The following is a 57280-nucleotide window of genomic DNA, read 5'->3' as shown; positions in this document are numbered from 1 at the left end:
AAGACGCAGCCCGCGGATGGCAACGCGACACAGTTCCAGTTGCTCGCGGACTACAACTGGTCGAAGCGCACGGATACGTATCTGGAAGTCGATTATTCGCTGTACCGAGGCGGCATGGTGGGTGCGCAGTTCCAGGGCGTCAATGCAGTGAGCTCCGCTTTCGGCACCACGCAGCTCGGCGTGACGGCAGGCTTGCGGCATTTGTTCTAGCCTGCGGGGTTCACGGCGCGATCCCGGCTATTCCTGGAACGACGCAAGCAGTTCCTGCGAACAGATTTCGATGCGTCCGTACTTGAGCGTGATCGCGCCTTTTTCCGCCATCGCCTTGAGTTCCAGCGAGAGTGTCTGGCGCGTGATGCCCAGCATCATCGCCAGGGTGTCCTGCGAGAGGCTCACGTCGTGGCGGCACTGCGGCGCCACGGTGACGTCGCCCGAAGCGAGCAGCAGCAGGCGGCGCGCGATGCGCGCGCGCGTCGAATGCAGCGTGGCGTCTTCCACCATGCGATAGAGCCAGTGCATGTGGATCGACTGCAACTCGGCAATCGCGCGCACGAACACGGTGCTCTGCATCAGTTCCTCGAAGGCGGCCGTGCGGACCACGAAGAGTGTCGAGCGATCGAGCGCGACGACGTCGCGCGGGCGAGGCTGGCGGTTCGTGAGCGAGGTCTGCCCAAACCAGTTGCCCGCTTCGATCACGGCCAGGATGGCCTCCCTGCCGTCTTCGCGCAGGGTGAAGGCTTTGAGCCGGCCGCTCTTGATGCCGTAAAAGCCCGTGGGTGCATCGCCGCGACGGAACAGATATTCGCCGGGGCGGAGCGTGATCGACTCGCTTTTGCGAATCAACGCCTCTTGCTCTTGCGGGGGCAACGCGCTGAACCACTGGTTCGTCCGCATTGCTTCGGACGTGTCGGTTATGTGTGCCATGAGAAGCAATCAAAAAACATAGCAATACGGAAGCACGTTGCCGGATGGATACGCAGTGCGCCTATCATCGCGCCAAATGCCGCGAAAGACGCGGAGAAACAAAGGGCCGCTGTTCGCGAGAACAGCGGCCTTGCTTGCGACGGACGCGAATTGCGGATGGACGCAATTATTGGCCGGCCGCCGGCGACTTGGTGCTCGGGGTGGCCAGCGTGTTGTTGGTCCCATACGCGGCGGCGCCGGGTGCTGCGCTATTGCTCATGTTGTCCTGCATGCCCGAGTTCGCCGAGCCGGTGCCCATGCCGCTGTCCGAGTTGGTGGAGCCAGGCATGCCGTAGCCGCTCGTCGAATTGGACGGCGCCGGCGCCGCTGCGGCCGGCGATTTGGTGGTCGGCGTCGCTAGTGTGTTGTTCTGTGCGTAAGCAACGCCCGAAAGCGCGAGTGCGGCCGCAGCCGCGACTAATGTGCCGATTGTCTTGTGCATGATGCGTTCCTCCAGAATTGGGCTGGAATCTCGACGCAGCCGATCGCCGCCTGCTAGACCATGAATTGAGCAATCACTGTGGCCGGTACGCCTGACGCAACGACTTACTGGCGCCCTTGGCCACGTGACGGCTCGATACCAAGTGCAATGGAAAACACCTACTGACCCGATTTCCTGAAGCACTTCAAAAAGTATAGGTCAAGCTGCAAATACGCGTTGGCGGTGCCGCAGCCTTACTTCGTATGATCGACCAGCGTTTTCAGATCCGTCACGCTATAGGCCATGGAGCCGCGGAAGCCGGCGCCCACGCGCACAGGTTGGAGATCCGCAATTTCCTCTCCCTGCGCGAATGGGAAGGTCAGCTTGCCTTCGCCTGCCCACACGTCGGCGATCTGCGCGTTGTCCATGATGGAGAGAACGAGTTCGTTCACCGCGGGCGTGTCGTGCTGACCGGCGGCGAGGCGCGGAAAGTAACGCTGATTGACCACCGGTCGACCGGCGATGCCGAGCTTCGAGACGTCCTGAACCGCCGCCTCGAGCTTGACCTCGGCGTGGGCCAGCCGTTGCCCCGCGGCCGAGGCCGTCGCGGCGAAACGCGTACCCGCTGTGACGGGCGCCGCTGCCGGGCTCAGCGCGGCGAACGTGCGCGTTTGATGGATCTGGCCGTAACGCTTCGGGAAGCCCTGGATCAGCCCGCGCATCATGGCCGAATCGTTGTCCACGAAGATATACGGGCAAAAGGAAACGGGCTTGCCCTCATGAAGGGCGTCGACGAGAACGAAGAACTCGCGGTACTGATAGCGCGCCGGATCGAGCATTTCATCGTTGCTGCCGGTGAATTGCCAGTCGATGAAGAGGGCGGTTGCGTGGCCGGGAGACGCGGGATCGAGGCTCAGGCCCTTGGGGAGCACCGCGGCTGCGGCTGCCGGGTCGGCCCAGAATTCGACGAGGATGAAGTCGCCGGCATAGTGCCAGGGCGGCGGGGGCGCGATGCTCGAAAGGCCACGGGGCGAAAGCGGAACGGCGTAGGGCTTATTCATAAGGATTCCGTATTGAAATGGATGGGGACTGGAGGGCGGATGGCTGAATGGCGTCAGCTTGCGGAAGGAGCCGGGATGGCGGCGTTGCGGCCGGCCAGCCCGTTGCCCGGCGACCAGTTCTCCGCGGCCACTTCGATGATGTTGATGAAGACGTCCGCGGGATCCACGCCGGGGTTGGCCTGCAGCGTCTTCACGAGGTGCTCGTAGAAGCGCTTCTTGTCGTCTGCGTTGCGGCCCGCGGTCAGCGTGATTTGAATCAGCAGCAGGTCGGGGCTCCGCTTGAACGGGAACGTCTCGTTGGCGAGGAAGTTGGCTTCGTCGTGTTCGGTGATCGTCATGAAGAACGCTTCGGGGTGCACACCCAGCGCCTCGTGCAGCGAGGCGTGAATGCCCTCGAGAACGGCGGTGCGGAATGGCGCGGGTTTGCCCTTGCGCATCGACACATGGGTCATCGGCATGAATAGCTCCGTTTGGTGATGTTGGGTGCTGTTGGGTGATCGCTGCGCCCAATCTTAGGCGTCGGGCCGATCGCGTCCAACAATCGGAGCGAATTGTTGTGATGAGATTTCTAAATCATCGGCGGGGGGCGTTTTCACCCGTTTCACACCGCGCTCCCCCATTCAGGGGATATTGCCGCCCCTCCGATATCCGCATGATTGAGTCAACGGCCCGCTGCCAGAACCAGAACCAGAACTAGAACACCCCTCCGGCGTGCGAGCGATCCATTTCGGAAAGTCAAGGAGATATCGATGTCGGAAGACGTGCAGACGGCGAGTGCCTACGCCTACCCGCTGCTGATCAAGCAGCTATTGCATACGCCTTTTGCGCAGGCGCAGGACCAGGAAATCGTCTACCGGGGTCAGGTCCGGATGACGTACGCGACGCTGCGCGAGCGCATTGCGCAACTCGCTAACGGCCTGAGCCAGCACGGCGTGCAACATGGCACCACCGTCGCGGTCATGGATTGGGACAGCCACCGCTACCTCGAAAGCTATTTTGCGGTCCCGATGATGGGCGCGGTCCTGCAGACCGTCAATGTGCGTCTTTCCCCGGCCGAAATCGCCTGGACGATCAACCACGCGGGCGCCGAAGTCCTGCTCGTTCATACCGACTTCATTCCGGTGGTCGAGCAGATCAAGGACCAACTGGAGAAGGTGCGCACGTTCATCTGGATCGACGAACCGGGCAGCGAAGCCCCCGCGCACAGCATTGCGTTTGCAAACGAGTACGAGGCGATGCTCGCCGCGAGCAGCACGAGCTACGCGTTTCCGGATTTCGACGAGAACACCCGCGCGACCACGTTCTACACCACCGGCACGACCGGCCTGCCGAAGGGCGTCTACTTTTCGCATCGGCAACTGGTGCTGCACACGCTCACGCTGATGGCGGCGCTTGCGAGCCCCGTTTCCGGCCAGCGCTTTCATCGCGGCGACGTGTATATGCCGCTCACGCCGATGTTCCATGTGCACGCGTGGGGCATGCCTTATATCGCCACGGTGATGGGCGTGAAGCAGGTCTACCCGGGCCGCTATGTGCCGGAGCGACTCGTGAAACTGATCGAGGACGAAGGCGTCACCTTTTCGCATTGCGTCGGCACGATCCTGCACATGCTGCTCACGTGCCCGCAAGGCAAGGAGACCGACTTCAGCAAGTGGAAGGTCATCATTGGCGGCAGCGCCTTGCCGATCGGCCTGGCCCAGGCGGCGCTCGAGCGCGGCATCGACGTGTTCGCCGGCTACGGCATGTCCGAGACCTGCCCGGTGCTGAGCCTCGCGCAACTGCCGCCCGGCGCCGAAGCCCTGGACGCCGACGAGCAGGTTCGCCTGCGCTGCAAGACCGGCTTCCCGGTCCCGCTCGTCGACCTCCGTGTGGTGGACGACAGCATGGCCGATCTCGCACGCGACGGCAAAGCCACGGGTGAGATCGTCGCGCGTGCGCCGTGGCTCACGCAGGGCTATCTGAACAACCCGGACGCCAGCGCGCAACTCTGGGCCGGCGGCTATCTCCACACGCAGGACATCGCCAGCATCGATCCAACCGGCAACGTGCAGATTACCGACCGACTGAAGGACGTCATCAAGTCGGGCGGCGAGTGGGTTTCGTCGGTCGAAGTCGAGAGCCTGATCTCGCAGCACGAGGGCGTCTCCGAAGTGGCCGTCATCGGCATCAAGGACGAGAAGTGGGGCGAGCGGCCGGTTGCGCTGGTCGTGCTCAAAGAGGGCGCGGCCGTCAACGAGGATGACATCAAGCGCCATGTGCACTCGTTCAGTGAATCCGGAAAGATTTCTAAATACGCGGTGCCGCAAGTCGTGAAATTCGTCGAAGCGCTGCCCAAGACGAGCGTCGGCAAGATCAACAAGAAGGGACTGCGCGAGCAGTTCGTCTGAGTGAGCGAGTCAGGAGCATGAGTATGGAGAACTACAGCATCGGCACCCTCGGCGATTTCGTGGGCCGGGAACTGGGCGTGTCGGACTGGGTGGTCGTGGATCAGGCGCGCATCGATGCGTTTGCCGCCTGCACCGGCGACCGGCAATGGATTCATGTCGATGTCGAGCGCGCACAACGCGAAAGCCCTTTCGGCGGCACCATCGCGCACGGCTATCTGAGCTTGTCGCTGCTCGCGAGCCTCGCGATGGAAATCGGCATCGTCCCCAAGGACGCTTCGGCGGGACTGAACTATGGCCTCGACAAGGTCCGCTTCATGACGCCGGTGAAAGCGGGCGCGCGCGTGCGTAACCGCGTCACGCTCGCATCGGTGGAGAACAAGGGCGGTGGGCGCATTTTGATCAACACGACGAATACGCTGGAGATCGAGGGCGAGGACAAGCCCGCCTTGATCGCCCAGACGCTCGCGATGCTGATCGCGTGAACAAGGCCCTGGCTGCGTACCCGATCGTACGAAGCTGAAGACATACTCGAGGAGCACCCCATGGCAGTCGTCACTGAAACCCCCCGGCAAAGCGAGAGCGCGAATGCGTTTGCCGCTTCGGTCGAGCAAGCGCTCCCGGGCCCGAACCCATTCGTTGGCCTGCGGCCCTGCGATGTGCTGGCCACCGTGCAGCAGATCGGCGCCCAGGCGATGCGTCAGCCCGCGCTCGTGATGGAGCAGGAAATGACGCTCGCCCGCGATATGCTGGGCATCGTCACGGGGCACGCGAAAAGCGCGCCGCCGCAAGGCGACAAGCGCTTCGCCGATACGGCGTGGCAGCAGAACCCGATCTATAGCATGACGATGCGCGGCTATCTCGCCTGGCGCGATTCGATCGCCGGCTTCGTCGAGCGCTCGGGGCTCGACGCGAACACGAAGGAGCGCGCGAAGTTCGTGGCCTCGCTCTTCACCGATGCGGCCTCGCCCACCAACACCTTGCTCGGCAATCCGGCCGCATTGAAGAAGGTCGTGGATTCGGGCGGCATGAGCCTGCTCGATGGCTTGAACAATGCTGTCAACGACATGCTCAAGAATCAGGGCATGCCGGCGCAGGTGAACAAGACGGCGTTCGAAGTGGGCAAGAACCTGGGCACGTCCAAGGGGGCGGTGGTCTTTCGCAATGAATTGCTCGAGCTGATTCAATATTCGTCGGCAACCACCGAGGTCTATAGCCGGCCCCAGCTGATCGTGCCGCCCCAGATCAACAAGTTCTATGTCTTCGACCTGGCCGAGGGCAAGAGCATCGTCGACTATCTGGTCCAGAACGGGCTCCAGACCTTCGTCGTGAGCTGGCGCAATCCGACTAGCGCGCACAGCCATTGGGATCTCGACACCTATGTGAGCGCGCTCATGGAAGCGATCACGGCCGTGCGCGAGATCACCGGCAGCGAGGACGTCAACGTGCACGGCGCCTGCTCCGGCGCGATGACGATTTCCGCGCTGCTCGGGCATCTCGCGAGCCGGGGTGAAAAGACGGTCAACGCGACCACGCTGATGGTGGCCGTGCTCGACAATTCCGCCGACTCGCAGCTTGGCCTCTTTGCCACGCCCGAAGCCGTTGCGGCGGCCAAGCAGCACAGCATCGCACGCGGCGTGCTGGCGGGCGAGGAGATGGGCCGCATCTTCGCGTGGATGCGCCCCAACGATCTGGTCTGGAACTACTGGGTCAACAACTATCTGATGGGCAACGCGCCGCCCGCGTTCGACGTGCTTTACTGGAACAACGACACGACGCGGCTGCCGGCGAAATTCCATGGCCAGCTGCTCGATATTTTCACCGAGAACCTGTTCAGCCGGCCGGGTGCGCTGACGGTGCTGGGAACGCCGGTCGACCTCTCGCAAGTCACGTGCGACAAGTACGTGGTGGCGGGCATCACCGACCACATCACGCCGTGGAAGGGCGTGTATGGCACGGCGCGCCAGTTTGGCGGCAATACGCGCTTCGTGCTGAGCTCGAGCGGCCATATCCAGAGCCTCATCAATCCGCCGGGCAATCCCAAGGCGAAGTACTTCCTCAATCCCGCGCTGCCCGCGGATGCCGATGCATGGCTGAGCGCTGCGCAAACCGAGAAAGACTCGTGGTGGGCCAACTGGCGCGACTGGCTGGTGGAGCGCTCAGGAGTCAAGCGAGCAGCGCCGGCCGCACCGGGCAGCGAACGGCATCCGGCCCTTGCCGCAGCGCCCGGAACGTACGTTCTGGAAGCGTGACGGCACGCTCAGCGCCGAACGCGAATTTTTATCTTTTACTTTCAATCAGGAGATCCAGACATGGTATCGACGAACCCCAGCGGCATCTTTGCCGAGTACACGAAACTCATTACGCAGTTCAAGCTTCCGGGCGTGGACGTTGCGGCATTTCTCGAATCGCGCCGTAAGGACGTCGAGGCGCTTGCCGAGGCCAACATGACCGCGCTCGCGGGCGTGCAGCAAGTCAGCCAGAAGCAGGTGGACATTTTCCGCGCGAAGATGGGCGAGCTGCAATCGCTGGTCTCGCGGCTGACGAAGCCGGAGAGCGTTGGCCTGAGCGCAGGCGAAGACGTGAAGAATGCGCTGCAAAAAGCCTTCATCGACATGCAGGAGCTGGCGGACGCGGCGTATCGCGCTCAGACCGACAGCATCGCGGTCGTGACGAAGCGCTTTGCCGAGCATGTCGAGGAAGTCAAGGCGCTCGTGCAAGTCAAGAAGTGATCTTGCGGGCCCGCCGAGCAGCCGCCGTGGCGGGCCATCACGTGACATGGCGCGCCACTATGTGCCCATCGCGTGCCCGCCACGTGCGATTACCTACCATCACAGAACGTCCTGGCAGGGGAAACGACCGGATGAACGACATACAAACAAGCCCGGAGGTGGTCGAAGTCATGCAAATCCAGACGCTCGATCTGGACGGCCAGTTGCTGCGCGTCGGGGTCCGCCGCGGCCGTGACGATGGCGTGCCGCTGCTGCTATTCAACGGCATCGGCGCGAATCTCGAACTGGTCGAGCCGTTCGTTGCCGCGCTCGACGACGTGACCGTGATCGTCTTCGATGTGCCCGGCGTGGGCGGCTCGCCCGCTCCACTGATTCCCTACCGCTTCTCGACGCTCGCGGTGCTCTCCGAGAAGTTGCTGACGCGGCTCGGCTACGCAGGGCCGGTCGATGTGCTCGGCGTGTCGTGGGGCGGTGCGCTCGCGCAGCAGTTCGCGCATCTTTACCCGCGCCGCTGCCGCAAGCTGATTCTCGCGGCCACCTCGCCGGGCGTGATCATGGTGCCGGCGCGGCTGTCCGTGCTGGCGAAGCTGGTCGGCCCGCGCCGCTACACCGATCCGGCGTATCTGAAGGAGGTTGGCGCCGAGATTTACGGCGGCGCCTACCGCCGCGACGCCACGCTGCTCGACGAGCACAGCCGCCACATTCAGGCGCCGCGCGGCCGCGGCTATCTTTACCAGTTGCTGGCGGCGTCGGGGTGGACGAGCCTGCCGTGGCTCGGCGCGCTGCGCCAGCCAACGCTCGTCATGCACGGCAACGACGATCCCATCGTGCCGCTCACGAACGCGAAGATTCTTGCTGCGCGGATACCCAAAGCCACGCTGCATGTGATCGACGATGGCCACCTGTTCCTCATCACGCGTGCGCGGGAAGTCGCGCCGCTGGTGAAGCGCTTTCTCGGGCAGGAGACGGGTTGAGCGCGGTGGCCAACGAGAAGGAGCCGCTCGCGGGCGCGAAGGCCCGCGCGGCGGCTGACGACAAGCTCACCCGACTCAAGCGCATGCGCGCAACGGCAACCGCTTTACTGGTGGCCATGATCGTGCTGTTGTTCGCGTGTGTCGTCTGGCAGGCGGCCTATCCATGGCTCGCGTGGCCGCGCGCGTTCGCGGAAGCGGGCACGGTAGGCGCCATTGCGGACTGGTATGCGGTGGTGGCGCTATTTCGGCATCCTATGGGTCTGCCCATTCCGCACACGGCTATTGTGCCCAATAACCAGGCACGCATTGGGGAGAGTCTGGGCAGCTTCGTGGAAGAGAATTTTCTGACGCCCGAACTGGTTGTGGGGCGCTTGAGCGAATACAACGCCGCGCACGCGCTGGCGACGTGGCTGGCGGAAAGGGAGAACAGTGCGGCGATTGCGGGTTTGGCGGCCGATTCATTGCCGCGCCTGCTCGAACGCCTGGACGAGGCGGATATCGAAGCGTTATTCGACCGGTTCGTGTTCGCACAGGCGCGCACGCTCGATGTGTCCCGCATCGCCGGCCAGGTGCTCGACATGCTGACCGAGGGCGATCGCCATCAGCCGCTGCTCGATCGCGGGCTGAGCGCCATGAAGACATGGTTGACGGACAACGTCGATCTCATCAAGGCGAAATTCAGCGAAGCGTCGCGATTCACGCCTGCGCTGCTCGATGCCTATATCGTCAACAAATTCGTTGAAGGCATCGTCGCGCTGATTCATGAAGCGGCGGACAATCCCGATCATGAGCTGCGCGGGCAGTTTGACGAGGCCGTGCGCGCACTGTCGCTCGATCTGCAAACCGCGCCCGCGTACCGGAGATTCGGCAGGCTGCTGTTGCGCGATGGCATCCGGCATTTCAAGGCGGGTGGCTATAGCCGCGTCATAATCGATCGCGTGCGATTGCTCCTGGCTGCCGATGCACAAAGCGCGGAACCGGTTGTGCGCGGTGTGATCGCCGGCGCTTTGGTGTCTTTCGGCGAAGCCATCGAAAGCACGCCCACGATGCAAAAAAAGCTGAACGCTTGGTGGCTCGAGCTGGCGCGGGCGCTGCTTGCGCGTTACCGCAATCGGCTGTCACTCATGATTGCCGATGTCGTGAAAGGCTGGAACGCGCAAGAGGTAAGCGGCAAGTTCGAAGCGGAAATCGGCCGCGATCTGCAGTTCATCCGGATCAACGGGACGTTCGTGGGCGGGTTTGTGGGTGTGGTCATACACACCTGCGTGTTTGCGCTTGGGCGGTAGCGCATAATGGCCGTTTCCAGCGCGAAAAAGTGTCTCACGCAGAGGCCGATTCAACGATTTGTGGATACAGTCGTGCCTCGAGCGCGCCGTAACGGCGGCCCGCAACTCAACCCGCCGACAATAATGTCTCGAGTGCCTGCAAAGTCGCCAACGCGCCTTCGTCGACGCCAATCCCTAACGCAGGGGGAATGGCAGATTCTTTTGGATTGATGCGAACGACGCGCGGACCATGGCGCTCGCTGAACCGGCGGACTGTGGGTAGCGCGCGTCCCGCACCCATCTCGAGCACAATGAGGTGGTTCACCTCGTGCAACCAGCTGGCAAGACGAGAGGCCTGGCGCTGCGCAGCACGGTCCACCCATTTCCAGTCGCCGAACATCAGGATGTTCGGCCGCGCAAGCGATCCGCAATGCGGACAGCGCGGCAATGCGTTTTGCAGGCGGCAGGTGCGCGGATCGACGACGGGATCGAAGTCGTCGGCTGGCCATGTATCGTTCGTGCAGGCGTCGACGCATTGCAGCGCATGAATGGTTCCATGGCATTCCTCGACTCGTTCGCCGGAGAAGCCCGCTTTTTGGAACTGGCCGTCGACGTTGCTCGTGAACACGAACGCGCCATGCTCCATGCGTGACGCCCAATTCAGCAGAAGATGAAAACCCGCATGCGGTTGCGTCGCGCGATAGAGTTTGAGGCGGTGCCCATAGAAGCCCCATGCAAGATGCGGATCGCTTGAGAAGACAGCAGGGTTGGCGATGTCCTCGAACGAGAAGCCGTGATGCCGCAGCGCGGGGTATGCGTGCCAGAAACCATCGTCGCCGCGGAAATCGGGCCGGCTCGTGTAACCTGCGCTCCTTTTGGTCTCCTTCCAGAACGCTGTTCCGAGGCCATTTCGCTCAGTTCCGGCAGGCACGCGATCGACGCTGTTCGCGAGCGGGAACGGTTGATCGCCGAAGTCTCTGAGCAACGCCTGGAGCGTCCTGTTGATCTCTTCGTCGGTAAAGCCGGCTATTGGGTTGTTGCCCACGTCTCGGGTTTGAATGCCGTCCGCTGCCGGGGCCAACCGATATTCGAACGGATTCTCGCGGGACGGCGTCTTGCACTGAGCCCAATCGTCCTCGGTCGTCGGCCCGGTATCGGGCGACGGCCCACCGGACATCACTGGCGATGGCGGGCGAGGGCCACCGCTCTGTCCGCGCTCTGGACCATTCACCAGGTCATAGCCGAACATGAACAACGCGGCTTCCATTGCGCGCAGCCGCTGCGCTCTGGAGTCCAGCCGCGCAAATGCGCTATCCTGGGTACTGCGGTGCGACGCGACCGCAGCCAGCAGCCAGCTCGCCTTCATATTCCAGGTGACGTAAGAATGCCCGCGTACCAGCCTCTGAAACGTGTATCCGTCCTGGGCCGCATTACGCGCCGGCGGATTGCCGGAGTTCGAAGCGCTCTTCGCGGCCGCCCACGGGAAATTCAGCGCTGCCGGCACGCGGTTGCGTCCCGTCTGACGACAGAACAGCACGACCGCCCGGCAAAGTGCGGCGGCCACGCGGCTATCGTAGATCGCGAAATCGTCGCAAACAAGCGAATACACCTTGCTCATCCCCGACGTGAAGCGAAGCTCGCTCCGCGCAAAGGCCGGGTGATCCGTGTCGCCCGCGTTGATCGCGTCGCGTGTCTCACCGATGATGCGGCAAAGGTCTGCGCGCCACGTGTTGAGCCAGCCAACGTTATGGTTCACGACACCGCCCCATTTCATCACTGCGGTTGCCGCCGCCAGCACGCCGCCGGTGTCGCCCGCCGCCAGTCCCGTGCGCAACGCCTTCTGCAAGCGCTCAAGCACGCTCACGTTTGACGCGAAGTCGCTACCGGCGTCCAGGCCGTATTCTGGCAGCGGGACGTGGGCCCACCGATAATTCTGGTAGGCGTTGAACAGGCTGGTGCACGCCCATGGCTCGTTTCCCTTGCGCACGATGCAGGCGTGGGCAAAGGTGACATCGTCGAGATGCGCGCTCATCCACGCGACGAATTCGTGGACGTCATTCGTCGCGAGGTATTCGCTTTTTTTCATTGTTCCTGTCCAGTTGGTCCAAGTGCTCTATCGTCCATGCGTGATGACGGGTGCAGACGACCTGATTGGCAATATCGGCAGCAAGCCCGGCTTCTTGAGTCCAGCCCGCCCGACCTTGAGATGAGGCACACAGGGGCGCTGCCTCCTCCTGGAGCCGGCCGTCAACGTAACGTGTTCCGCAGGGACAGGGAAACGAAGCGCGTTGTCCTCCAACGGTCACGACAGCAGCGTCGCTGTTCAGCGCGCGGCTGCCTGATTGGCATACAAGTTGACCGGGATGGGGCCGTTACGGAACAGGAGGAGCGCCACGATACCTCCAGCGAAAAACACGCCTGCTGCCGACCAGAACACGAGGTGGTCGCCGGCGAGGGTCGCGCGGGTGAGCGTCGCGGGCTGTGTCGCCGCGTCGGCATGTTTCGTCAAGTAGTTGCTGACGGCGGTCGAGGCGAGCGAATTGAATGCAGCTATCCCTATCGCTCCGCCAACCTGCTGGACCGTGTTCACCATCGCGGAAGCAACCCCTGCGTCATGGGCGTGGACCCCGGAGGTCGCCGCATTCTGAACGGGGCTGAAGATCATGCCAAATCCGATACCGGTCACCAGCAGCGCAGGCAGAACGTGCACGGTATAACTGGCATTCGCGCTGATGCCAGTGAACATCGACATGCCAGCAGCAGCCAGCGCGCATCCGATCGGTACAAGAGGTCGCGGGCCGGTGCGCGGAAAGAGTGCTGTCCCGAAGACAATCGAGCTCATGACGACTGCGCCAATCATGGGCAGGAATGCGACGCCTGCATTGACCGGGCTGAACTTCAGAATTTCCTGAAGGTAATACGTCAGAAACAGAAACACGGCGAACATTCCCATGCCGCAAATCCAGAGCGTCAGAAAGGCCGCGCCGCGGACCCGATCAAGGACGACACTGAGTGGCAACAGCGGGTTGTCCACACGGCGCTCGATCATCACAAACATCATCATCAGGATGACCCCGGCAGCCAGCGGGGCGAGCGTCCAGATGTCTCCCCAGCCTCGCGATGCAGCGTTGCCAAGACCGTACACGATGCCGACCAGGCCGAGCATCGCAGTCGTGATTCCAGGTAAATCAAGACGTGTGCGTGGTGAGCGGTCACCGCGAGGAACGAACGCAAGCGCGCCGAACAGCGCAACCACGCCAAAGATGAGGTTCACGTAAAGGCACCATCGCCACGAAACGGTCTCGGTGAGGACCCCGCCCAGCAACAACCCCAGTGCACCGCCGACGCCCGAAACCGCGCCGAACACGCCAAAAGCTCGACCGCGATCTTCTGCGTTATCCGCGAAAATCAACGACACCAGTGACAACGCCGCCGGAGCAAGCATGGCTGCAAACGCACCCTGCGCGACGCGAGCTACAAGAAGCGCAAGAAACCCGTTGGCGGCTCCGCCAACGGCAGACGCGATCACGAACCCGGTTACTCCGACCAGGAACATTCGTTTTCGCCCAAAGAGATCGGAAAGCCGCCCCCCCAAGAGCAAAAGGCTCCCAAACGCGAGTGCGTATCCGGTGACGATCCATTGCCGGTTGTCCGTAGAGAATCCGAGATCGTGTTGCGCGGACGGCAGTGCAATGTTCACGATCGTGTTGTCCAGTACATCCATCAACTGAGCAAGACTCAAGGCGCCAAGCGCCATCCAGCGCCCCCTCCCTCTGGATTGCAAGCCAGAGGGAGGGTTGTCGCGATGCGCTCGGGTCTTCCCGGGCTGCCTCGGGTTCTCTGGTCGCGGTGCAGGCTCGTCGTGATCTCCGGTTTGATCACGCCCAACATGGTCGCCCGGCGTGTCGATCAGCAAGACGAGCTTTCCCATCGCGCGACCGGCTTCGCCGACGCGATGGGCCTGCGCGACTTCGGGGAGAGGAAAGGTATGAACGGCTGGAAGCACGAACCGGCCCGAAGTCACCAGCTCGCCGATCTGGGCGAGCACATACAGCGCACGACCGTCATCCCCTCGGCTGAATCGCACGCCGTACCGCTCTGCACCACCGAAATCGGCGACTGTGATCACGTGGTTCGGTCCGCCGGCGAGCTCGATGAGTTCGGGCAAAATGCCGTTTCCGGCAACATCCAATGCCAGGTCGACGCCTTCTGGCGCCAGGGCGTAAACCCGATCGGCCATGCCTTCTCCGTATGCAACGGGTTCGGCACCCAGGGTGCGCACGTATTCTTGATTGGCTGGGCTGGCTGTACCGATCACGCGCGCGCCACGCGCCACCGCGAGTTGAATGGCGGCCGCGCCGATGTTGCCCGAGGCGCCGTTGATCAACAACGTGGCACCGCGCGTGACGTGGAGTTGGTCCAGTGCGCGAGCTGCGGTCTCGATGGCGGCGGGCAATGACGCCGCGACAGCGAAATCGAGCGCCGATGGGATCGGCGCGTAATACGTCAGCACGGCCAACTCGGCCTGGGCCGCGCCGTCAATGCAAAACCCGAAAACGCGATCACCGAGGGCCACGTCGGTGACCCCCTCGCCGAGTTCATCGACGATCCCGGCCGCCTCATAGCCCAATGTTTGGGGCAGGGCCTGGTCCATCAGACCTTGACGCTTCTTCCAGTCGCTTGCGTTGACACCCGCAGCCCGGACCGCGATCCGGACTTGACCGGGACCCGGATGCGGGTCGGGAAATTCCGCAATCGTCAGAACTTCCGGTCCGCCGAATGCGTTAAAACAAGTTGCCTTCATGAGTAGATCCGATGGCGGCGTGGAAGAGGGCACTCGTTCTTGTGCCCCTGTTCGGAGTGCGATCTCCGAGGGCGGCATTGCCAGCCCTGATGCTGTGCGCCTAGACCGGGCTCGAAGCAAGCCCGTTCAAGAGCAGCTCCAGCGTGAAGTCGAACCGGTCGTGTCCCTCTCCGGAGGTGACCTCGCAAACGTGAGCGACTGTGTTCGGAAAATGACTTTGCGGCAGCATCTTTAGCCGCTCGATGAGTTCAGCCCTGGTGAAGGGCAGATTATCCGCGTTCGGACCTGGACGCTGGCGCAGTGATGTTTCGAGGCTGTACGCGCAGACATACAGCAGTGCAGCGTCAACCGCCCACGCTGCGCGCTGAACGGGAATTCCACCGGCCAGCAGGATTGCGAGCATTCCCTCATTGATCCGCAGGGTGTCCACACTTCGAGGCATCGTTGCCAACGTGGCCTGTGAGATGCCCGGATATTGCAGGTACAGTTCGCGCAACTGCACGCACACGTCCTTGAACTGCGCCATCCACTTTGCAGGTTCCGGCGCCGGCAAACTCACCCGTGTGCATAATTCACCAATCAACAGATCGTCTAGTTCCGCTTTGTCGCGCACATGGGCATACAACGACGCCGGCCCCGTGTCTAACGCGGCGGCGATTCTGCGCATCGTCAAAGCAACGAAACCTTCCTCCCGCACCAGATCCAGCGCAGCCTGTATGACCCTCTGCACCGTAATCGGCGCCTTGCGTCGCTGCGTCGCTAAACGCTTGCCCTCGAAGGCTGCGATCTGCTCTGCCCAATTTTCACGAGATGCGACTCCAGCCAGACGTTTCTTTGTAGCCATAGGATCAATATTACACGAACACTGTTCGTTATGAAAACGGTGTTCGTTATGGTTGACGGATCTTTGTTGGGGCCAGGCAACAATACAAGCGGTGTCGTGCCGCTTCGCTCGCCAGTCGTCCGGGGCTGCTCGACGGGCATCAGGCGGAGAGCGATATGGGGCAGGAAGATCGACGGAACATCGGTCCCAAAGCTGCCGTTCCGATCTCCACCCGGGCGTGACGATGGATGTCCGGAACTGGCCGACTACTACCCGACGCGGCGCGCGAAACCGACTCGGCTGACTCAATCGTACGGAACGCAGAGCGTGGGTAAGCAATGGCACTCGTAGCGAGTGACTCCACGCAACGGATCAGGAGGACCTTGACCGCTGGCCAATTGAGCGCACGATAGGCGAACGCGGCTTGGTGGTCGTGCTCGTACCAAAGGTCGGCAGCATGCCTGGGCGCGGCGGAGATACCAGAAGCAGCGACGGAACGCACGGCGGCGACTCAAGGAGCGAACGATGAAATTCTATGCGTGTGAGTACGAGGGGCGACTGGAAGTGTTTAGCTTCGACGGTGTTTATAGAATTCGTATAACTCAGTTGTGCGGCGCGGCAAAAAAAGCGTTCGCAGATACCGTCCAGCTCTGGATCAGTGACGGTGTATCCGCAGACGAAGCAGTCGCCCGAGAGGCGGAGTCATTGGCTCGATTAATTAAGGAATACTAGAAAATAAGATGCCGCCGTGAACATGGAGACAACACATCACGCTTCTCGAACGCTTCGGTGACGGAAATCACCGAAACCCAATATCAGCGTATCGAGCATTGCCTGTCACGACAGCGCGGCAATGTCAGCCTGACGAACCTGAGCCATGGGAATATGATCGGGAAATGTATAAACGCAGGAACGAAGTTGAGCGCCTGTTTCACTGCCTCAAAGGCTTCCGTCGCATCTCTTCCCGGTTCGAAAAACTGGACGTGATGTTCCTGGCCTTCATCAATTTCGCGCTCGTCGTGGATGGGCTCAGATAGTGTGAACAGGCCCTCGCGGAAAGCACACGTTCGTAACCGGAGACCGGAGGTCTGTATGGCCACGACTAACGGGTCGGCTTCGCGCGGCACGACACCCGCCGTCGCGCTCGCCCTGCAAGGAGGGGGCGGCCTCGGCGCCTATCACATCGGCGCCTATGAGGCGCTGGCCGAAGACCATCTGCTGCCTGACTGGGTGTGCGGCACCTCGATTGGCGCCTTCAACGCGGCCGTGATCGCGGGAAACCGGCCAGACGAACGCGTGGAGAGGCTGACGGGTTTTTGGGACGCCATTTCGCGGCCTGACGTTTTTCTGCCCGAGCATGCGACCGCGCTGCGCTACTTGCACAACATGGTGAGCTATACCGGTGCGGTGGTATTCGGGCAGCCCGACTTCTTCGCACCGCGTAATCCCTTCACGCTCTTCCTGCCCGACGCGCCTTCGCAGGACGTGAGCTTCTACGACACCACGCCGGTGTTGGCCACGCTGCAGCGCTTCGCGACGTTTCCGGTCGCGTATGATGCGGCGGTTCGGCTGAGCCTTGGCGTAACCGACGTCGAATCGGGTACCGTCCATTACTTCGACAGTCAACGCGAGCGCATCGGGCCGTCGCACGTGCTCGCAAGCGGTTCGCTTCCGCCGGGCTTTCCGGCGACATCCATCGACGGCAGGCTGTACTGGGATGGCGCCTGCGTATCGAATACGCCGCTCGACGAGATCGTGGCGCGCTCGGGGCATGCGCATCTCGTCGTATTCGTGATCGACCTGTGGAGCCTCACGGGCAAGGCGCCGCGAAACATGAACGAAGTGCTCTGGCGCGCGAAGCAGATTCAGTATGCGAGCCGCAGCCGCTATCACCTCGATACGGCAGTGGCATGCGCCAGGCTCAGTCAGGCTGCGCAGCAACTCAGGACGCATGACGCGGCAGCGGCCTCGGCCGCGCCGAAGGCCCCCGCGTTTCAGCGGCTCGACATTGTCCATGTCGTTTATCGACCGGGTCCTGATCAGGTGCCCGGTAGTGATGCGGAGTTTTCGCGTGAATCCATCGCCGAGCGCCGTGCAGCCGGGTATGCCGACCTGAAAGCGGCGATCAGCAAGAAGCCCTGGTTGACGGAAAAGTCGCCGGCTCATCTTGGGGTGGTGGTGCATCGTGTCGAGAATGGCCGGGTGACGACAGAGGCTGCTGGGGCCGCGCAGGAAGCGCCGGCGGAAGCTGGCCAGTCCTGATAGGCGCAAAATGGAATGGGTCATATCGACCCGTTTGAGCCATCCAGCACCTTAGATCGGAATGGCTGTTCCATCGTGAGCAGCGGACGCATCCTCGCATGCTCATCGTTCTGCCGATCTTTGCATCGCTGCGCGTGCTGTCTCGGTCCGCAATGGCCGACGCAGCGTCTGAGCCAGTATCACCCCAATGAGCGCCGCCCCGCCTCCGAGCAGGTGGTAAACGTGAAGCCGTTCACCAAACCATCCGACGGCGATCGCCGCCGTTGCAACCGGCAACAGGTTCATAAACATGCTGCAATGATTCGGACCGAGATGCTTGATCCCCTGCATCCAGAAAAACGGCAAGACGACTGATGCCAGTGTTCCCGCGTAGGCAATCAACGGCAAACTCGCCCGGCTCGGCATGGCCGCATGCGCCGGCAGTCGTAGTTCAAGAAACAGCATAAAGACCCATGCGGCGATGGCCTGAAGGTAGGTCGACTGCCACGACGGCAAGCCAACGTGCCAACGGCGTACCAGAATTCCATACAGCGCGTAGGCCAGCGCCGCCAGCAGCATCAGCAGATCACCGGCATGCACGCCGCCGGCCAGAAGTGTGCCCGGGTTCCCCGAACTGATCAGATAGACCAGGCCGCAGAATGACAGCATGCCGCCAGACAGCATCCCGACGGTTGGCACCTCGCGCAGTAGCGGAACAGAAAGAAGCATCGTCAGCAACGGCACGAGCGAAGTCATGATCGCCATGTTCGTTGCGGTGGTGGTCTTCGCTGCCTCATAGGACAGGCACTGAAACAGCGCCATCGCGAGAAAGCCGAGGAAAGCGAGCTTCGGTAGTTGCGCCCGGATAGCAACGCGATTTCGCCATGCTGGTTTCAGGACGAACAAGGTCATCAGTGCAACAGCCAGTGCAAGCCGCCAGAACGTGATGGCCGTCGGATCGATTGTATGCGCAGACAGCTTCGATACCATCACATTGCCAGCCCAGAGCAATATCGCGGTGAGCGGGAACAGGAAGTAAAGACGCGGCATGACGGCGTGCTCCTTGAGCAATAAACGAAGCTCGATCATGCCGCCGCGTGCGGCGTCCGTCTCACGCTAAAATGACTGGACCTATCGTAAAAATGTCAGGTCATGATTACGCGTCCGCCGCATGACATCCACGTCCCTTTCGAATCTACGCCGATGCCTGTCGCGGCGCTGGCCGCCGACTATCCGCACGGTGCCTTTGTGGCCATGCACAGGCATCGTCGCGCGCAATTGCTCTATGCGGTTGAAGGCGTGATGTTGATCGAGGCGCAGGCGGGGCGCTGGGTCGTACCGCCTACGCGCGCCGTGTGGCTGGATGCAGGACTCGACCATACCGTGCGCATGAGCGGCAACGTCAAGATGCGCACGGTATTCGTCGAGCCCGGTACGGTCGATCATTTGCCGAGCGGCAATTGCGTGGTAGAGGTTCATCCGCTGCTGCGCGAACTGATCCTCGCCGCCGTCGATGTGCCGCTCGACTACGCTCGCGGCAGCCGGCATGAACTGTTGATGCAACTGCTACTCGCCGAGTTGGCAGCGATTCCCCGGCTACCGCTGTATCTCGCATGGCCCGCCAACGCGCAACTCCGCACGATATGTGACGCGATCATGGCCTCCCCGGATCAGCGCCATGCCGTCGCGGACTGGGCTGGGGTACTCGGCATTGCAGAAAAGACCTTGCACCGAATGTTTCATCGCGAAACAGGGATGACATTCGGGCGCTGGCGCCAACACGCGCGACTGTTCATGGCACTGGAACAACTGGCTCACGGCGAGAAAATCGTCGATGTCGCGCTCGAACATGGATATACGAGTCAGAGCGCGTTTGCGGCGATGTTCAAACGACACTTTGGCGTTGCGCCTTCCGCGTTTTATAACTAATGCCTTCAACCCGCAACGACCGGATTTGCTCGTACTGCGCCCAGGACCAAACGTGACGGGAAGGACTCAAACTGGCCGGAGCGGCTTGACCCGGTCGCGCGAAGCGGTGTGGAGGCCCGATCAGCAACAAAGCCCCGATAGCGGCTTCAATTTGAAGCGCCAGCGTTGGAAATTCCGCCGGGTTTTTCCGCAGCGCCGCGGCGGCAACAGCGATCACCATCGTAGCGGCTGTTCCGCTGGCACCAAACGCAAGCATGATGCGGTGGCGGACTGTAAGGGAACGTGTGCCTTGTGTCCGGAGCTCAAGAACGTTGTCGCGTGATTTTTGTCTTGAAGCCATCATGTCGTTTCATTTTCCTGTCAGCGATGCGGACAGGCGACGCCTGGCACCAACGTAGTGCCGATGCGCGCTCGACCTGCGTCGACATACATCGTATCGACGCGATGGAAACTTGATGCCAGGGTATACGTCATGGAGATCGATGCGTGAGCATCGATCTCCGCGGAGGCCTTTGACGGCGCGTGTTTCGCCGGGCTATGCCGTCAGGGTATGGAATCGATACCTATTGGGTACTGGACAGGGAGCGTTGCCTGTTGCTGACTATGCTCGACCGATCAGCATGGTGGCCGCAATTGTGCCGCTTTTGAGCTTCGCTCCGTGCGCCCGTGCGCCACAACCAACATTATTGATCGGTAAATCAATAGTGCTACCAGGTTGACGGGTTTTGCAGGCCAGGGCACGGTATGTCATACCGGTAGGCATGCTAATGAAAATGCAAGCTTTCTTTAGTGAATAGAAATCCTGCTTTGTCGCTTTACAATAACGGAGACTACGGATGTCAATGAAAGGAACGTTCACACTCAAGGTATGTGCGGCAGCTGCTGCCCTCGTCTTTACCGGTGTGGCGCAGGCGCAAAGTAGTGTCACCTTCTACGGTCTCGTTGACGGCGGCCTGATCTATACCAGCAAGACGTTGGGTGCGAACGGGCAGAACGCCGGCCACCAGTTCTCGTTTACTGACAGCGGCCTTTCGCCATCGAATTTTGGTTTGCAGGGAACAGAGGATCTGGGCGGCGGGCTCAAGGCAGAATTCAAACTCGAAAGCGGTATTAACATCGGAAACGGTGGCTATAACGATTCGAACGGCAACTTCTTCGGCCGTCAGGCATATGTCGGGCTGACGAGCGGGTTCGGCGAGGTCAAGGCCGGCTTGCAATATTCACCGTTCTTTCTCGACGTCTATGAAAACGATCCCCGTGGCCTGTCGCAGACCGGCAGTAGTCTCTTGCCGTACCTGGACAATGTGATTGCGACCGGCATCTTCACGCCGAACGCCCTGTCCTATACCAGCCCGGTTCTCTGGGGCTTCCAGGGCAGCGCGCTGCTTTCCCTGGGCGGTGTCGCGGGCGATTTTCAGAATGGTCGCCAGTACTCGGCTAGCCTGAATTACAACAACGGTACCCTGGCGCTCAACGCCTCGTACTTCAATGCGAACCCCAGCACGGGCAGCGCTCTGGCGACCCCGGTGCCTACCCAGTTTCCGGTCTCGGTCGTCGGTCGCCAACTGGGCGCATCGTACAAGATCGGCAAGCTGACGGCGAAGGTATCGTTTGTCAACTACAGGGGCGGCGTTGGCGGAAGCGGTAACAACCAATATGTCTATGGCGGTGGTGTCGATTTCCTGGTACAGCCCGAGGTGGATCTCAATGCGGGTGTCTGGTATGACGAGCAGCGGCATGACGCGACGAATCACTCGTTGCTGGCGGCCCTCGGCGCATCGTATTACCTGTCGCGCGCGACCACGCTGTACGCCCAGGTCGCCGTGGTCAACAACCATGGAACCATGGACACGGGTCTATCGGTCACCGACTCACTCAACGCGCCAACGGGGACCACGACCGGGGTGACCATCGGGATGCGGCACATCTTCTAGTCCGTCTCTGCGTTTTGTCTTTGACCACGTTGATGGAAACCACTCAATAGGGACATTCAAAATTGAAAAAGCACACTCTGATCAGATGGACGGTCGCTGCGTTTGTCGTGCTGGGCACGGCGGCCGCGTATGCACAGGCCAGCGATACCGAAACTGGCACCCCGGCGGCGGCGAGCGCGGCACCCAGCGCGAAGGCGATGCGCAAGGCTAATCGGCTGCTGTCGAAACGGGTGCGCAGCGTGCTCGTGAAGGTCAAGGGGCTGAATTCGAGCGCCATCGTGGTGATCGCGAAGGGCAGCGTGGTCACCCTGGGCGGGTCTGTGCCGGACTCCAGCCAGATTCCGCTCGCCGTTTCGGCTGCGCAGGGCGTTCAGGGCGTCACTGAAGTCCACGAGAGCCTCACTATCAAGCAACCGGGGCTGTAGTTCTCTCTCGCAGGCAGGCCGGCGCGAGCATCTTGCCGCTGCCGGCCGGAGTCAACAAGGAAATTCGAGGGGATGAAGTCCGATGGCCTGTAAAAGCGATAAGGTGTCCATATTTATAAGAGGCATATTGGCTATTCGCGTGGATCAAAGCCGCCTGCCATGCAAGGTGCCCAATGACGGTGCGAGAGACATTGGCGCACCAATCTTTACCGCTACTACTGCGTGAATCGATTCGCCTGTGCTGCAGCCGTGAGGCTGGCGCCAACGAATGCAAGCGCATGGCCGCCCGGCACGGCATAAGCCTTCCCCTCGCCTGCCGGCAAGCCAGACACCGAGCCCGACTATCTCAGTTTCCGCAATAGTTCATCGCTGAATTAGGTATTTGCCCCAATTCCATCCAACTCATATACTCCGTGTGCTTGCTACAAACATAGGGGTTTGTAGTTCACATCAAAATAATCGCTGGAGTTGGAGATAGTCATCATGAAGTCGATCGTCAAGACCTTTGCCATCGCTGCGCTCATTGTCGCTCCGCTCGCTGCTTTTGCGCAGTCGACCCAGCCCGTGACGCGCGCGCAAGTCCGCGAACAACTCGCACAGCTTGAACAGGCTGGCTACAACCCCGGCGACTGGATGCACTACCCGGCAAACATTCAGCGCGCTGAAACCATTGTCGCGCAACAGAACAGCAGCAACACAGCTTACGGCGCGGGTACCGGCAGCACGTCGCAATCTGGCAAGTAGGAATGGCTTTGTCACGTTCCTCAGTTAACGCGGTGCCCGGCGACGTCAACCTCGAAGTGGCGTAAGCAGGCTTCAGGACACGGGCCGATGAAGGCGTCCGGCTGAGGCGGATTGCGTGCCGGCGTGCAGGGCGTTCGGCGTGACCTGTGCCGCCCGCCCGGCTTCGCACGTTATTGCAGTGCGACGTTCGGTTCCACCGCGGTATCGGCTTCGACTTCGCCGGTGACGGCTTCGAGCGAGCGCCGTGTGGCCTTGATCGTGAACGGCAGGATCAGCATGGTGATCAGGCCGGATGCCGCCATGAACAGGAACACGGTGGTGAAGCCCGAGCCGATACGTCCCCAGTCATACGCGGCGAGCGCCATGACGGGGCCGGCCGCGCCGCCGAAGTGGCCGATGCCGTCGGTTAGCGACACGCCCGTTGCCCGTGCGCGGGTCGGGAAGCTCTCGGCAGTGAGCGCGTACATGAGCGGCAGGAAGAAGCCGAGCGAGGCCGAGATGAGCCCGACCGCCACCATGATGACGACTGGCGTATCGATTGTGCCGATCGCGACGAACGACAGCGTCCAGACGACCATCCCGACGAGAATCGCATGTTTGCGCTCGTAGGTGTCGCCGAGCGCCGTGGCGAGCAGCGAGCCGATCGGGCAGCCTATCGAGGTCGCGAGCAGGAACAGGATGCTGTTGGTCAGCGTGTAGCCGTGGGCGACGAAGAACGTGGGACCGAGTCCGAGCCAGCTATACGCGCCGATGTACCAGACGAACCACAGCAGAAATAGCGGGACGAGCCGCCCGACGAAGGGCGGACGAAAGAGGGCGAGGGTCGGAAAGCCGCTCGCATGGATTTCGGCCACAAACGGCAGCGGCGGTGGCAACGACTTGCCGGTGCGGCGCAGCACGTTCGCTTCCGCGGCCTCGACGATGGCGCGTGCTTCGTCGACACGCTGACGGCTCAGCAGCCAGCGCGGCGACTCGGGCAGCAGCGGAAACGCGAAGAGCGTGAGGCCGCCGAGCGCGCCAAGCAGGAACATGGCGCGCCAGCCCCATTCGAAATGCGGCACGAGCCACAAAGCGATGATGGGCACTACGGCCTGCCCGAGCATGGCGAACACGTTCGTGAGCGCCGTGTAGCGGCCGCGCACGGGGGCCGGCGCCATTTCGCCGATATAGGCGGAGATCACGGCAATTTCCGCGCCAATGCCCATGCCTGTCGCGAGACGGCCGATCACCATCGACGAGAGGCTGTTGGAAAACGTGGTGCCGATACAGCCAGCGGTGAACAGCAGGGTCGCGCATGCGAGCCCGGCCTTGCGGCCCATCGCATCGGCGAGATTGCTGTTGAGCCATGCGCCGGCCACATAGCCGATGAGGCTCGCGGTAATCGGCAGGGCCTGCTGCGAGGTGCTCAGATGAAGAACCTTGCTGAAAACCGGCAGGCCAAAGGCCACGTTCGTGATGTCGAAAAACGCGATCAGATAACCGATGCCGACAACCCACAACACAGCCGGGGAATGCGGCCATGTCGGGATGCGGTCGAGGCGGGCAATGAGTTCGCCTTCGCTTGACGCGACGGAAGGTGTCGATTTCAAGTTTGTCTCCTGTTTTGCCTTGCAACTGACAAATTGTTTACGCCCGCCGGGTGATTGTCGGCTGATTGCTTTATTGGATTGAATCGGGCTCGAACGGGCGATTCAGTCTGTGCCAGTCGCCCGGGCACGGCAAATCGTCATTGCCGAATCCGGCCTTCGCACGTCGTTAACCCATCCTTCTACGCGCTCCCCTGGCGCGCTTTCGACGCCTCCTTGCGCGCGAAGAACTCGCCCATATAGCGCGCGGGCTCCCCGGTTTCGAACGCGCTGCCGAATGCGTCGACGCTCAGTTCGACGCCTGCGGAAAGCGAAATCTCGTCCCACGCGTTCAGCAACGCCTTTTGCGAGCGCATGACCTCGGGACCGCACGACAACACGTCGGCGACCGCCTGTTCGACCTCGGCGTCGAGCGAGCCCTCGGCGACCACGTCGACGAAACCCCACTCGAGTGCGCGGCGTGCGTCGATGGTCTGCGCGGTCATCAGCAGCCAGCGCGTGCGGCCGCTGCCGATCAGGCGTGGCAGCAAGGCCGCATGAATCACCGAAGGAATGCCAACCTTGACTTCCGGCATCGCGAACTTCGAGCCCGCGTCGGCGATGCGCAGGTCGCAGGCGGTGGCGAGTTCGAGGCCGCCACCGAGGCACCAGCCCTGAATGCGCGCGATCACCGGGACCGGCAGCGTGCGCACAGCATGGCAGAGGTCGCGCAGACGCCGGATGAACGCACGCGCGCTGGTGGGGTTCAGCTTGACCATCTCGTTGAGGTCGGCGCCGCCGACAAACGCGCGCTCGCCGCTGCCGGTCAGGATGACCGCGCGTACGCTCCTGTCGGCGGCGAGCCGGGCAAGGGCCTCGGTCAGGCTCGTTATCGCCGGGGTGCCGATGATGTTCATCTTGCCAGCGTTGACGATGCTGAGCGTGACGACGTCGCGCGCGTCGCGCGCGAGTTCGTAGTAGCGTTGCGTGTCGGACATGAGTGTCTCCTTGTTGGCGATTAATTCGTTGTATTGATCAATGCGTGCGCACCACGCCGCTCGCTTCGAGCTGCGCGATTGCCGCATCGTCGAGATTCAACGTGGCCAGTACTTCGCGTGTGTGCTCGCCAAGCAGCGGCGGCGCGCGCGTTTCGAGCGCAGCGGAGCGCGCAAGCGGGTTGCAGACGGTCGGGATCTCGCCCGCCGCCGGGTGCAGGAGCGTTTGCCGCAGCTGGCGGTGCTTCGTCTGCGGATCGTCGAACACCTGGTCGAGCGTATTGATCGGCCCCCAGGGAATCCCCGCCGCATCGAATCGCTTCTGCCATTCGGCGCGCGTCCTGCGTGAGAGCCGGTGCGCCACTTCGCGGCGCAGCTCGACGAGATGATCGAGGCGTTGCGCATTGGTGACGAAACGCGCGTCGCGCGCGAGTTCGGGGCACTCGGCCAGCGCGCAGAAGCGCGTGAACTGCGCGTCGTTGCCTATCGCGAGAATCAGATGACCGTCCGCACACGCGAACACCTCGTAGGGGGCGAGATTGGGGTGGCTGTTTCCGGTACGCACCGGCGGGCGTCCCGATACAAGATAGTTCAGGTTCTGATTGGCGTTGATCGCGACGGCGACGTCGGCCAGTGCGAGGTCGATATGCTGGCCCGTGCCGGTCTGGGCGCGCATCAGCAGTGCGCCTAGCACGGCGACGCTCGCGTACATCCCGGTGGACAGGTCGATAACCGAGGCGCCCGCGCGCAGCGGGCCGGCGCCGGGCTCGTCGTCGCGGTGTCCGGTGTAGCTCATCAGGCCCCCGAAGCCCTGGAACACGTAGTCGTAGCCGGGTTTGCCCGCCATGGGGCCGTCCTGCCCGAAGCCGGTGATCGAGAGGTAGACAAGGCGCGGATTCAGTGCGTTCAGCGACGCGTAGTCGAGCCCGTATTTCGCGAGCGTTCCCGACCGGAAATTCTCGATCACGACGTCCGCCTGCGCGGCCAGTCGCTGGACGAGCGCCGCGCCCTCCGGTTTCGCGAAGTCGATGGCGATCGAGCGCTTGCCGCGATTACAGGCGAGGAAATAGGCGGAGAAACGATCGTCGCCGCCGGGAATTTCGAGGAAGGGCGGTCCCCAGCCGCGCGTGTCGTCGCCGCTGCCGGGGTGTTCGATCTTGATGACGTCGGCGCCGAGATCGGCAAGATTCTGCGTACACCAGGGGCCGGCGAGGATTCTCGACAGATCGAGAACCCGGATGTCCTTCATTGCTTGCTTGAGCATGGGCTTGCGTGGCGGATCGACGCTCAGGTTGAGGTGCCACGCAGTATAGGCAGGTGCGTTTCGCGCAAACCAGTCGAAAGTTTCGAATGCTGGCGTCGGGAAATTCGAAGGCTTATGGAAGACCTGAAGGAAGACCCGAAGGAAGACCTGAAAGCCGGTCGTCGCAACCGAAATGGAAATCCGTATCAACTGCCCGGCAGGTCGCCGTGCTCAGGATGCGAAGCGACCAGGCTATCGACGAACTGACGCACGAACGAGGGCAGCCGCTCGAAGTCCACCGCGACGACACGCTGGTTGCGATAAGCCCACGGTTCGTCCAGCGCGATCCCGGCGATCTGGCCGCTTGCGATCATCGGCGCGGCAACGCTGCGCGGCACGATCGCGACGCCCACGTTCTGCTCGACGAACTGCAATACCGCCGGGAAGCTTTCCACGTTCACGCGCACGTTCAGGCGTCGCCCCAGCTTGCCCGCGATCTGCAGCAGGAAATGGTAGTTGCTGCTCCTGCGGCCCATCGCGACGAAATCGCAGTCGAGCGCGTCGGCGAACCGGATCTGCGGCCGCGTGGCGAGCGGGTGCTGCATGGCTGCGACGAGGATCAGTTCGTCGACGGCGTACTCGATAGCGGCGAGCGGATGGACGTCGACGTCGCCGGCGAGGAGGCCAATGTCGGCGGCCCCTTCGGCCACTGCACGCGAGATGTCTTCGCTGGGGCGCTCCTCGAGGTCGACATTGATGCCGGGGTGAACCGCGAGAAAGCGGCTGAGCGGGGTGGTCAAGCCGACGAGACAACTACTGTTGCAGACGAGCCGGATATGGCCTTTGACGCCATTTGTGAAACGCGCGACCTCGCCATGCATTCGCTCGAGCGACGCGAGCACGTTGCGCACGTAATCGAGGAGGACCTGGCCTGCCGGCGTGAGATCCATCCCTTTGGGGCCGCGCACGAAGAGGGTGGCGCCCACGGCCTGCTCGAGATTCTTGAGCCGGTAGCTGGCCGAAGGCGGTGACAGATGCATCTTCGCCGCGCCGGCAGCGAGGCTCTGCGTCTCGGTGATCGCGAAGAAGAGGCGCAAATCCGTCAACTCGTATTTCATTTCGCAGGCAGGGCGTTGGTTTGGGTCCGCAAACACTTTTACCAGCCGCCGGAAGGTGGGCGCAAGCGGGGCAAACGCGGGAAAGCGGGCAGGCGCGGGCGACAGCTACCGTTGCTTCGCAGCGCCGTCTCCTGTTCCAGTTCGGTTCAGCGTTGCTGCGCACGCAAGGCCAGCGGCACGTAAGCGGCCCCCTCGCCATAGGCATGGCCGATCAGGCGAATGCTGCCATGATGCGGGCCGAGGTCACGCACCTTCCTCGAGCACCAGCAGATTCTCATGTGAGAATCCCAACGCGACAGGTTGGCCGCGCTCGGGCAGATTGCGGTTTGGGTCGTTGAAAACGTCGAGCGAAATCACCGCCTCCTTGACCCGCGCTCGGATCCGCACCACAGCGCCGAGAAAGCTCACCTCCTCGACGGTGGCCGTCAACGTATTGCGCCCCGGCGCCGGCGACTCGAGCACGATCGCCTCGGGGCGCAGCGCAAGCAGCCGCTTCTTGCCGGTGTCACCGGAGGGCAGCTCGTGCGCGGTCACGAGTTCCTGGCCGTCGACCGCCATCTTCCCGCTTGCCGGATCGACGACATGGCCGGACAGAATATTCAGCGTGCCAACAAAAGACGCGACGAACCGCGTGCGCGGATAGTTGTAGATTTCGAGCGGCGTACCGATCTGTTGGACGCGGCCCTCGTTCATTACCGCGATCCGATCGGAAATGGACAGCGCCTCTTCCTGATCGTGCGTGACGAAGATCGACGTAATGCCGAGTTCACGCTGCAAAGCGCGAATGTCCTGACGTAGCGAGATGCGAATCTTCGCATCCAGGGCGGATAGCGGCTCGTCGAGCAGCAACACTTGCGGCTTGCTCGCCAGCGCCCGGGCGAGGGCGACACGCTGCTGCTGCCCGCCCGACAATTGCCACGGATAGCGCTCGCCGAGCGTCGGCAGCTTGATCAGCTCAAGCATCTCTTCGACCCGCCGGCGGATCTCTTCCTGTGGACGACGTGCAACGCGTAGCCCGAAGCCGATGTTGTCAGCCACGGTCATGTTCGGAAACAGTGCGTACGACTGGAACACCATGCCGACCTTGCGCTGCCGCGTGCGCAGATGCGTGACGTCGCGCCCGTCGATGCGAATCGAGCCGCGTGTGGGCGTTTCGAAGCCGGCAATCATCCGCAGCACGGTCGTCTTGCCACATCCCGACGGACCGAGGAAGGTGATGAATTCGCCTCGCTCGATATGCATATCGAACTGATGCAATGCGATATTCGACCCGAAAGTCTTGTGCAGGTTGTCGATCTCGAGAAATGCCATCTCTGGATGCCTCAGCGCCTTGTCATCGGTGAGTCAGGGCTTCGGTGCGCCGAGCAGGCGCGCCGAGCCGAACACCTGGATCAGCCCCATCGACGCCCAGGTGACCGCAAACGCGATGATCGCGAGCGCCGAAGGCTCATACGCCCGATTAGCGCCGATCAATTGCAGATACGGGCCGAACGCCGGCCGGTCGAGCAGGCTGGCGATCGTGAATTCGCCGATCACCACCGCAAAAGTCAGAAACGCGCCGGACAGAATGCCGGAGCGGATGTTTGGAAAGATCACCCTGAACAGAATGGTCGGCCAGTTCGCGCCGAGACATTCGGCGGCCTCGGTTAGCGAGCGGATGTCGACCGCGCGCAGGCCAGCGTCGACCGCACGATACATATACGGCAGCGACAACGTGACGTAGCCGAACACCAGCAGCAAATCGGTCGCGCGTTCATTGCTGGTGAGCGGCAGGATCGAGCTGCTGTTGTAGATGCGCAGGTAGCCGAACACGATCACGATCGCCGGAATCACGAGCGGCAGCAGCGTAATGAACTCGACGATGCCGCGCAGCTTTGGCAGGCGCAACTGGACCCAGTAGGCGGTCGGCACGACCAGCAAGACGCCCACGACGATCGTCAGCAGTGCCATCAATATCGAGTATCCAAACGACGCCTGGAAGTGCGCGTCGGACAGCACGACGCGATACGCCTCGAAACTATAAACGCCACGCCGCATCCGCAAACTGAACTCGAAGGTCGCGATCAGCGGAATCAGGAAATACAGCGTGCCGACGATCATCGCGGTCCACGCTCCAACCCGGGACTGACGGTTCATCGACGACCCCTTTCGGCACGCGCGCGCAGCCAGAGGTAGCCGCCGTTCGACAAACCGGTGACGAGAATCATGCCGAGCGCGAGTGCGTAGCCGAGATTCGGGTTGTGCAGCACGTCCCCGCGGATTTGCGCATACAGCAGGATCGTCACGATGTTCAGTGAGCTGCCGGTGAGTGCATACGCGGTCGCGACCGCGCCGAACGCGTTCGCGAATAGCAGCAGTGTCGCGCCGAGCACGCCAGGCCACAGCACCGGCAGTGCAACATAGCGCCAGTATTGATAGGCAGTGCCGCCGAGGCAGTCGCAGGCCTCGCGCCATTCGCGCTTCAAGCCGTCGAGCGCAGGTGTGATGATCAGCACCATCAGCGGAATCTGGAAGTACAGGTAGGTCAGCGTCAGGCCCCAGAAGCTCAGGATGCTGAAGCCGGTCGAATAGAGATTGATGTCCGCGTACTTCTTCAGCAGCATCGTCACGAGCCCGACGCGGCCGAGCGTGCAGATGAATGCGAACGCGAGCGGCACGCCGGCGAAGTTCGATGCGACACCGGAAAACGTCATCAGCGTGGGGCGGATCCAGGCGGGTAACTTGCCCTGCACCGCGGCCCACGCGAGCAACGAACCGAATAGCGCCCCACCGAACGCCGACGCCGCGCTGACCTTGCAACTGATCCAGTACGCGTCGAGCACGTCTTGCTGGAACAGGTCGCGGAAATTCGCCAGCGTGAAATGCCCCTGTGCGTCCTGAAACGCCCCCACCATCAGAAAACCGGTCGGCAGAATCAGAAACAGCAGTGCGAAGACGAAAAACGGCAACACGCCGATCAGTGTCCACGCCGTGGACAATCTTCCCGGTCCACTGACCTGTGGGTTGGGCGTGGGCGCCGACGCGACCCGCACTTCGGACTGACCGGAACCGACATCCGATGAAGCACTCATCACTCACCCTCAGACAAACAGTCTGTCACGAACAGACCGCGCATGCGCGATCCGGGATGGGCAATTCAGGCACGGCGCCGGCCGGGCACCGTGCCGCTTTCGCGCGCTTATTTCACGTTCGCGCCGACCACTTCGTCCCAGTGCCTCGTGACTGTCTCCTTCGTTGCGTCCTGCTGCTGAAGCGTGGGGAACACCGCATTCTTGTAAGACTGAGCGGGCGGCAGCTTGTCGAGCAGCGCCTGCGGCACCTTCTTTCCTCCGACCAGCTCGTTGTACCGCATCGGATGGCAATATCCGTTCAGCCAGCCAATCTGCCCTTCGTCCGAATACAGGTACTCCATCCACAGCTTCGCCGCATTCGGATGCGGCGCGTATGCACTGATCGCCTGCACATAGACGCCCGCGACCACGCCGGTCTTCGGCACGATCACCTGCACCTTCGGATTGCCCTTTAGCGTATCGCGGTCGGCGAGTGCGTTATAGTCCCAGCGCACGATGATCGGCGTTGTACCTTGCGCCAGCGACGCCGCTTTGCCGATCACCGGCACGAAGTTTCCGCGCTTGTTGAGGTCGGCGAAGAACTTGAGACCGGCTTGATCGGCCTTGCCTGGGTCGCCCCTGGTCTGCGACAGGCCGGCCGCATAGACACCCTGGATTGCCTGATTCGCCGAGCGAGGGTCGCCGGCGAGCGAGACCGCATTCTTGTACTCGGGCTTGAGCAGATCCGACCAATCCGTGGGCGCCTTGTCGATCATGTCGGCATTCACCTCGAACGCAAGCACGCCGTAGTAGTCGCCGTACCAGTAGCCTTCGGCATCTTTCGACGCATCCGGGATCGATTTCCAGGTTGCCACCTTGTACGGCTGCAGCAGGCCGGCGGCCTTCGCCGACGGTCCGAACGACAGGCCCACGTCGATCACGTCCGGCGCCTGGGGCCCCTTGTTGCCCTTGTTCGCCTTGATCGCTTCGAGTTCATCGCCCGAGCCGGCATCCGGATTCAGCTCGTTGATCTTGATGCCATATTTTTTCTGGAAGTCGGCGATCATCGGACCATAGCCACACCAGTCGTGCGGCAGCGCGATCACCGTAAGCTGCCCTTCCTGTCTGGCGGCAGCGAGCAGCGCTTCGGGCGGTGCCGCGAATGCGGTGCCGGCTGCCACTGCGCCCGCCAGCGCGGTTGCAGACATCGAAAGGAGGGGGTAACGCAACCGGGTCGGATTCATTGTATTTTCCATCCTCTGCCGAAATTTGCTACGTTAGAAGAAGCACTCGCTACGACGTCTGCGGCGCGACCGTGCTCAAGACAGCACGTCAGGGCCGATCATATCGGTGTGATCCGTAAAAATCATGTCAACGCCGCACTGCACAAGTGGCCGTGCGTGCGCCGCTCGCTCACCCTGTCGGCCTGCATGCGCAAACCCGCGGCGCGAAACAGTATATCGCGCGGCAGACCGGGGCCACGTCGCGCGCGGCGGCGAGCGCTCCGAACGGGGACGACGGGGGCCGTAGTGCTTGCGTGTGCCAAAGCGCCAGCGCGGCATGGGCGGCCAGATGGCACCAAAGGTGCACGAGTGGCCGTTCCCGAACGACGAAAGCGGGCTGAACTTCTTCAATCCGCAGTCTGGCTGGTCATGGACTGCGATTTAATCGTTGTGCTAATCAAATGTCTGGCCGCAATCCCCGCCGCAAGCCCCTCAATGATGCGAGGAAGATGAATGCCAACAGGGGCTGGAATGTAAGCGTCGGTCGTTTCAACGGCTACTGATGCGCTTATGAATTCTCTTTGCGAATAGAACTATTCCTAAAGCTAAAATTGGGCTTCCATAAGCAAAGGCTTGAAAGCCGTTAATTTCCGGTCTTGCTGAGAAAATTTTAGCAAAACCTATGGTGTCGGCCTTGGGATATCGCAAGAATGCTATTAATTCCGTGGAAGGCAAAAACGCTTCTTGAAGATCTTTGGGATGCTGAAACAAATCATCCGATCCTGCTCTTTTCTCCATGACATCCCTGGCGCTCGTATCAGGCCCGGGTTTTCCGGACAGTGTTTCCACAAGGGGTTTGATCATTGGCCGCAAAATCACGCTACCGCTGGATAAGATCGTGAACGAGGCCAGGGTATTGCCAGCATATATCAATTGCGCTTCGCGCCTCTTGCTGTCATCCGTGCAAAATAGCGAATACTCGTAAGCGGCTGACGCGGTGCCTTCACCGATTTTTTCGGAGATTGCTTCTTCGGCCGTACACCCTTTGCCCATCACCCCGCTAGCCGACAGAAACTCCACCCCTGACTGCTTCAGGGACGAATTGATTGATTTTTCTTGCTCTGGCTTAAGGGGCATGGTGACTCTCCGTAGGGACTCTCCGGGTGCGTTCACGCTGCACCTGACTCGCCGAGTCGACATGCAGGTATGAGCGAAAGCGGCGCACGCAACCCAATTCCTGACCCGATACCCATCGCATATCCGCCCATTCGTGCACGTCAGGGCCACATCGGCGCTCCCGGCAGTCATGCCTTTGCCGGCTTCTTGTGAAATATCTCGTGTCGACGGGTTCGCGCTGGCGGACTTGTCATCGACACACTTAGCGCCGGACGACTTCAACCTGTCTGTTGGTTCTCGCACATTGCCGGGCCGATGGCGCGTCCGCAAAGCGGGGGCATTGGGCAGATGCAGCTCGTCAAGCGCGGGAAGCAGCGCGATACGCTCGGTTGCGAACGTTGAACGCGATGCGCTGCGGGCGAGGAAGTTGCAACGTACATCGGGCGTCCCGTCCGGCCTGACCTGCCCAATGCCCGGACTGCCGGCGGCCCTTGTAAGCCTGATCGCGTCAGCGTAGACTGCAAACGGGAGATGGCATTCCTCCCTCAAACTGCCCCCACGGGGCTAATGATGCCTACAGGCCTGGGAACAGGTACTGCAGGCGTGCGCCCGAGAAGCGCGTCAACTCTTGCCGAGTCTGTGCCGCGATGGCGGCGTTTCCCAGATCCCCAACACCCGTTCCGGCTTTTTCAGCTAGCCGGAGGTGGTCTTGCGCGCGTTGACCGCGCCTGCGGGTAGACAAGGGGTAGAAATGGAATTCCATAGCATCCTCTTCGAGACGCCCGAGGACGGCCCACCGTCTGGGGACGTAGCCGAACCGGACTTCTTCGGCGATCTCAATCTAGACCAGTTTGTGAGCGAGGCGACACGGGGGTTTGACGAATACAAGCTCACGCCGTTCTTTCGCGCAGAGCTGAACCGGGAAAGCGCCGTCACTTATCGGCACGCGGTCATGCGGGACCTCGACGGTCCAGACCTGCTGCTTGCCATTCAGGCGTTTTCACTCGCCATGCGAAAAACCCGGACCTGTCTGGGCGAGGCGCAGCGGCTCTACTACCGGCGGCAGAAGCAGTGGTGGCTGCTCGCAGCTGCGACGCATTACTGCCAGGGCGTGGGAGCGTTCCGTGACGGGCTCAGTGACGCTGGACCGCATTCCAGCGGCTTGAAGCGCTTCGGCACGTGGCTCACCGGCCACGTGGGTTCCGGGCCTTTCATGAAGCTCTGCCGCGACATCGAGGAAGTCAGGGGCGCGCTGGCAGGCGTGCGCTACTGCATTCACCTCGACGGGAGCGCCGTCACCGTCCTCAACTACGATGACGAGGAGGACTACGGCGCCTACGTTCTGGGAATCTTCGAACGCTTCAAGCAGGGTGCGGTCAAGGACCACAGCGTGGAGCAGAAGGACTGGCCGGAGATGAACCACGTCGAGGCGCACATACTCGACTTTGTCGCAGAACTCAATCCGCAACCGTTCCAGCTGCTGGATGCGTTCTGCTCCGACCATGCGGACTTTCTCGACGCAACAATTGCGGACTTTGATCGTGAGATTCAGTTTTACATCGCCTACCGCAATTACATCCAGTTGTGTCGGGACGCGGGTCTGCAGTTCAGCTATCCCGTAGTATCCGGCACAAGGAAGTCGATCCGCTGCGAAGAGACTTTTGATCTCGTGCTCGCCCACAAACTTTGCGCAGACAAGGCCGCCGTTGTTTGCAACGGCCTTTTTCTTGAGGGCCGGGAGCGGATCTTCGTGGTTTCAGGACCCAACAACGGTGGCAAAACCACATTTGCCCGAACATTCGGTCAACTGCACTTTCTCGCCAAACTGGGTTGTCCGGTCCCGGGACGCGACTCGCATCTCTTTCTCTACGATCGACTCTTTGCGCACTTCGAGCGCGAGGAGAATACCCTCGACCTGCGCGGCAAGCTTCAGGACGACCTGATGCGCATGCACGCCATCCTGCAAGCCTCCACGCCAAACAGCATCATCCTGATGAACGAGATCTTCAGCTCGACCACGCTCGCCGATGCGCTGTTTCTCTGCCGCAGGATCATCGGTGAAATCATGGCGCGCGACGCGCTGTGCGTCTGCGTGACGTTCATTGAGGAGCTCGCGCGGCTGGGTCCGCAGACCGTGAGCATGGTAAGCGAGATCAAACCCGACAGTCCCTCGGTTCGCACCTTCCGGGTTCGCAGGCGCCCGGCCGATGGCCGGGCCTATGCGCTTTCCGTGGCCGAGCAATATGGGCTCACCTATGAACGCATCAAGGAGCGTCTCGCATCATGAAAGCCTGCCTGCTCCATGTCGCCAGTGATTTTCCCTGGCGTCGCGATGAATACTGGAACGAGCGGACACTCAACCAGGACCTGGAACTGAACACCGTCTATCAGGCCATGGCCGCCGGCGATGAATATCTCTATGACACGGTCAGGAAGGTCGTTCCCCTTAGCCTGAGCAACGTCGACGAGATCCTGTACCGCCAGGCAGTGCTCAAGGACTGTATCGAGCATGAGCCGGTCGTCAGGCAGCTATACGCGATTGCGGTCGAGGCGCTGGAGGTCGAAAGGAAAAGCTTCTACTGGGCAATGGGTGCTTCGGCAAGCAGCGTCCTGCACAGCGCGCGGGATCTGGTTCAGGCAATGCTGGGCGTGCTGGGAAAGCTACGCCGCGTGGCCGACGATAACGTCGGGCAGTTCCGGTCATCGGGCTTTCGTCGCTTTTACGCAATGATCATCGAGGAGTTGACTGACGAGTATTTCGTGACGATCACGCGGTGCTTGAAGGAGCTCAAATTCAGTCATGGCGTGCTGATCAGCGCGTGTCCCGGAAAGGGGAACAAGGGTGAACACTACGTGCTCAGGAAGCCTCATGAAAAGGATCCCAACCTTTTCAGGCGCCTGCTGACGAAGGGACCACCGTCGCGTACGTTCCGTATTCCGGACCGGGACGAAAATGGCGCGCGCGCGCTCAGTGAGCTCGAGTCACGGGGCATCAACCATGTGGCGAACGCACTGGCGCAGTCCGCCGACCACATCAAGAGCTTCTTCTTCATGCTTCGCGCGGAACTGGGCTTCTACCTTGGATGCCTGAACCTGCGCAATGAACTCCTGCGACGTGAGATGCCCGTCTGCTTTCCTGTGCCGCACGCGCCTCGTGAGCGGCGGCACCGGTGCCAGCAACTGTATGACGTCAGCCTCGCCTTGCGCATGGAGCAGGCACCCGTGGCGAACGACGCGGATGCAAACGGCAAGGACCTCGTTGTGGTCACGGGCGCGAACCAGGGCGGGAAGTCGACTTTTCTGCGCAGCATCGGGATCGCCCAGATCCTGCTACAGGCAGGGATATTTGTCGGCGCCCGGGAATTCGAGGCCAATGTTGCGCAGGCGATCTTCACGCACTACAAGCGCGAGGAAGACGCAACCATGCATGGCGGCAAGTTCGACGAGGAGCTAAAGCGAATGAGCGAGGTGGTGGATCATCTGGTTGAAAACGGCCTGTTCCTGTCTAACGAGTCGTTTGCGTCGACCAACGAGCGGGAAGGCGCTGAAATTGGCCGGCAGATCGTCGATGCATTGCTTGAGCACCATGTAAAGGTCTTTCTCGTGACCCACCTTTACACACTGGCGAAGGGCCTCCATGACGAGGATCCGTACCCGCGGATGTTCCTGCGGGCCGAGCGTCGGGACGACGGTGTCCGCACGTTCAGGCTGGTGGAAGCCAAACCACTGCAGACAAGCTTCGGTCAGGACCTGTATCAAGAGATCTTCGGCGAGTCGTGGACCGAGACCGATGAAAATACGCAGTCCCAGGGAACCCTGTCCAGAGTGGACGAAACCTGACGCCCGGGGGCAGGGTCGCGGGCGTGCCGGGGCGGTAGAACTACGGTGCCCTTGCCGTGATCTTTCCGGTGCCCAGGCCTTTGGCGAACACCAGGACCGCGGCCTCGTGCTCTTCTCCGATGCCTGCGGCATCCATCACACCGTATACAGCATGCAGGTAGCACCGGGCGTTTGCTGCGTGGCGCGTTTTACGCGAGGATAGATGCGCCGCCCGACGTGGATGGCCGGTCTGCACCGCATTTCACATAGAAAACGGCAGACCGGTTTGACGAGTGGAGCGGCTGCGAAAGTCGAGATGCGATGGAACGCTATGTCTGACACGTTGATTGTGCACATTGTCCGCGATGCTGTTCTCGCACTGGGCCGCGAATGCGCCGCATGGAAACCGTCAAGCACGCGCGCGCTCTTCGGCGTCCAGGCGACGATTTCCGTTGGCCTCTCGGTGGCGCTTGCCCACGCGCTAAAGCTGCCCGACGTATGGTGGGCGGCCATTAGCGGGTTTGCTGTCATGCAGGCGAACTTCGCCTCGTCCGCCGAGCGGGCGATGCACCGTGTGCTGGGGACAGTGCTGGGCGCTGCGACGGGCGTGCTGATGGGACCCTGGATCGGAGAGCGACCATGGTTATTCGTGCCGCTTCTCGGAGCCATTACCGCAATCACGGTTTTTCGCGCGAACGCGAGCCGTGCTTCGTATGGATGGGTGCTCGGGGGCGTTACAGCGGTCATGGTGGTCTACGAGGCCCACGAACTGCATGCGCTGGGCCCGACCGCTCAGTTTGCGGCGCTGCGGGTGATCGACGTATGCGTCGGTGTGGGCGTATCGGTGCTGGTAGCGGCCATCTTTCACATCGGCGCTCGGTGGCGCCGCAGTCCGGCGCCGACCGATGCGGCTTCTGGGGCTCCTCATGCAACGCCGCAGCCACCGCTTGAGCCTTTGCGCCGGGAGCGTGCGGCGATGGCTGGGCAGGCCGCCCTTGCTGTCGTGATCGTCGCGGCGTTCGCTTACATGCTGAAGTTTCAGGCTTTGCCGCAAGCACTCGTCACGATCATTGCCGTGCTCATTCTTCCGTCTTCGCAGCTGATGCGCTCCGAAAAGGCGATCGTCGAAAAGATGCTGCAGCGGATGATCGGCGCGCTGCTTGCCGGGGCCGTGGGCATCGTGCTATTGCCGCTGGTGCGTGGCCACGAGATGGCGTATCTGCCTGCGCTTTCGGCCGGCGTCTGGGCAGGTTGCCATCTGCAAACAGGGCAGCAGGGTGCGAGTTACGTTGGGCGCCAGTTCACGATCGCCTTTCTGCTGGTTTTCGTGCAGGACAACGCGTGGTCCGTCGACCCTGCCGCCGCTGCGGTTCGATTTGGGGGCGTGGCGGGCGGCATCTCCGTGCTCGGCTGCGTGATGCTCGCATGGCGCCGTCTGTTTGCCGCTTGCGCATGAATACACCGTCTTTCGCAAGCGCCCTTGCTCATCCTCCGCTAACTTTGCTGCTCGATCATGAGCACCGTGGCAAACGAATCGATGCGCCATGGAACCCAAAAACGAGAGGACTATCATGATCAAGTTTCGCACTGTATTGGCTGTCGCCGCGCTCGCGGCCACTACCCTGTCGGCTGGAACCGCGTATGCCGCGCAAGGGTGTGGCCCTGGCGGCTGGCGCGGTCCGTGGGGTCATTGCCACTTTGCGGGTCCGGTTTATGTCGCGCCGCGCGCGGTGATCTATCAGGCGCCGGCTGTGTCCGCCTATGCCTGCCCTCCGGGCTACTGGCCGGGTCCGTGGGGACACTGCCGGGATACGCCTTATCACGGCCGTTTGCCCAATGGCAGCTGGCAATAAGCTTTGGGCCGTTGCAGTGGCATGATTCGAAGGCATCGGTAGCATGTTCACGAACAGGTTTAACCGGCTGATTGCGCTCACAGGCTTCGCTGCAATGCTCGGTGCCGGTTGCTGTAGTGCCGCCACTTCAAACGATGGCGGCGGCCAGTCTGGCAAGACGGAAGCGGTCGTTCGCATTGGCACCCATCCAGCGCTCGCGCAGCGCAGCACGACGTACGTGCGTTGCTACTTCAGGAAGTCCAGCGATCCATTCCATCTCGACGTCCGCTACGTCTGGGCGGTAGACCCGCGTACCGGCTGGTTCCATCGGCTGCCGGGCGAATGGCACGGCGGGCATCAGTATCATTGGCAAGCGCTGTTCTATACGGACGAGTCTCAGGGTGAACTGCGCTCGCTTTGCGAACAGACCCTCGAGCACCGCGGTATTGCCGCGGGCCTCGTCATGTATTCGGCGGGAAACACCGCACTGGCATTTGACTACGTTGCGTGGAGCACCGGCCCCAGCACACCGGGCAACAGTATCGATCGCGTGGTGGCGTTCGGCGACAGCCTGTCCGACACTCACAATCTGTATAACGCATCTCGCCGGCAGATACCGAACAACGATTCCTGGTATGCAGGCCGTTTCACGAACGGCCGGAACTGGGTGGAGTATCTCGCAGGCGATCTACAGGTCCCGCTGTACGACTGGGCGGTGGGTGGCGTGGGCGTGTCGGATCGCCGCGTGTTGCCCTGGGCCGAAATTCCCGGCGTGTTATCGCAGTCGCGTCAATGGCGGCGCGCCACGCGCGACGACCCATCGTACGATCCGGGGCGGACACTGTTCACTGTGCTGGTTGGCGGCAATGATCTGATCTTCTTCGGTACGCCCGTGGAGAGCATTCTCGCGAAGGAGCGCGAAACCATCGGTATCCTGATCGATGGCGGTGCGAGAAATATTCTTGTGCTGAATCTGCCCGACGTGTCCCGGGCGCCGATCTTCAAGCTCAAGCGCGGCTCCGGCGATGTGGCGACCAAGGTGCAGGCGATCAATCGCGGACTGGTGAGCATGGTTGATTCACTGCGGCAGCAATACGGCGCCAAACTGAACATCCAGCTCTTCGACACCCATGCACTCTTTACCCGCCTGTTCGACGACCCGGGCGCGTATGGTTTTCAGAATAGCGCGGAGTCATGCCTCGATATCAATCGCACCGGCATGTCCAATTTCATGGAGCGACATGCGCCGCGGCCAGCATGCAAGGACCCGGACTCGTTTGTCTTCTGGGACATCCTGCATCCCACCACACGGACCCATCGCATCCTCGCGGATCAGGTGGCCGCATTCGTGCGCCAGCGCTTTATGGTGGCCGGCCAGCGCAACGCTCAAGCGAGCTAGCGCTCGTTGCGCTTGCCGTTGAAGTCGTTCGGAGCGCACCGCACGTTATCGATTTCGCCAGACAGTCTCTTGCGCGGCGCTCAAAGGGCAAGCGTCGCAACCGAAGCCGCTCAGGGCTGTCGATTGCGACGCTTGCCCTTTGAGCGGCGTCTTGCTAGCGTGTGGTGCGGCGAACAAGTTCAGCCTGACTGGCGTTCTCGCGGGGCACGGCAAACGAAGGCCGCGGGGATTTCGAGCCAGTCAGGTAAAGGTCGATTTTCTCGCTCAGTAGTGCAGCCCAGACTGAGATTGCGAACATGCAGCCGCCGATGGCAAGAAAATCAAACAGAGAAGGGTGGAAATTCATTTGTGCCGTCCATTAGATAAGGGAAGGGAAGAACGTGAGTGCACGACGTCAGCGAATTCATCCTGATCGATGGTGCTTACGGCTGTGGCTTCGGAGCGCTCCGCCCGGTGGGCACGGCCTGTGGGAGCGGGCGTTGACTGGTGGGCGCGGAGCGCGCTTTGCCGATGATGTGCACGGGTGTGCTCGTGTGCTGGCGCACGGAAGCGGCGACGTCTTCGTTCATGAAGCGCCACCAGCTCGCTTTGCGCTTTCCGAGGAGAACGCGCGCAGCACCCCTTGCTTCACAGACTTCAGCTATCTGGCGGCCGAGCGTCGAGCCGGACAGCGATGACGTCAACAGCTGCGCTTCAACGCCGCGTCCATTGCTCTCCAGTATCCGCATTGCGTCAGCCAGCGTCGTCTGGCCGCCTTCTTCCATGGCACCCACGATCAGGCCATAGTCGAAGTCGGCCCCCAAAAAGCAGGGCATCAAGTCGACGATATGCACAGCGACAATGCGTGCATCGCAATGTCTGGCGACGTCGAGCGCCGACGCAAGGAAGGCGTCGGTCGGATTCGGGCTGATTGCAACAACGATGATATTGGACATTTCAAGGCCTCGGATAATGAAGAGGACAGCAGGAATAGCGGTTAGCTTTTCCTGGATCGCGTTTTCATCTTGAAGCGGTCGAGTTAGCGCGGGATTATTCAGCGCATACGCGCGGCGGCACATCCGGGACATGCCGGGCAACTGGCGCCACGTCAGTCCGGGTCAGTCGCTGGCAGTCTGGCCGGTTCGACCACTGATGCTGCCCGGCAGGCCACCGGGCGTGCCCTTAGTACGCCCAGTAACCGAACGGGCGAGGATAGCCATAGACAACGGGCGCCGGAGCCACGACGGGTGGTGGCGCATACGCGGGCGCGGTGGCATAGACGGCGGGCTGCGTAATCTGATTGCCCTTTGACGCCATGCATTGCGAGTAAGCCGCATCGTAGCTGGCCTGCATACTCGCAGAACTCGCCTGCGCGTTATTGGCGCCCACGGCGCTCCCGAGCAGCAAGCCCGCCCCGGCTCCGATCGCCGCGCCAACACCGGCATCGCCCGCCGCAGCCCCCAGGAGCGCTCCCGCTGCCGCGCCGCCTGCCGTGCCGATTACCGTACTGCCCAGCCCATCGTGGCTTGCCAGCGGCGGGTTGGCGCTGTCCGTGCGAAAGGCGTAATCCCTGCATGCATAGTCCTCCTGCCGGAACTCGTCTAGCGGCTTGCCATTCGGCGGCAATGCGACCACGCTTGGGCCCGTTGGCGGAATGACGGCGCACCCGCCGAGGGCGACGGCTGCCAGGCAGGCCGCCAGGGTGAGACAGGCGCTTCGTGAGGATTTCATGATGAGGGTATCCAGTAAGTGCACGGATAGCATTCTGATGCTGGAAAATTAGGCCTGAGTGATCTCCCGTCGCGTCAACGTCGCGAGTCGGTGTGCTCGTCGTGGTAGTAATGCGCAAACGGATTGTGGTTAGTGTCGAAATACCGGCTTCGGCGCTCGAGTTCCGCGAGATCCGCCGATGACGCGAGGTAGGCGTCGCGTCGTTTGTCTCCCTCGATGGCGAAGTACGCTTCGAGCTTGCTAATGAGCATTGCGAACATGATGGTTCTCCTTGAACGGGACACGGCTGGAGGCCGTGTCTTACGCCGACGTGGGGCCGTCGTTGAGAAGCATCTTCGTCAATCAGAATTAGGCGTGAGTTAGCCGGTCGCTTCGGCGCAGCGCACGCCGTCCTCGGCGAGCAGGGGGATTTCCACTACGGCACGCAGCCCCGTCACGCCGTCATGGCGATTCTCGAGCGTCACGCGACCGCTGTAGCGTGTGACGATCGCGCGTACGATCGCAAGCCCGAGACCGCTTCCCTCGACCCCATGGTTCACTCGATAGAACCGGTCGAATACACGAGGAAGCGCGTCTTCGGGAATGCCGGGTCCGGTGTCCGCAATTTCGATGCGCGCATAGCCATCGGCGGCGAGCACGCGCAAATCGATCGAGCCGCCGGCGGGCGTATAGCGCAGCGCGTTGCCGACCAGGTTCTTGACCACGGCGTGCAGGTCCGGCTCGGTTGCGCAAATGCGCGCGGGCGTCAATTCGCTTGCGCCGATGTCGATACGCTTCTGGTTGGCGATGGGCAGCAGCTCGGAGACGACCGAAGCCACGAGCGCCGTGAGCTCGAGCGCAGCAGGTGGCGTCGACGTCATCTGCGCATCCGCGCGCGCAAGCTGCAACAGCTGCTCAACGAGTGTGCTCGTGCGTTCGATGCCACGCCGGAGTGCCTGGAAGCGCTCGCGGTTTTGCGGAGCGATGTCGCCCTGCAGATTGTCTGCCTGCAATTTCAGCGCCGTGAGCGGGGTACGCAGCTCGTGTGCGGCATCGGAAATGAAATCGCGCTCGAGCCGCATCGATTCGTCGAGCCGCTGGATCATGCGATTGATCGAGCTGACGAACGGCAGCAGCTCGACGGGGAGGCCTTCGTCCGGCAGGGCCACGAGGTGCGCCGAATCGATGGCCTGGGCGCGGCGCCCGAGCCGGTCGAGCACCCGGAACGCGCGGCGCACGCAAATGTACACTGCAATCCACACGGCTGGAATCAGCACGTAAATGGGCATCAGCGCGCGTGCCGCGCTGTCTTGCGCCATGCGTACCCGCACCGAAATCCGTTGGCCAACCTGAATGACCTCGTCATAGGTGACGAGCGTATAGACGCGCCATGCCTCGTGTGCAGCGAATTGCTGCGAGAAACCCGTGGGTGAATTGCGGTCGAACACGACGGCGCTATCGGTGGTACGGGCGGGTGACTTGTGTTCTGCAGTCCAAACGACGACGACGATATCGTCGGCGTTGCCCGAGCCGTTGGAGCGGTGCGGAATGGCGGCCTCGTACACGTCGCGTATGCGCGCTGCAACGGTCGAGAGCCGATCGTCCAGCAGGGCATCCACGCCTACGAGGGCGAGCCGGTAGGAGCTCACGCCTTGCATGATTCCGAAGATGGAGAGCAGCAGACCCAGCGAGACGATCAGCTGGGTGCTCAGAGACCTGGTTTTGATGCGCATGACGGTTCGCCCCGCAGTGGCCGGTGGCGGTCAGCAGCCCGAAGCCGCGCCGCCAGCGCTCGCTCGTGCGCCAACGATATCAGATTACGGGGACGATTCGTCATCGCCTGGCGCAATCCCGCGCTTGCTTTTGCCCGCTTCGTTGGATCACAATCGCGCGTGCACCGGCGACCGACGTCTGTGTTGGAGCGGCCCATTCATGCGGATGACTGACCATGCGAATCCTCATCGTTGAAGACGACATCGATATCGGCCAAGGCTTGATGCGCGCATTGAAAGACGCCGGCTACAGCGTGGACTGGATCCGGGACGGCGCGCAGGCCAAGGAGGCCATGGTGGGCAACGCCTATTCGATCGTACTGCTGGACCTCGGTCTGCCAGGCTCGGACGGCATCGACGTTTTAGCCACCGCGCGAGGGCGCGCCTGCACCACGCCGGTCCTCATTGTGACGGCTCGCGACAACATCGAGACCCGCATTCGCGGCCTCGACATCGGCGCCGACGATTACCTGCTCAAGCCGTTCAACACTTCCGAGCTGCTGGCGCGCATCCGCGCGGTGATGCGCCGCCACGCCGGCTCAGCCGTCTCGGTGCTCGGCGATGAAACGTTGAGCCTGAATCTCGATACGCGCGAACTCTGCTTCAAGGGGCATCGCGAAGGGCTGTCCGCGCGGGAGTTTTCGCTCATGGCGGCACTGCTCGAGCGTCCCGGCATGATCCTCTCACGCGCACAGCTCGAGGACCGGCTGTATGGCTGGGGTGAAGAAGTCGAGAGCAATGCGGTGGCCGTGCTCATTCACGGCGTGCGCAAGAAATTCGGGCACGACGTGATACGGAATATTCGGGGCTTCGGCTGGACCATCGACGTGGCCGCCCGCGACGAGCAATCGGACCTGCCGCCGGCCGATGGATGTGAGGCGCGCGAATGACAGTGTTCGCGCGTTTCCAGCGGCGTCGACTGCCGCCGCTGGAAACATGATCGAACCCGGCTCCGCTTGATCGGCTTGCCAGATGGTTCGGCATCCGAATGTTTGTAATCGTTCGTGGATTGTCAATCCGTGGCGCGGGACGACGCACGCTATGTGGATCCGCTATTCGCCACCGGCACCGATTGCGCCGACGCGAGACATCGAGCCGTGGCTGTCCGAACGAGACGGGGGAGTGAGCGCTCCAACAGCCGGCTAACCTTCTACTAATTTGCGCATCCGAACATGGCATGGGCACGCAGGCGGCGAGCGCGTGAGCGCCTCAATATTATCTTTCAATAGCCTTACATTCCTGTAGACTATTCCCTGCCTGCGATTCGCCCCAAGGTAGCCCTCACTGGAGTCATCCATGCGACTGACCATCCTCATCAATAGTCCCGAGCGGACCGCCAATCCCCACTTTGCCCTCGTATGGCTCGACACCCGGCAAAAGCGCTGGTCGCGTGAATCGCATCAAGGCGTGGACCTGCCGACCTGGGGCGAGATTCAGGAGTCCGATGGCCAGATCGTGCTCTGCGCTCCGGCGAGCGACCGGCCGCTATGCACGATTAGCGGCCTCATCGTGACGCGACGGCAGGAGGTCAGCGCAACGCACGGGCAAGTCATCTGGCCGTCCAGCGTGTTGCAGGCGCAGACGCAGACGCCGGGCTACTGGCGCCTTCAGGCGGTCGATCGCGAGTCGATATGCGCCGCAGACGCCCTGTTCGCCGGCCACCGCGAACTGCGCTCACGGAGGCATTGAGCCCCGTCGAAGAGGGCGAGTCGGGTCGTCATCGGGCGTCGAGCGCCGTGCCGTTATGCTGCGTCGGCAGCACGATCGTTGCAATCAGGCCGCTGTGGCCGTCGCTGCGGTTTTGCAGCGAAATCGTTCCATGGTATTTCCTGACGACGGATTTGACGATCGAGAGCCCCAGTCCGCTGCCATCGGAATCCGCTGCATGTAGCCGGTAAAACCGGTCGAACACGCGTTCCAGCGAAGCCTCCGGAATGCCCGGACCGCTATCGGTGACGCGCACCACGACGTCGGCGCCGCTTGGGTAAACGTCGATGTCGACGGCACCGCCAGCCGGCGTATAGCGCAGTGCGTTCTCGAGCAGGTTGCGCACGGCCATGCGCAGGTCGCCCTCGCGCGCCCGGACCTTGGCGGCCTCGAAACGTCCCGCACCCAGATCGATCGAGCGTGCCTGCGCGACGGGCAGAATGTCCACGACGAGCTTCTGAATCAGCCCGTGCAAATCCACGCCTTCGGTTGACGCCTGATCGAGTTGCGCATCGGCGCGCGCGAGCGAGAGAAGCTGCCGGATCATCGTCGACGCGCGTGCGATCGCCTCGCGCAGCTCGGTCATCCGCTCGGCCCGCGCCGACTCGTCGGGCGCCCTCGCCAGATTGTCGACACGAAGCTGCATCGCGGTGACAGGCGTGCGCAGCTCATGGGCGGCATCGGCGATGAATCGCTTCTCCGCTTCGATACCGCTCCGAAGCCGGGTAATCATTCGATTGATCGAATCCGTGAACGGCCGCACTTCGGCGGGCACGTCCGGGATGTCGAGCGGCTTCAGGCGGCCGATGCCCACGGACTCGGCCTGCGCACCGGCATGCACGAGCGATGCGAACGCGCGGTTGACGATTAGCGGGATGGCGAGCAACACGAGCGGGATCAGGATGAACGCGGGAGCGAGGCTCTGCAGCGCGGTACGCCCTGCCGTCTGTTCGCGGAAGGCAATCGGTTGGCCGACCTGGTACGTCAGCTCACCGTCGTTCTTTCTCAACGTGTAGATGCGGTAGAGATTCCCGCCGATGCGCTCGACCGAATACCCCTCAGGCGCGGCGCGATCGAAGAGCACTTCGGGGTCGGTGTCGTCGGTCGGCTGTTCGAGGCCCCGCTTCCAGATTTGCCCAACGAAGCCGTCGACCGAGTGTTGCGGCGGACCGCTTGCGCCGATCGCGCCGACCTTGCCCGCCGCCATCCAGACCGCCGCCCCCTGCAAGTGCACGTCCAGCAGCGCGCCGATCTGCCTGCGTGAGAGCCAGTAGGAGGCAAGCGAATCGACAACGCCGACGATTGCGACGAGCGCGATCAACGCCACAGTAATTTGGTTCTTCAGCGATTTCATGCTGTTGGCCGATCAGCGATTCCGGCCGAGATCGCGCAGGCGTTTGCCCGACATGAGATTGCGTCCGAGCGTCTCGAGCGACACGCCGCGCGTCTCGGGGACATAAAGCAGCACGACCACGCCGAACACCACGTTCAGGATTGCGTACAGAAAGAACGTGTGCGATTCGCCGATTGCAGAGAGCAGGCTGAGGAAGGTCGCGGCCACCACGATGTTGGCGGCCCAGTTCACGAACGTCGACACGGCAATGCCGAAATCGCGGCCCTGTTGCGGCTGTATCTCGGAGCAGAGGATCCACACGAGCGGGCCTGCGGAAACGGCAAAGCCTGCGATGAACAAGAGCAGCGAGGCGACGGCCGTCATCTGGACCACGGTGCCATCGATACCCTGGTGGAGCAGCACGGCCAGCGCGCCCATCCCCACGGCCATCACGGCGCACCCTGCATAGAGAATGGGCTTGCGGCCCCAGCGGTCGACCATCGCAATGGCGCCGAAGGTGGCGAGCACGTTGACGAGCCCGACGATGACCGTGGCCCAGAGCTGCTGCTCATGCGTCGCGAAGCCCGCCAGTGCGAAGATGCGCGGCGCGTAGTACATCACCACGTTGATGCCGGTGAGCTGCTGGAAGATCTGCAGCACGGCGCCCAGCAACACCGAGCGGCGGAAGTTTGAATTCGCCATCAGCAGACTCCAGCCCTGTTTGGGTTGTTTGCTCTGCTCCTCGATGTCGCGCATCTCGGTCTCGACCTCGGCAGGGTCGTCACACAGGCGCTGCAGGATAGCGCGTGCTTCCTGCGTCCTGTTGCGCTGGAGCAGCCAGCGCGGACTATCGGGCAACGCGACGACGCCGAGCAGGAAGACCATGGCGGGAATCGCGATGACGCCGAGCATCCACCGCCAGTCGGCGATGTACGACAGTCCGATGTTCGACAGGAAGGCCGCGAGAATGCCCACCGTAATCATCAGTTGATAGGTCGAGATCATCGCGCCGCGCACATGCCGGGGTGCGATCTCGGACAGGTACAGCGGCGCGGTGAACGACGCGACACCCACCGCGACGCCGAGCAACAACCGCGCGAAGATCAGCTGTTCGGGACTCGGCGCCAGTGCGCACCAGATTGACCCGCCAATGAATAACAGCGCCGCCAAGCCGAGCGTGGAGCGCCGACCGAGGTGCCAGGACAGCCAGCCGGAACCGAGCGCGCCAACCGCTGCGCCAACCATCATGGAGCTGACGACCCATTCCTGCACGCGGTCATTGAGTGTGAAGTGCCTGGCGATGAAAGGCAGCGCACCGGAGATCACGCCGATATCGAGGCCGAAGAGCAGGCCCGCCAGCGCGGCCATGAGAGAGACGAAGATGGCGTAGCGGTTTGCGCCAGAGAATCCGCCGGTCGTCGGCGTGGTGATGGAACTCACAAGGGATCTCCTGATAGAGGTGTTTCAGCGGGGCGGAGGTCGTCGTCATGACACGCGGGTATGGGATTGCGTGGGCTTATCCGCCATTGACCCATTGTCAGCGCCGAGAGTTAGCTTTAATTTAGTTCGGGGAATGAAGTAATTAAGTGTTGCTGGTAAAACGGATCGACTCTGGCTAACCTGGCGTTGTCGCCGGCGCCGGGGGGCGTAGATGAAGTGTGTCTTCGCGTCGAAGGCAGTCGAGGAATCAGCGAACTCGACTATAAAGAAGAAAGGGTTGCGGCCTGGCGTGGCGCTCGAGCGGCCCATCCTGCGCGTGGGTTTTGCGGACCCAGAGGATAGGCTGACTTACCGAACCAGTTGACCATGAAGCGTGCAGGTATCATCACGGCTGCCGTGCTGCTGGCGCTGACCGCAGCAGGCGTGGAGAGCGCCGAACCCCTCAAAGCCACTGTGATTCACTGGTGGACGTCCAAGGGCGAAGCGGCGGCAGTCAGGCAGTTCGCAGCGGCCTATGACAGGGCCGGTGGGCAATGGATCGACAAGGCGGTGCCGGACCCGTACCTGGCGCGGTCCACGGCGATCAATCTGATCGTGGACGGAGATCCGCCAACCGCCGCGCAGTTCAATATGTCGAAGCAATTCCACGACATTATCGATCAGGGCTTGCTGAACAACGTTGACCAGGTGGCCATCAGGGAGAACTGGGACAAGATACTGCCTTCCGCCATTCTTGACAGCATCAAGGTCGAGGGTCATTTCTATGCAGCCCCGGTCGACATTCACATGCCGGTGTGGTTTTTCTACTCGAAACCGGCATTCCAGAAAGCGGGCATCAGGACCGAGCCGACGACCTTCGCCGAGTTCGTGGCCGATCTCGACAGGCTCAAGGCTGCGGGCATGATTCCGCTCGCGATTGGCGCTCAGCCATGGCAGGAGAAGATCGTCTTCGACGCAATCCTGGCCGACGTCGGCGGCCCTGACTTGTACCTGAAGGTGTACCGTGATCACAATCTGAATGCCGTGAACTCCGTCGCGTTTAAAGATGTCCTTGCCTCATTCAAGCGCCTGCACGCTTACATCGATCCGGATTCGCAAACGCGCAACTGGAATGACGCCACAGCGTTGCTGATTTCCGGCCGGGCCGGCGTTCAGATCATGGGCGACTGGGCCAAGGGCGAGTTCTCGGTGGTGAAACAGACAGCGGGCAAGGACTTCGGTTGCTTTCCGGGCCTCGGGCCGCGTGCACCGTATATCGTCGGCGGTGATGTGTTCGTGTTCCCCAAGACGGATGACCCCGGTGCGATCAAAGCGCAACAATTGCTGGCGACGGTCATCACCTCACCGCAGGCTCAAGTCGCATTCAGCGCGAAGAAGGGCTCGATTCCGATCCGTTCGGACGTTGACGATTCGAGCCTCGATATTTGCGCGAGAGAAGGCATCGCGATCATGAGGGATAGGTCGCGCCTGTTGCCAAACGCGGAACTGCTCATGCCGCCCGACATGAACGATGCCTTGCTGGGCGTGATCGCCCATTTCTGGAACAGCAGCCAGTCCGCGGACGATGCGCAAAGAGCCTTTGCCAGTGCGCTATGAAGGGGTGCAGGCTAAGGATTTCCTGACGTTCATGGAAGCATTTCCCTGGCAGCTTATCCGGCCTTCCTGACTGCGGGAGGCTAGCCGAAGCGCTAGGATTGGCGTGTAGACGTATAACGCCGGGCTAGCCTCCTGATTCTCCAATTTCAAGAAAATTGATGCTTAAGCGTTTACAGGGGAGGGCGCGTGCTGAAGCGACCGTCCATCATTGTTCGAGCCATCGCCTTTGTGGTCGTGGTCTGCATCTGTTTGATCTCTATCGATAGCTGGCAGAGCTGGAATGCGCGTTCGGCCAAGTTACACGAAATGAAGATCACGACAGCGAACCTCGCGCGCGCGACAGCACAACAAGCCAATGACACGATCAAGGAAGCCGATACGACTTTGGTCGACGTCGTCGACCGAATTGAGTATGACCGAATCAGCCCTGCCGCCATCACGCGATTGCATAGCTTTATGAGGGCGCGAATGCAGGAGCTTTCACAACTCGACGACATGTTTGTATACGATGACGAGGGCACATGCATCGTCGATGCACGACAGGCATCGCCGCAGCATCTCGATGGCTTTGGTCACGATGCTTTCGCTTTCCATCGCACTCACGCCGACACGGATACGCATATCGGCGTGCCCGCGATAAGCCGTTTGACAGGCAAGTGGATTATTCCGATCTCGCGGCGAGTCAACCATGCCGATAGCACTTTCGGCGGTGTGGTATTGGTCACGATCGATATAGATTTTTTCAAGGATTACTTCCGCACCCTGACGATCGGTGAGGAAGGCGTTGTTGAACTGGTCTCGGAAAGCGGTGTCCTGATGGTCCGCCGTCCATTCGACAACAGGTTGATCGGTGAAAGCGTGGTGAGCACGCCGCTGTTCCGGTCGTATGCGTCGCAAGGGCCCGTCGGCATGGTTTTAATCAAGTCGCCGGACGACGGTGTAACCCGGTTCTACAGCTATCGTCGGCTCAAGAATTACCCGCTTTTTATATCAACCGCGCTTTCCAGGGACGAGATCCTCGCAGATTGGTGGCGCGATACGCTCTGGCATTCCGGTGCGGCTCTCTTTCTGGTTATCGTGGTCAGCGTCTTCGGATGGCGCCTGGTCAAACAGATCGAGCTGCGAACCCGCGCCGAGGCACAGGCCGACGCGGCGAACCGTGCCAAGGGGGCGTTCATTGCCAACATGAACCACGAATTGCGGACGCCGCTCAATGGCATCCTCGGCTATGCGCAGATCCTGCAGCGCGACAGTACGCTGAGTCAACAGCAACGCGAAGGCGTGGGGGTGATACAGCGCAGCGGCGAGCATCTGCTGGCGCTGATCAATGACACGCTCGATCTGGCCCGGATCGAAGCGGGCAAGCTGCCTCTGGAGGTGGTCGATGTGCCGCTGCGAAGCCTCGTCGAAATGGTTCGCGAGATGATCGACTTGAAGGCGGAGCAGAAGCAACTCAAATTCGTCTGCGAAATCGCGCCCGATGTGCCGGCGGGGGTTCGTGCGGACGAACGAAGGCTGCGGCAGGTGCTGCTGAATCTTCTGGCGAATGCGGTCAAGTTCACCGATCAGGGCAGTGTGAGCCTGCATGTTACGCGTCTCGCTTCGGGCGCCGTGCGCTTCGATGTTCGCGACTCGGGACGCGGCATTCCCACCGACAAGCTGGAACGGGTATTCGAGCCGTTCGAGCAGCTAGGGGAACGAGAGCGCCGTGCCGCCGGCACCGGGCTTGGACTGGCGATCAGCCGGCAACTGGTGCGTGCGATGGGAAGCGAGATCCGCACCGATAGCCGGGTCGGACAGGGTAGCGCCTTCTGGTTTGACCTGGCTCCCTCCGCCGCGGTGCCGTCCTGCACGCCGCTCACACCGGCTACGCGGAGCGTGACCGGCTACGAGGGCGCTCGTAGAAAGGTGCTGATCATCGACGACGTGCCGGCCAATCGCGGCGTCCTCGCTGAACTGCTGGGCGGGCTCGGTTTCGAGACCGCGGAGGCGGGGACCGGCCGCGAAGGGATTGCCAAGGTGCAAAACGAGCGGCCGGCGTTGATTCTTACCGATATCGTGATGCCGGAGATGGATGGCCTCGAGACCACACGCTGGTTGCGGCAATCGCCTGCCTTCTCGGACGTGCCGATTATTGCGGTGTCCGCGAGCGCTTCCGGCAGTGACGAGAACGAGAGTCTCGCGGCCGGTGCGAATGCGTTTCTTCCCAAACCCATCGTCGTCGATCGCCTGCTTGCACAGATCTCCACGTTGTTGAAACTGGAGTGGACTTATGCCGTGCCGCCAGCGCATCCCCCGCAACCGGAGGAGGTGGACGGCCCGCTTATCGCCGCGCCGGCCCAGGAGATGGATCGTTTGTATCGGCTCGCGCGTCTCGGCAACATGCATGAAATCGTGCTGTGGGCTGATCGCGTTGCGGCGCTCGACCCGCGCTACGGGCCATTGACGACAAAACTCCGAACGCTGGCAAAGGGTTACCAGTCGAAAGCCATTCTCGTCCTTGTGGAGCAGTTTCTCTAAGCGCGGGCGGTGTCATGAACGAGGTATCAGTCAACGCAACCGAACAGCCAGCGATCCTCATCGTAGACGACACGCCCGCCAACCTCGGCGTAGTGGTCGACGGTCTGGTTGACAGGGGCTTCAGCGTGCTCGTCGCCCTCGATGGTGCGGAGGCACTTGAACGCGCGCGATTTTCTCAACCGGACCTGATCCTGCTCGACGTCAGGATGCCAGGCATCGACGGTTTCGAGACCTGCCGGCGACTCAAGATGCAGGAACAGACGCGCGACATATCGGTGATTTTCATGACCGCACTCACCGATACCGACGATATGCTGGAAGGCTTCTCCGCAGGCGGCGTGGACTACTTGACGAAGCCTGTCCAGATTGCCGAAATGATGGCGCGCATCGACACCCATCTGACATTGCGGACGATGCACAAGCAACTCATCGTTCAGAACAGGCTGCTGTCGAACGAGGTGGCCGTGCGTCAGCGCGCTGAAGCTGCGCTCTCGCGGGCGCGCGACGAACTCGAAGTGCAGGTCGCACAACGCACCGCAGAACTCGCTCGAGCGAATGCGAGCCTGCGTCTGGAGATCGAGGAGCGCAGGCTGGCCCAGGCGGAGTTGCTATCGAGCGAGGCGCGGTTTCGCGCCATTGTCGAGGCGAGCCCGGTGCCGCTGAGCATCACCTCGGTGGAGGACGGCAGAATTCTCTATGGGAACCGGCCTTTCTGCCGGCTGTTTGGCCTCACGCGGCCAGACGACGGCGCGAAAATGACGGACCTCTATGTGGATCCGACGGGGCGCGACAGACTGGTGCAACGACTGCGCGAGCATGGGAACTTCCGCAATACCGAGGTCCATTTCCGGAGACCCGGAGGCAGCACGTTCTGGGCGACGGTCACTGCACGCGTGGCGACCTTTGCCGGCATACCGGCTATCTACGTCGGCTTTAACGACGTGACCGCACGCAAACACGCTGAGGAAAAGTTGCGAGGGAGCGAAGCGCGTCTCGCGAATGCGCAGCGGCTCGCCCAGCTAGGCGACTGGGAGTGGGATGCGGTGCACGGCATGACCCATTGGTCCGACGAGATGTACCGGATTCTCAAGCTGAACCCGGCAGCATCAAAGCCGGGCTACCGAACCTTTCTCAGAGCGGTGCATCCCGATGACCGGGCGTTGGTGCGGCAGACAACGCGGGCGTTGATGGCTGACCGTAAGCCGCGAGATCTCGATCACCGTGTGAGGGGAGCCGACGGTGCGGTGCGCATTGTCCAGATTCATGCTGAGACCACTCGCGCAAAAGCAGGGCAGCCATTGAGCCTGGTCGGCACCATCCAGGATATTACGGAACGCAAGCGCATCGAGCACGAACTGTTCGAGTCGCGCGAGCAGCTACGCGAACTGTCTGCTTACATGGAGGCCATTCGCGAAGAAGAAAGGAAGCGTATTGCGATGGAAATCCACGACGAACTAGGCCAGCTGCTGACCGCCCTGAAAATGGATGTATCGCTGCTCAAGCGACGTTTCGTGGACTGTCCTGACGTTGCAAAGAAGGTGGACGACATGCGCGAGCTCGTTGAAAAGACCATCTGGATGGTACGCAACGTCGCGAGCCATTTGAGGCCCGCTGCGCTCAATTTCGGCATCGTGTCGGCGCTCGAGTGGCTCGTCGATGATTTCGGTCAGCGCGATCGCGTTCCCTGCCGTCTGCGCATCCAGGGCAGCGAGCCTGTTTTACCGGACGCCCATGCGACGGCCGTATTTCGTATCGTGCAGGCGTCGCTGACCAATGTCGCTCGCCACGCAGGGGCGTCAAGAGCGGACGTGATGCTCAATAGCAGCGCAACAGCGTTCGATCTCACGGTCAGTGACGACGGTTGCGGTTTCGATCCGGCAGCGGCGCGCAAAGGCTATTCATACGGGTTGCTCGGTATGAGCGAACGTGCGCGACTCATCGGCGGGTCGCTACAGATCGACAGCGCGCCCGGAGCAGGAACGGTGGTTTCGATTCATGTCCCGCTCGTCGGCGAACAAGACCAATGATCAAGATCCTCATTGCAGACGACCACGCTATCGTGCGCGGTGGATTGGGAAAGATCGTTGCGACGACCATGGATATTGTTGTCGCTGGTGAAGCCGCCCAAGGTTCCGAGGTGATCAGCAAGCTGCGCACGTGCCAAGTGGACCTGGTGTTGCTCGACATGACGATGCCCGGCATCAGCGGTATCGACCTGATACGGCACCTGCGTGCCGAACACCCGGCGCTCCCCATCCTGGTGCTCAGCATGCACAACGAAACCCAGGTCGTGGCGCGCGCGCTGCGCGCCGGTGCTGCCGGCTACGTGACCAAGGACAGCGATCCCGAAATTCTTGTCGCCGCAATCCGCAAGGTTGCCAACGGCGGGCGGTTCATCGATCCGCAACTGGTCGATGCGGTTGTCTTCGAGCCGCATTCCGCCGACGTTCCCCCCCATGAGATTCTCTCGGACCGGGAATTCCAGGTGCTGCAACTGCTGGCGCAGGGCAAGAGCATCAATGATATCGCCGAGACCTTCGTTCTGAGCGCGAAGACCATCAGCACGCACAAAATGCGTCTTATGCAAAAGCTCGGACTTGCCAACAACGCCGAATTGATCCGCTACGCGATCAGGCACCGTCTGATTACAGAATGAAATAAATCCCAGGGAAATCCTGACACGAGAACCAGCTATTTCCGAGCATGCAATCCACTTTCCCCGACATGAAGCCGGCAGCTAAAGCACTAAGATGACTTCTTGAGGCGGTACGCAGGCGATCTGGCCCATGACGGAGGCGTTCTTGCCCAGACTGGCGTGGGAATGGTATGGCGTCAGCGTTAGATGAATGGATGGGAATTTATCGATTTTGAAGGTGGAAATAGATTCATTTAATCATTTGCGCATTAAATCGCAAGGGCGCCTGAGAGGTGGTTGTGCAAGCGCCTACGGCAAGGCACAGAGGGAATCATGCGGACATTGCTTATAGAAAACGATTTTCACATTGGGAATGACCTGTTTCGTGCATTAAAGAATGCACACTACCGTGTCGACTGGGTGCGCGACGGCAGAGCGGGGAGCGCCGCCATTGGAGCGGCCTATTACGCGGTGGTGCTGCTCAATCACTGCCTCCCGGATATTCGTGGCATAGACTTGTTGAAGGCGTCGCGTTCCGCCGGCAACAAAGTACCCGTACTGCTTCTCTGCGGGCACGATGATCCAGACACGCTGGTGCACGGTCTCGATGTCGGCGCCGATGATTGCGTTGTCAAACCCATTGATGTCCGCGTCGTGCTCGCCCGCATTCGAGCCGTGGTGCGGCGCACAGCGGGATATGCAACCTCGCGCATCGGCGACGAATCGCTGGGTCTTGATCTGGATAAGCGCACGCTATGCCGCAATGGTGTTGAATCGCCACTTTCGGCGCGAGAGTTCGCGTTGATGCATGCTCTTCTGGAACGGCGCGGCGTGATACTGACTCGCAGGCAACTCGAAGACCGGCTTTATGGCTGGGGCAAAGAAGTGGAAAGCAATTCACTCGACGTATTGATCCATTCGATGCGCAAGAAATACGGGCAGTCGCTCATTCGCAACGTCCGCGGTATCGGCTGGACGCTGACGCGCGACGAGTGCGCTACCGCATGTGCTGGAAGTTAACGTCAACGTACTGTCGTTCGTGAATTGCAGACTGAACGGGGTCGATGAAAAGCGAAAACGGCGTCACAAATTGTGCAGCACCAAGTTGTTGCGCGGATCTACGATCGTGGTCCTCCCGTAAAGATCCGCGCACTGTTACGGATGGCGCAATCCAGCGCGCCACTCGCGACTAGGCCTTTCGCTCCAGCAGGTCGGTTGCGAAAGACTTCGCATGCGCTACGGCCTCCTGCGCGTCGAGGAATACACCGAGTTGCTCCCAGTGCTCTTCGACCGCGTAGGTTCCTTTCACACCAAGTGCCCTCTGAACGCGCAATTGCGCTGCGTATCTGCCGTCCTCCAATGGTCGTGCAGTCGCTACCACCTTGTGAGGAAGATCGGATCTTTCTGGCTGAGCCAATTCAACAGGACTACCAGGTACGCTGATATCTTTCAACTCGTTTCTGACTTTGCAGTCTGGACAGTAGAAGCACCAACCGTCGTCCTCGTAACTGGGTCTGACCTGCCCGCGAGCCAGCACGGCACGACATTCAACGTTTTCGCAGATGAACGGCATAGCATTCTCCGGAGTTGTTTGAAAGAAATCCTGGCATGTCCGCCGACGGCCAGCCATCGGCATTGTTACTGTACCTGAGCGCGTTACGATTAGCCACGATGAGGGGGGAGACCGGCCGATGCCGATTCTCCGTGCCCGTCTTTGAATCGGAAAATAGAGGCATCCAATTGGCACGACGGATTGCTATGGTGCAGCACGCAGACAAAATTGAGGCTGCGGGGAACGGTCATGGATTTTCGCAGACTCGCGCTGCGGTTTCTCTCTGTCTGCGGAAAGAGAAAGCCCCGGCCGCCAAGCGCCGGGGCTTGGTGCTCGCTGCGCTTGCGCCCTGGTGCCGAGATCTGCGGCGAGCAGCGGATCGGCCTTTATAGGCCAGCTCAGCCAGGCGTCACGCGCGGCTGCTCCAAAAGAAAAAGCCCGCTTGTTTTCGCTGAGCGGGCTTCGATGTTGGTTGCGGGGGCAGGATTTGAACCTGCGACCTTCGGGTTATGAGCCCGACGAGCTGCCAGACTGCTCCACCCCGCGGAGCGAATTGTAGCCGCACCGAGGCGGCGCGTCAAACGAAGCCATCGGACGATAACGCCGGACGCCGAGTGGTTTGTCGAACACGTCAACGGGCGCCATGTGGTCGACGTTTCTGCTGCAAGCAAAAAGCCCCGGACCTATCGGCGATGGCGAGCGGTTCTTCGATGGGGCTGCGGCGCAGCAGGTCGCATGCTGCTGGGCAGCAATGTGCGCTGAGCAGCATGGTGGTCTGTGCGGCCGTTGATGATTGTTTGTTGGGCGGAGTCGCCACCTTCGGTCACCGGTCATTTGAGCGCCCGAACAGGAGCGTGCGGTAGCGCGGAAATAAATATTCTAAATACTCTTGACGCGAGGTTCGCGGGCCTGCATAATTCGCCTCCCTTCTGATGAGGGGCGCGAAAAAGACAGCGAAATTAAACGGTGTTTTTAA

51 protein-coding genes, 1 tRNA gene, 1 pseudogene and 1 riboswitch (1 of these 54 cut by a window edge) are annotated in these 57280 nt (G+C 61.6%); of the genes and pseudogenes, 26 read left to right on the top strand and 27 right to left on the bottom strand.

Annotated elements, in window-relative coordinates; genetic code table 11:
• Window positions 1–210, top strand: partial view of a porin gene (locus tag BO1_RS09150; RefSeq protein ID WP_245643746.1) — the final stretch only. The gene continues 864 nt to the left of window position 1, outside the view; 210 of the gene's 1074 nt are visible here — the last part of the coding sequence; the start codon falls outside the window, past its left edge; the stop codon is at window positions 208–210.
• Window positions 211–237: 27 nt separating this feature from the next.
• Here BO1_RS09150 and BO1_RS09145 read toward each other — a convergent pair whose 3' ends face one another.
• From BO1_RS09145 to BO1_RS09130, 4 genes are all read right to left on the bottom strand, one after another.
• A complete protein-coding gene (locus BO1_RS09145) occupies window positions 238–924 on the bottom strand; it encodes a Crp/Fnr family transcriptional regulator (RefSeq protein WP_028217299.1) in 687 nt (228 codons plus the stop codon).
• 166 nt (window positions 925–1090) lie between these two features.
• The gene (locus BO1_RS09140) at window positions 1091–1405 is read right to left on the bottom strand and encodes a hypothetical protein (protein ID WP_028217298.1); all 315 of its coding nucleotides are present in this window, start codon (window positions 1403–1405) and stop codon (window positions 1091–1093) included.
• 233 nt (window positions 1406–1638) lie between these two features.
• Window positions 1639–2445, bottom strand: coding sequence for an acetoacetate decarboxylase family protein (locus tag BO1_RS09135; RefSeq protein ID WP_028217297.1), 807 nt, complete (start codon window positions 2443–2445; stop codon window positions 1639–1641).
• A 53-nt stretch (window positions 2446–2498) separates the two neighbouring features.
• Window positions 2499–2903 (bottom strand): tautomerase family protein, encoded by a 405-nt coding sequence (locus tag BO1_RS09130; RefSeq protein ID WP_028217296.1) that lies wholly within the window; start codon window positions 2901–2903, stop codon window positions 2499–2501.
• A gap of 291 nt (window positions 2904–3194) precedes the next feature.
• Here BO1_RS09130 and BO1_RS09125 point away from each other — a divergent pair, with 291 nt between their 5' ends.
• From BO1_RS09125 to BO1_RS09100, 6 genes are all read left to right on the top strand, one after another.
• Entirely contained in the window at window positions 3195–4832 is a 1638-nt protein-coding gene (locus BO1_RS09125; protein WP_028217295.1) for a fatty acid--CoA ligase, read from the top strand.
• A 17-nt stretch (window positions 4833–4849) separates the two neighbouring features.
• Window positions 4850–5314: a MaoC family dehydratase gene (locus BO1_RS09120; RefSeq protein ID WP_028217294.1), complete on the top strand. Its 465-nt coding sequence runs from the start codon at window positions 4850–4852 to the stop codon at window positions 5312–5314.
• A gap of 60 nt (window positions 5315–5374) precedes the next feature.
• The gene (locus BO1_RS09115) at window positions 5375–7081 is read left to right on the top strand and encodes an alpha/beta fold hydrolase (RefSeq protein WP_028217293.1); all 1707 of its coding nucleotides are present in this window, start codon (window positions 5375–5377) and stop codon (window positions 7079–7081) included.
• A 60-nt stretch (window positions 7082–7141) separates the two neighbouring features.
• Entirely contained in the window at window positions 7142–7561 is a 420-nt protein-coding gene (gene phaP / locus BO1_RS09110) for a phasin family protein (RefSeq protein WP_028217292.1), read from the top strand.
• 131 nt (window positions 7562–7692) lie between these two features.
• The gene (phaZ, locus tag BO1_RS09105; protein ID WP_043284257.1) at window positions 7693–8535 is read left to right on the top strand and encodes a poly(3-hydroxyalkanoate) depolymerase; all 843 of its coding nucleotides are present in this window, start codon (window positions 7693–7695) and stop codon (window positions 8533–8535) included.
• Between the two features lie 5 nt (window positions 8536–8540).
• Window positions 8541–9821 carry a DUF445 domain-containing protein gene (locus tag BO1_RS09100; RefSeq protein WP_028217290.1) on the top strand — a complete coding sequence of 427 codons (1281 nt, stop codon included), beginning with the start codon at window positions 8541–8543 and terminating at the stop codon, window positions 9819–9821.
• A 106-nt stretch (window positions 9822–9927) separates the two neighbouring features.
• Here BO1_RS09100 and BO1_RS60985 read toward each other — a convergent pair whose 3' ends face one another.
• The 3 genes from BO1_RS60985 to BO1_RS09085 form a co-directional block, all read right to left on the bottom strand.
• A complete protein-coding gene (locus BO1_RS60985) occupies window positions 9928–11886 on the bottom strand; it encodes an SIR2 family NAD-dependent protein deacylase (protein ID WP_245643745.1) in 1959 nt (652 codons plus the stop codon).
• Window positions 11887–12123: 237 nt separating this feature from the next.
• Window positions 12124–14604 carry a DHA2 family efflux MFS transporter permease subunit gene (locus BO1_RS60700; RefSeq protein ID WP_218002794.1) on the bottom strand — a complete coding sequence of 827 codons (2481 nt, stop codon included), beginning with the start codon at window positions 14602–14604 and terminating at the stop codon, window positions 12124–12126.
• A gap of 100 nt (window positions 14605–14704) precedes the next feature.
• A complete protein-coding gene (locus BO1_RS09085) occupies window positions 14705–15448 on the bottom strand; it encodes a TetR/AcrR family transcriptional regulator (RefSeq protein ID WP_028217288.1) in 744 nt (247 codons plus the stop codon).
• Between the two features lie 504 nt (window positions 15449–15952).
• Between BO1_RS09085 and BO1_RS09080 the strand changes: the two genes are divergently transcribed.
• From BO1_RS09080 to BO1_RS50275, 3 genes and pseudogenes are all read left to right on the top strand, one after another.
• Window positions 15953–16159, top strand: coding sequence for a hypothetical protein (locus tag BO1_RS09080; protein ID WP_028217287.1), 207 nt, complete (start codon window positions 15953–15955; stop codon window positions 16157–16159).
• Between the two features lie 143 nt (window positions 16160–16302).
• Window positions 16303–16464 (top strand): annotated as a pseudogene (locus BO1_RS58920) (transposase); the annotation flags it as partial.
• Window positions 16465–16519: 55 nt separating this feature from the next.
• A complete protein-coding gene (locus BO1_RS50275) occupies window positions 16520–17689 on the top strand; it encodes a patatin-like phospholipase family protein (protein ID WP_043284253.1) in 1170 nt (389 codons plus the stop codon).
• Between the two features lie 102 nt (window positions 17690–17791).
• Here BO1_RS50275 and BO1_RS09065 read toward each other — a convergent pair whose 3' ends face one another.
• A complete protein-coding gene (locus BO1_RS09065) occupies window positions 17792–18718 on the bottom strand; it encodes a DMT family transporter (protein WP_028217285.1) in 927 nt (308 codons plus the stop codon).
• A gap of 102 nt (window positions 18719–18820) precedes the next feature.
• Between BO1_RS09065 and BO1_RS09060 the strand changes: the two genes are divergently transcribed.
• The gene (locus tag BO1_RS09060) at window positions 18821–19597 is read left to right on the top strand and encodes an AraC family transcriptional regulator (RefSeq protein WP_028217284.1); all 777 of its coding nucleotides are present in this window, start codon (window positions 18821–18823) and stop codon (window positions 19595–19597) included.
• Here BO1_RS09060 and BO1_RS58915 read toward each other — a convergent pair.
• Window positions 19554–19940 carry a hypothetical protein gene (locus tag BO1_RS58915; protein WP_156992184.1) on the bottom strand — a complete coding sequence of 129 codons (387 nt, stop codon included), beginning with the start codon at window positions 19938–19940 and terminating at the stop codon, window positions 19554–19556. The genes BO1_RS09060 and BO1_RS58915 overlap by 44 nt on opposite strands.
• A 499-nt stretch (window positions 19941–20439) precedes the next feature.
• Here BO1_RS58915 and BO1_RS09055 point away from each other — a divergent pair, with 499 nt between their 5' ends.
• The 3 genes from BO1_RS09055 (at window position 20440) to BO1_RS50270 (ending at window position 22700) form a co-directional block, all read left to right on the top strand.
• Complete coding sequence (locus BO1_RS09055; protein WP_028217283.1) at window positions 20440–21531, top strand: porin; 1092 nt, start codon at window positions 20440–20442, stop codon at window positions 21529–21531.
• Between the two features lie 62 nt (window positions 21532–21593).
• A complete protein-coding gene (locus BO1_RS09050) occupies window positions 21594–21956 on the top strand; it encodes a BON domain-containing protein (protein WP_028217282.1) in 363 nt (120 codons plus the stop codon).
• A gap of 483 nt (window positions 21957–22439) precedes the next feature.
• Window positions 22440–22700: a DUF4148 domain-containing protein gene (locus BO1_RS50270; protein WP_043284250.1), complete on the top strand. Its 261-nt coding sequence runs from the start codon at window positions 22440–22442 to the stop codon at window positions 22698–22700.
• A gap of 170 nt (window positions 22701–22870) precedes the next feature.
• Here the strand turns inward: BO1_RS50270 and BO1_RS50265 are convergent, their stop codons facing one another.
• From BO1_RS50265 to BO1_RS58910, 9 genes are all read right to left on the bottom strand, one after another.
• Window positions 22871–24289, bottom strand: a complete 1419-nt coding sequence (locus BO1_RS50265) for an MFS transporter (RefSeq protein ID WP_052409403.1) — start codon at window positions 24287–24289, stop codon at window positions 22871–22873.
• Between the two features lie 179 nt (window positions 24290–24468).
• Window positions 24469–25263 (bottom strand): enoyl-CoA hydratase, encoded by a 795-nt coding sequence (locus BO1_RS09030; RefSeq protein ID WP_028217281.1) that lies wholly within the window; start codon window positions 25261–25263, stop codon window positions 24469–24471.
• Window positions 25264–25300: 37 nt separating this feature from the next.
• A complete protein-coding gene (locus BO1_RS09025) occupies window positions 25301–26524 on the bottom strand; it encodes a CaiB/BaiF CoA transferase family protein (RefSeq protein WP_028217280.1) in 1224 nt (407 codons plus the stop codon).
• A 185-nt stretch (window positions 26525–26709) separates the two neighbouring features.
• Complete coding sequence (locus BO1_RS09020; protein ID WP_028217279.1) at window positions 26710–27621, bottom strand: LysR family transcriptional regulator; 912 nt, start codon at window positions 27619–27621, stop codon at window positions 26710–26712.
• 243 nt (window positions 27622–27864) lie between these two features.
• A complete protein-coding gene (locus BO1_RS09010) occupies window positions 27865–28932 on the bottom strand; it encodes an ABC transporter ATP-binding protein (protein WP_028217278.1) in 1068 nt (355 codons plus the stop codon).
• Between the two features lie 33 nt (window positions 28933–28965).
• A complete protein-coding gene (locus BO1_RS09005; RefSeq protein ID WP_028217277.1) occupies window positions 28966–29757 on the bottom strand; it encodes an ABC transporter permease in 792 nt (263 codons plus the stop codon).
• The gene (locus BO1_RS09000) at window positions 29754–30692 is read right to left on the bottom strand and encodes an ABC transporter permease (protein ID WP_028217276.1); all 939 of its coding nucleotides are present in this window, start codon (window positions 30690–30692) and stop codon (window positions 29754–29756) included. Before BO1_RS09000 ends, BO1_RS09005 begins: the two co-directional genes overlap by 4 nt.
• Before the next feature lie 107 nt (window positions 30693–30799).
• Window positions 30800–31915, bottom strand: coding sequence for an ABC transporter substrate-binding protein (locus BO1_RS08995; RefSeq protein ID WP_028217275.1), 1116 nt, complete (start codon window positions 31913–31915; stop codon window positions 30800–30802).
• Between the two features lie 528 nt (window positions 31916–32443).
• Complete coding sequence (locus BO1_RS58910) at window positions 32444–33031, bottom strand: hypothetical protein (protein WP_156992183.1); 588 nt, start codon at window positions 33029–33031, stop codon at window positions 32444–32446.
• A 497-nt stretch (window positions 33032–33528) separates the two neighbouring features.
• Window positions 33529–33594: riboswitch (Fluoride riboswitch) on the top strand.
• Between the two features lie 167 nt (window positions 33595–33761).
• Here BO1_RS58910 and BO1_RS08980 point away from each other — a divergent pair.
• The 5 genes from BO1_RS08980 (at window position 33762) to BO1_RS50255 (ending at window position 40060) form a co-directional block, all read left to right on the top strand.
• Window positions 33762–35297: a MutS-related protein gene (locus BO1_RS08980; protein WP_028217274.1), complete on the top strand. Its 1536-nt coding sequence runs from the start codon at window positions 33762–33764 to the stop codon at window positions 35295–35297.
• Window positions 35294–36850, top strand: coding sequence for a MutS-related protein (locus BO1_RS50260; RefSeq protein ID WP_043284247.1), 1557 nt, complete (start codon window positions 35294–35296; stop codon window positions 36848–36850). Before BO1_RS08980 ends, BO1_RS50260 begins: the two co-directional genes overlap by 4 nt.
• A 310-nt stretch (window positions 36851–37160) precedes the next feature.
• Window positions 37161–38285, top strand: a complete 1125-nt coding sequence (locus BO1_RS08970) for an FUSC family protein (protein ID WP_028217273.1) — start codon at window positions 37161–37163, stop codon at window positions 38283–38285.
• 115 nt (window positions 38286–38400) lie between these two features.
• Window positions 38401–38682 carry a GCG_CRPN prefix-to-repeats domain-containing protein gene (locus BO1_RS57235; protein WP_084687837.1) on the top strand — a complete coding sequence of 94 codons (282 nt, stop codon included), beginning with the start codon at window positions 38401–38403 and terminating at the stop codon, window positions 38680–38682.
• A gap of 43 nt (window positions 38683–38725) precedes the next feature.
• Entirely contained in the window at window positions 38726–40060 is a 1335-nt protein-coding gene (locus BO1_RS50255; RefSeq protein ID WP_052409402.1) for an SGNH/GDSL hydrolase family protein, read from the top strand.
• A gap of 154 nt (window positions 40061–40214) precedes the next feature.
• Here BO1_RS50255 and BO1_RS58905 read toward each other — a convergent pair whose 3' ends face one another.
• From BO1_RS58905 to BO1_RS50245, 5 genes are all read right to left on the bottom strand, one after another.
• Window positions 40215–40406 (bottom strand): hypothetical protein, encoded by a 192-nt coding sequence (locus BO1_RS58905; RefSeq protein ID WP_156992182.1) that lies wholly within the window; start codon window positions 40404–40406, stop codon window positions 40215–40217.
• Between the two features lie 76 nt (window positions 40407–40482).
• Window positions 40483–40995: a universal stress protein gene (locus BO1_RS08960; protein WP_028217272.1), complete on the bottom strand. Its 513-nt coding sequence runs from the start codon at window positions 40993–40995 to the stop codon at window positions 40483–40485.
• Window positions 40996–41221: 226 nt separating this feature from the next.
• Window positions 41222–41770, bottom strand: coding sequence for a YMGG-like glycine zipper-containing protein (locus BO1_RS08955; protein WP_084687853.1), 549 nt, complete (start codon window positions 41768–41770; stop codon window positions 41222–41224).
• A 74-nt stretch (window positions 41771–41844) separates the two neighbouring features.
• A complete protein-coding gene (locus tag BO1_RS50250) occupies window positions 41845–42030 on the bottom strand; it encodes a DUF3563 family protein (protein ID WP_043284245.1) in 186 nt (61 codons plus the stop codon).
• A 99-nt stretch (window positions 42031–42129) separates the two neighbouring features.
• Window positions 42130–43482: a sensor histidine kinase gene (locus BO1_RS50245; protein ID WP_043284243.1), complete on the bottom strand. Its 1353-nt coding sequence runs from the start codon at window positions 43480–43482 to the stop codon at window positions 42130–42132.
• Between the two features lie 215 nt (window positions 43483–43697).
• Here BO1_RS50245 and BO1_RS50240 point away from each other — a divergent pair, with 215 nt between their 5' ends.
• Window positions 43698–44411 carry a response regulator gene (locus BO1_RS50240; protein WP_043284241.1) on the top strand — a complete coding sequence of 238 codons (714 nt, stop codon included), beginning with the start codon at window positions 43698–43700 and terminating at the stop codon, window positions 44409–44411.
• Window positions 44412–44817: 406 nt separating this feature from the next.
• Window positions 44818–45210: a DUF3564 family protein gene (locus tag BO1_RS50235; protein ID WP_043284238.1), complete on the top strand. Its 393-nt coding sequence runs from the start codon at window positions 44818–44820 to the stop codon at window positions 45208–45210.
• 28 nt (window positions 45211–45238) lie between these two features.
• Here BO1_RS50235 and BO1_RS08930 read toward each other — a convergent pair whose 3' ends face one another.
• Both BO1_RS08930 and BO1_RS08925 read right to left on the bottom strand, forming a co-directional pair.
• Window positions 45239–46582 carry a sensor histidine kinase gene (locus BO1_RS08930; RefSeq protein ID WP_028217270.1) on the bottom strand — a complete coding sequence of 448 codons (1344 nt, stop codon included), beginning with the start codon at window positions 46580–46582 and terminating at the stop codon, window positions 45239–45241.
• Window positions 46583–46594: 12 nt separating this feature from the next.
• On the bottom strand, window positions 46595–48001 hold the full coding sequence (locus tag BO1_RS08925; RefSeq protein ID WP_281179167.1) for a sugar porter family MFS transporter: 1407 nt from the start codon (window positions 47999–48001) through the stop codon (window positions 46595–46597).
• Window positions 48002–48367: 366 nt separating this feature from the next.
• Between BO1_RS08925 and BO1_RS08920 the strand changes: the two genes are divergently transcribed.
• The 5 genes from BO1_RS08920 to BO1_RS50220 all read left to right on the top strand — a co-directional run bounded on the left by BO1_RS08920 (window position 48368) and on the right by BO1_RS50220 (window position 55772).
• Window positions 48368–49597: an ABC transporter substrate-binding protein gene (locus tag BO1_RS08920; protein ID WP_028217268.1), complete on the top strand. Its 1230-nt coding sequence runs from the start codon at window positions 48368–48370 to the stop codon at window positions 49595–49597.
• A gap of 186 nt (window positions 49598–49783) precedes the next feature.
• Window positions 49784–52117, top strand: a complete 2334-nt coding sequence (locus tag BO1_RS56255) for an ATP-binding protein (RefSeq protein WP_245643744.1) — start codon at window positions 49784–49786, stop codon at window positions 52115–52117.
• A gap of 14 nt (window positions 52118–52131) precedes the next feature.
• On the top strand, window positions 52132–54144 hold the full coding sequence (locus BO1_RS50225) for a hybrid sensor histidine kinase/response regulator (protein ID WP_043284235.1): 2013 nt from the start codon (window positions 52132–52134) through the stop codon (window positions 54142–54144).
• Complete coding sequence (locus BO1_RS08900) at window positions 54141–54773, top strand: response regulator (protein WP_028217266.1); 633 nt, start codon at window positions 54141–54143, stop codon at window positions 54771–54773. Before BO1_RS50225 ends, BO1_RS08900 begins: the two co-directional genes overlap by 4 nt.
• A gap of 312 nt (window positions 54774–55085) precedes the next feature.
• The gene (locus BO1_RS50220; protein WP_043284231.1) at window positions 55086–55772 is read left to right on the top strand and encodes a response regulator transcription factor; all 687 of its coding nucleotides are present in this window, start codon (window positions 55086–55088) and stop codon (window positions 55770–55772) included.
• Between the two features lie 169 nt (window positions 55773–55941).
• Here the strand turns inward: BO1_RS50220 and BO1_RS08890 are convergent, their stop codons facing one another.
• Together BO1_RS08890 and BO1_RS08885 are read right to left on the bottom strand one after the other, a co-directional pair.
• Entirely contained in the window at window positions 55942–56325 is a 384-nt protein-coding gene (locus tag BO1_RS08890) for a hypothetical protein (protein WP_028217265.1), read from the bottom strand.
• A 448-nt stretch (window positions 56326–56773) separates the two neighbouring features.
• Window positions 56774–56850 (bottom strand) — tRNA-Met (locus BO1_RS08885).
• Window positions 56851–57280 lie beyond the last annotated feature (430 nt).

The organism is Paraburkholderia oxyphila NBRC 105797 (assembly GCF_000685075.1).
Classification (GTDB): domain Bacteria; phylum Pseudomonadota; class Gammaproteobacteria; order Burkholderiales; family Burkholderiaceae; genus Paraburkholderia; species Paraburkholderia oxyphila.
The sequence above is the reverse complement of the archived record's forward strand: the minus strand, read 5'-3'. Positions and strand labels throughout refer to the sequence as shown.

Excerpts from the sequence above, each read along its gene's own strand:
- BO1_RS58905 (WP_156992182.1), bottom strand. The coding sequence starts at position 40,406 with ATGAATTTCCACCCTTCTCTGTTTGATTTTCTTGCCATCGGCGGCTGC.
- BO1_RS50235 (WP_043284238.1), top strand. The coding sequence starts at position 44,818 with ATGCGACTGACCATCCTCATCAATAGTCCCGAGCGGACCGCCAATCCC.
- BO1_RS09065 (WP_028217285.1), bottom strand. The coding sequence starts at position 18,718 with ATGCCGCGTCTTTACTTCCTGTTCCCGCTCACCGCGATATTGCTCTGG.
- BO1_RS50275 (WP_043284253.1), top strand. The coding sequence starts at position 16,520 with ATGGCCACGACTAACGGGTCGGCTTCGCGCGGCACGACACCCGCCGTC.
- BO1_RS50240 (WP_043284241.1), top strand. The coding sequence starts at position 43,698 with ATGCGAATCCTCATCGTTGAAGACGACATCGATATCGGCCAAGGCTTG.
- BO1_RS09145 (WP_028217299.1), bottom strand. The coding sequence starts at position 924 with ATGGCACACATAACCGACACGTCCGAAGCAATGCGGACGAACCAGTGG.
- BO1_RS08980 (WP_028217274.1), top strand. The coding sequence starts at position 33,762 with ATGGAATTCCATAGCATCCTCTTCGAGACGCCCGAGGACGGCCCACCG.
- BO1_RS50260 (WP_043284247.1), top strand. The coding sequence starts at position 35,294 with ATGAAAGCCTGCCTGCTCCATGTCGCCAGTGATTTTCCCTGGCGTCGC.
- BO1_RS58915 (WP_156992184.1), bottom strand. The coding sequence starts at position 19,940 with ATGATGGCTTCAAGACAAAAATCACGCGACAACGTTCTTGAGCTCCGG.
- BO1_RS08955 (WP_084687853.1), bottom strand. The coding sequence starts at position 41,770 with ATGAAATCCTCACGAAGCGCCTGTCTCACCCTGGCGGCCTGCCTGGCA.
- BO1_RS08920 (WP_028217268.1), top strand. The coding sequence starts at position 48,368 with ATGAAGCGTGCAGGTATCATCACGGCTGCCGTGCTGCTGGCGCTGACC.
- BO1_RS09030 (WP_028217281.1), bottom strand. The coding sequence starts at position 25,263 with ATGTCCGACACGCAACGCTACTACGAACTCGCGCGCGACGCGCGCGAC.
- BO1_RS08900 (WP_028217266.1), top strand. The coding sequence starts at position 54,141 with ATGATCAAGATCCTCATTGCAGACGACCACGCTATCGTGCGCGGTGGA.
- BO1_RS08890 (WP_028217265.1), bottom strand. The coding sequence starts at position 56,325 with ATGCCGTTCATCTGCGAAAACGTTGAATGTCGTGCCGTGCTGGCTCGC.
- BO1_RS08970 (WP_028217273.1), top strand. The coding sequence starts at position 37,161 with ATGTCTGACACGTTGATTGTGCACATTGTCCGCGATGCTGTTCTCGCA.
- BO1_RS08930 (WP_028217270.1), bottom strand. The coding sequence starts at position 46,582 with ATGAAATCGCTGAAGAACCAAATTACTGTGGCGTTGATCGCGCTCGTC.
- BO1_RS09005 (WP_028217277.1), bottom strand. The coding sequence starts at position 29,757 with ATGAACCGTCAGTCCCGGGTTGGAGCGTGGACCGCGATGATCGTCGGC.
- BO1_RS09080 (WP_028217287.1), top strand. The coding sequence starts at position 15,953 with ATGAAATTCTATGCGTGTGAGTACGAGGGGCGACTGGAAGTGTTTAGC.
- BO1_RS08960 (WP_028217272.1), bottom strand. The coding sequence starts at position 40,995 with ATGTCCAATATCATCGTTGTTGCAATCAGCCCGAATCCGACCGACGCC.
- BO1_RS09125 (WP_028217295.1), top strand. The coding sequence starts at position 3,195 with ATGTCGGAAGACGTGCAGACGGCGAGTGCCTACGCCTACCCGCTGCTG.
- BO1_RS09120 (WP_028217294.1), top strand. The coding sequence starts at position 4,850 with ATGAGTATGGAGAACTACAGCATCGGCACCCTCGGCGATTTCGTGGGC.
- BO1_RS60985 (WP_245643745.1), bottom strand. The coding sequence starts at position 11,886 with ATGAAAAAAAGCGAATACCTCGCGACGAATGACGTCCACGAATTCGTC.
- BO1_RS50225 (WP_043284235.1), top strand. The coding sequence starts at position 52,132 with ATGAACGAGGTATCAGTCAACGCAACCGAACAGCCAGCGATCCTCATC.
- BO1_RS08995 (WP_028217275.1), bottom strand. The coding sequence starts at position 31,915 with ATGAATCCGACCCGGTTGCGTTACCCCCTCCTTTCGATGTCTGCAACC.
- BO1_RS50250 (WP_043284245.1), bottom strand. The coding sequence starts at position 42,030 with ATGTTCGCAATGCTCATTAGCAAGCTCGAAGCGTACTTCGCCATCGAG.
- BO1_RS57235 (WP_084687837.1), top strand. The coding sequence starts at position 38,401 with ATGATCAAGTTTCGCACTGTATTGGCTGTCGCCGCGCTCGCGGCCACT.
- BO1_RS09115 (WP_028217293.1), top strand. The coding sequence starts at position 5,375 with ATGGCAGTCGTCACTGAAACCCCCCGGCAAAGCGAGAGCGCGAATGCG.
- BO1_RS50245 (WP_043284243.1), bottom strand. The coding sequence starts at position 43,482 with ATGCGCATCAAAACCAGGTCTCTGAGCACCCAGCTGATCGTCTCGCTG.
- BO1_RS09055 (WP_028217283.1), top strand. The coding sequence starts at position 20,440 with ATGAAAGGAACGTTCACACTCAAGGTATGTGCGGCAGCTGCTGCCCTC.
- BO1_RS50270 (WP_043284250.1), top strand. The coding sequence starts at position 22,440 with ATGAAGTCGATCGTCAAGACCTTTGCCATCGCTGCGCTCATTGTCGCT.
- BO1_RS09135 (WP_028217297.1), bottom strand. The coding sequence starts at position 2,445 with ATGAATAAGCCCTACGCCGTTCCGCTTTCGCCCCGTGGCCTTTCGAGC.
- phaZ (WP_043284257.1), top strand. The coding sequence starts at position 7,693 with ATGAACGACATACAAACAAGCCCGGAGGTGGTCGAAGTCATGCAAATC.
- BO1_RS09085 (WP_028217288.1), bottom strand. The coding sequence starts at position 15,448 with ATGGCTACAAAGAAACGTCTGGCTGGAGTCGCATCTCGTGAAAATTGG.
- BO1_RS09000 (WP_028217276.1), bottom strand. The coding sequence starts at position 30,692 with ATGAGTGCTTCATCGGATGTCGGTTCCGGTCAGTCCGAAGTGCGGGTC.
- BO1_RS09060 (WP_028217284.1), top strand. The coding sequence starts at position 18,821 with ATGATTACGCGTCCGCCGCATGACATCCACGTCCCTTTCGAATCTACG.
- BO1_RS60700 (WP_218002794.1), bottom strand. The coding sequence starts at position 14,604 with ATGAAGGCAACTTGTTTTAACGCATTCGGCGGACCGGAAGTTCTGACG.
- BO1_RS09010 (WP_028217278.1), bottom strand. The coding sequence starts at position 28,932 with ATGGCATTTCTCGAGATCGACAACCTGCACAAGACTTTCGGGTCGAAT.
- phaP (WP_028217292.1), top strand. The coding sequence starts at position 7,142 with ATGGTATCGACGAACCCCAGCGGCATCTTTGCCGAGTACACGAAACTC.
- BO1_RS50220 (WP_043284231.1), top strand. The coding sequence starts at position 55,086 with ATGCGGACATTGCTTATAGAAAACGATTTTCACATTGGGAATGACCTG.
- BO1_RS09025 (WP_028217280.1), bottom strand. The coding sequence starts at position 26,524 with ATGCTCAAGCAAGCAATGAAGGACATCCGGGTTCTCGATCTGTCGAGA.
- BO1_RS58910 (WP_156992183.1), bottom strand. The coding sequence starts at position 33,031 with ATGCCCCTTAAGCCAGAGCAAGAAAAATCAATCAATTCGTCCCTGAAG.
- BO1_RS09020 (WP_028217279.1), bottom strand. The coding sequence starts at position 27,621 with ATGAAATACGAGTTGACGGATTTGCGCCTCTTCTTCGCGATCACCGAG.
- BO1_RS09140 (WP_028217298.1), bottom strand. The coding sequence starts at position 1,405 with ATGCACAAGACAATCGGCACATTAGTCGCGGCTGCGGCCGCACTCGCG.
- BO1_RS50255 (WP_052409402.1), top strand. The coding sequence starts at position 38,726 with ATGTTCACGAACAGGTTTAACCGGCTGATTGCGCTCACAGGCTTCGCT.
- BO1_RS09130 (WP_028217296.1), bottom strand. The coding sequence starts at position 2,903 with ATGCCGATGACCCATGTGTCGATGCGCAAGGGCAAACCCGCGCCATTC.